A 57,671-nucleotide genomic window follows, 5' to 3' on the forward strand; every position below is an offset into this window, starting at 1 on the left:
TCAGTTCACCAACCACAGCCGAGGTGACGTGTGCCACTCACGTCCAGAAGGAGTGACCGTGAGTTTCGAGCACATCAAGCGCAGTGCTGTCGCCGTGACAGCAGTCCTGGCGCTGTCTGCCTGCGGCGGCGGAAGCCAACCAGCGGACCTGGATCCCGAGGCCGACATCAGCCAGCAGGAGCTCGTGGTCGGCATCTGGGCCGACTACTACCCCGAGGACCTCGCGGAGACCTTCGAGGCTGAGACCGGTGTGCCGGTGCAAATCGTCCACCACGCCACGAATGAAGAAATCATGGCCAAGCTGACCGCCGGCGGCGACTCCGGGATCGACGTCGCCTTCGTCTCCGGCCAGTACGCCCAGGCCCTCAATGAAGGCGGAATGCTCCAGGAACTGGACCACTCCCTCATTCCCAACATTGAGAACCTCTACCCGGAGGCCATGGAAATGGCATACGACGACGGCAACGCCTTCTCCCTGCCGTACGCCTGGGGCACCACCGGCCTCTGCTACCGCTCGGACCTGCTGCCGGCGGAGCCGACGTCCTGGAACGACCTCCTGGAACCGTCCGCGGAAGCAGCCGGGAAGACCACCATGCTCTCCACCGAACGCTGGATGGCCCTGCCTGCCCTGAAGGCGCTGGGCTACTCGGTGAACTCCGAGGATCCCGCTGAGCTCGAAGCAGTAAAGGAGCAGCTCACCGCCACCAAGCCCACCCTGCTCTCCTTCGATGACACCACCTTCTACTCCAAGCTCGTCACCGGCGAAGCCGTGCTGACCGAAGCCTGGGACGGCTGGTGCAACTACGGCATCGCCGAGGACCCGAACATCAAGTTCACCGTTCCCGAAGAGGGCAGCGACCTCTGGGTGGACACCATGACCGTGCTGAAGTCTTCGCAGAACAAGGAAGCTGCCATGGCGTTCCTGAACTACGTGCTGGAACCGGAGGTTCATTCCTGGGCCGCGGAGAACATCCTCTACAAGGTGCCCAACAAAGCCGCCATGGAGGCGCTGGATCCGGAACTGCTGACCACCTACCCGAACCTGGCCATGACCCCTGCTGAGCTGGCGGAGCAGGAAGTCATTGTTGACCTGGGCGACTACAGCACCGAGTACACCCGCCTCGCCACGGAAATCTCCGCGAAGTAGCTTCCCGTGCCTGCTTTCCGTTCCCCGGCCTCCGGCGCCGTCTGGCGCCGGAGGCTGGCCGGACTTCCGATCCTGGGGCCCGGCGTTATCGTCCTGTTTGTGCTGGCGGTCCTGCCGGTAGCGCTGGTCACCGTCTACGCCTTTTTCGAGCGCGGCCGGTTCGGCGGCGTCGAATACAACTTCACCCTGGACAACTTTGTCCGGCTGGCGGACCCGCTCTACCTGGGCGTGGTGCTCAAATCCATCCTCATCGCCGGCGCTGCCACGGGCATCGCCCTGCTCATCGGCTACCCCGCGGCGCTGTTCATCTCGCGGCTGCCCAAACGCTGGCGCACCCTGGCACTGATCGCCGTCCTGCTGCCGTTCTGGACCAATTTCCTGATCCGCACCTACGCGTGGATCCTGCTGCTGAACAATGCCGGCTGGATCAACCAGGGACTGCAGTGGCTGGGCATCACCAGCGAACCGGTGGCCATGCTCTACACCGAGCCGGCCGTCGTCGTCGGGCTCGTCTATATGTACCTGCCGCTGATGATCCTGCCCCTGTACGCCTCCCTGTCCTCGCAGGACCCGCAGCTGACCGAAGCAGCCATCAACCTGGGGTCCTCCCCGTTCCGGGTCTTCCGCACCATCACCCTGCCGCTCTCCGCTCCCGGGGCACTGACCGGCTGCATCTTCGTGTTTGTGCCGGCCATGGGCAACTTCATCATTCCGGAGCTGATCGGCGGCGGTAAGACCGTGCTGATCGGCAACCTCATCCGCGACCAGTTCCTCAAGGCCCGCGACTGGCCCTTCGGCGCGGCGCTGGCGCTGGTCATGACCGCGTTCCTGGTGCTCCTGCTGGTGCTGCAGCAGCGTGCCTCCCGCGCCGTCAGCGAAGGCAAGACCCCACGGAAGGCGGACGCATGAGCACCACCGCAGCCACATCCGGAGCCGCCGCAGGAACTCAGGCAGCGCACAGGCTACGACGCCGCGGCGCACGGCCCGGGCGCAGCTGGCACCTGCGGGTGCCGTTCTGGGGCGCCATCGCGTTCCTGTACCTGCCGATCCTTGTAGTCACGGCCATGTCCTTCAACGCGTCTTCCAACCTGTTTTCCTGGTCCGGGTTCTCGCTGAAGTGGTACGCGGAGGTCTTCCGCTCCCCGGAGATCCTCGCGTCCCTGGGCAACACCCTGGTGGTGGCCGCCGCAGCTGCCGTCCTGGCCACCGTGCTGGGCACGCTGACCGCCGTCGGCATCCACCGCTACACGAAGGGCGGGCTGATCCGTGCGATCGCGATTGCGCCGGCCATGCTGCCGGACCTGCTCCTGGCGATCGGGCTGCTGAGCCTGTTCACGCTGCTGAACTTCACGCTTGGCCTGCTCTCGGTGATCCTGGCGCACACCGTGTTCGCCATGGCGTTTGTCACCGCGATCGTCCTGGCCCGGCTGGCCCAGGTGGATCCCAGCCTGGAGGAGGCTTCCCGTGACCTGGGTGCCTCCCCGGCACGGACGCTGCTGCGGGTCACCGTTCCGCAGCTGGGCCCGGCGATCATTTCCGGCGGGCTGCTGGCCTTCACCCTGTCCCTGGACGAATTCGTCATCGCTTTCTTCACTACCAGCCCAACTGTCTCCACCCTGCCCATCAACATCTACTCGATGGTGCGCTTCGGCGTCTCCCCCGAGATCAATGCCCTTGCCACCATGCTGCTGGGCCTGACCGTCCTGGCGGTCCTCGGCACACAGCGACTGACCAAGATTGCGGATTCTCTATGACCACCGGACCTGCTCCCGTTCCCGGACCGCAGCCGCTGCTGGCGCTGCGCGGCCTCAGCCACAGCTACGGCTCCGTCCAGGCCCTGCACGGAATCGACCTGGATATTGCCGACAATGAGTTCTTTGCCCTGCTGGGCCCTTCCGGCTGCGGCAAGAGCACCCTGCTGCGTTCCATCGCCGGCTTCGAGACGCCCGCCGAAGGAGAGATCCTGCTCGACGGCGGTCCGCTGACCCGGCTGCCGGCCCACCGACGCCCGGTGAACATGATGTTCCAGTCCTATGCACTCTTCCCCCATCTGAGCGTGGAGAAGAACGTGGCCTACGGGCTGGAGGCGGAAGGCACCGGCAAAGCAGAGGTACGCCGCCGGGTCGGCGAGGTACTGGAGACCATCGGACTGACAAAATTCGCCAAACGCAGGCCCAGCCAGCTCTCCGGCGGCCAGCGCCAGCGGGTTGCCCTGGCCCGGGCAATCGTCAAGCGTCCACGACTGCTGCTGCTCGATGAGCCGCTCTCGGCCCTGGACCGCAAGGTCAGGGCGGAAATGCAGCTGGAACTCAAGCGGCTGCAGCATGAGGCAGGCATGACGTTCGTGGTGGTCACGCATGACCAGGAAGAAGCCATGTCCATGGCGGACCGCGTGGCAGTGCTGAACGGCGGCCGGCTGGAGCAGGTCGATACGCCCGTCGGCCTCTATTCGGCACCGGCGTCCCGCTTCGTCGCAGACTTCATCGGTTCCGCCAACCTGCTCGACGGCACGGCAGTGGCCGGGGGCATCCTGCTGGAATCCGGACTGGTACTCGCGGCGGACCACGGGCTTTCCGCGGGGAGCGCCGCTACGGCGGTCATCCGCCCGGAGGATGTGGTCCTGACCGCGCCCGGGGCCGGAATCCTGGACGGAACGGTGCTGGACACCTACTTCCTCGGAGGCACCTCCACCGTGGCGGTTCGGGTCTCGGGTGTTCCCGCCCCCTTCATCTGCACCCTTCGCTCCGTCCACGTGCCGCAGCGCGGCTCGGAGGTCGGGCTAATCGTCGACGCCGCCCGCACGGTTGCCGTTGCCGATGACCGCGGCGCAGGACCGCTGGAGGCAGCCGCTCAGGAAACCGTCAGCTCATGAGCGGTGGCAATACGGGCATAGTCGGCAATCAGGCCTGCGGCGGCTTCGGCATCGATGCTGGGGTGGCGGGCAATGATCCGGTAACCGTAGGCATCTTCCAGGGCCACGAGGTTGCGGGCCACGGTCAGCGGGTCCTGGGCCAAGGTGAACACGCCGCGGGCAGCGCCCTGTTCGAGGACCACGAGGTACATGCCGACCTGCCGCTCGTACAGCGAGGTCAGAAGAGTTGCCGTCACCGGATGGTTGCCCGCAGACCCGCCCAGGGCACAGAGCATGGCGACCTGCGTGTCGTCCGGACCGGAGGGCAGGCCGGAGCGGATCAGGGCCAGCAGCCGGGCAGCCGGGTCATCCGGCAGCGAAGCGAGCATCTGCACCCGCTGTTCGTAGAAGCGCTCCATGGCCTCCCGGTTGGCCTCGAGCATCAGGTCCTCGAGGTTCGGGTAGTAGTACAGCACCGCCCCGCTGGTCAGCCCGGCTTCCTCCGCGACGCGGTTCAGCCGCGCACCGTCGGGGCCGTGCTTGGCCACCGCCCGCTGCGCGGCCGCCACGATTTCGCTGCGGCGTGCGGTCTGGTTCTTCGGGCGTGCCATGTGAAACCTTCCTCGATTGCTGATTTACCACGATAGGGCACATTCGGCGAAACACGAACTTCCACAAAAGTAATTTCAATCACCCACTGTTTCCAGGAGGCACCCGTTGACAAATTCACGGACTTTTCTTTTCATGCCGGAAAGCGCTTACGGCCCTACGAATAATTGCATTGGTATTGGTAATGAGCTCCTCAAGCGCGGCCACCGTGTTGTCTTCGCGGCGGAGTCTTCGTGGCGCGGCAAGCTTGTCGCGCTTGGGTTCGAGGAGGCCCTGGTGGACTTCGCCCCGCCGGCGGACGAGCCGGAGGACGCCGGGGCGGGAGATTTCTGGAAGGAATACATCAAAGCCATCTCCCCGGAATTCCGGAAATCAACCCTGGAGCAGGCCGAAACGGTTATCCGGCCCATCTGGGAAGGTGCAATTGACGGCGCCAAGTACTGCGAGCCTGAATTGCGCCGCATCATTGCGGAAGTAAATCCCGATGTCATCATTGAAGACAACGTGGTTGCCTTTCCCGCGCTGGTAACCGCCGGGAAGCCGTTCGTCCGGATGGTCTCCTGCAACCCGCTGGAGGTAACCGGTTCCGGGATTGCGCCTGCCTATTCCGGGCTGGGCCGGGACGACGAAAGCGCCTGGGAGGAATACCGCGCCGAATACGAGCGCACCCACAAGGACCTTTGGGAAGACTTCAATGCCTGGGTCCAGGAGCAGGGTGCACCCGCGCTGCCCCGCCTTGAGTTCATCCATTCCGGCGTCCACAACATCTACGTTTACCCCGAGGAGCTGGACTACACCGGCAGCCGTCCCCTCGGCGAGGACTGGACCCGAGTGGACTCCGCAGTGCGGGAAACCGAATCCGCTGTAGAGCTTCCGCCGCACTTCCTGGACGGCACCAAGCCGCTGGTCTACTTCAGCCTGGGCTCCCTGGGCGGCGCCGACGTCGAACTCATGCAGCGCACCGTGGACATCCTGGGCACCGCCGGGGAGTACAACTTCATTGTCTCCAAGGGTCCGCTGCATGAGGAGATCACCCTCGCGGAGAACATGTGGGGTGCGGAGTTCCTGCCGCAGACCCGCATCATTCCCCTCGTGGACCTGGTCATCACCCACGGCGGCAACAACACCACCACCGAGGCCCTGCACTTCGGCAAGCCGATGATTCTGCTGCCCCTGTTCTGGGACCAGTACGACAACGCCCAGCGCGTCCATGAATCCGGTTACGGCCGCCGGCTGGACACCTACACCTGCACGCCGGAGGAACTGCTGGGCACGATCTCCGACCTGCTCGGCGACACGGAGCTGCTGGCCCGCTGCCGTGCAGCCGGGGAACGGATCCGCGCCGTGGACGGCCTTTCCGCCGCGGCCACCGCCCTGGAAAACGTCGCCGCTTTCCACTGACCGCACCACATCACCAGATCACCACCAATGCAAGGAACCACCATGGCCTCCGGAACTTTCATCTCCAACGACTACCGTGCCTCCGCCGGCGAAGTGCAGGAACTTATTAATCCAGCCACCGGCGAAGTCTCCGGCACCCTCCCCGCCTCGACCGTGGACGACGTCGACTCCGCCGTCAGCGCCGCCCGCGGCGCCGCGGCAGGCTGGGCAGCCCAGACCCCGGGCCAGCGTGCCCGTGTGCTGCTGAAACTCGCCGATGCGCTCGAAGCCGACGGTGAAGCGCTCACCGAACTGGAAGTCACCGAGGGCGGCAAGCCCTGGACCACCGTGCTGGACGGGGAGATCCCCTTCGGGGCGGATAACCTGCGCTTCTTCGCCGGAGCGGCCCGGTCCGTGGACGGCACCGGCGCGGGAGTGTTTTCCGACGGTTACACCTCCATGATGGTCCGCCGGCCCGTGGGTGTGGTCGCCGGGATCACTCCATGGAACTTCCCGCTGATCATGGCCCTGTGGAAGGCCGGCCCCGCGCTGGCGGCCGGCAACACCGTGATCCTCAAGCCTGCCCCGCTGACTCCGGGATCCACCCTGCGGCTGGCTGAGCTTGCCGCCGGCGCGGGCCTGCCCGCGGGCGTATTGAACGTGGTCACCGGCGGCGGGGACATCGGTTCCGCGCTGGCAGGGCACCGCGGCGTGGACATGGTCTCGGTAACTGGTTCCACTGCCACCGGACGCGCCGTGATGCAGGGTGCCGTCAAGGACGTGAAGCGGGTGCACCTGGAGCTGGGCGGCAAGGCCCCGGCCCTGGTCTTCGCCGACGCCGACATCCCCCAGATGGCCCGCGCCGTCGCCCTGGGCGCAACCTACAACACCGGCCAGGACTGCACTGCCGCTACCCGCGTCTACATCCACCGGAGCATTTTCGACGACGCCATTGCCGCCCTGCGTGCAGAGCTGAAGGGCATCAACATCGGTGATCCGCACGATCCCGCCACCCACATCGGTCCGCTGATCTCCGCCGCACACCGGGAGAAGGTGGCCGGCTTCATCCAGCGGGCGGTCGACGGCGGAGCCCAGGCCCTGGAGGGCGGCTCCCCGCTGGCGGGCCCGGGCTTCTACTTCCCGCCCACCCTCGTGGTGGGCGCTGCGCAGTCCTCCGAACTGGTGCAGGGCGAGATCTTCGGCCCGGTGCTGGTGGCCCTGCCCTTCGATTCGGAGGATGACGCCGTCGCGCTGGCCAATGACAGCGCCTACGGCCTGGCGTCCTCCGTCTGGACCGCCGACGTCGGGCGTGCCATCCGCGTCAGCCACCAGCTGGAAGTGGGCGTCACCTGGATCAATGACCATCTGCCGCTGGCGTCCGAGGCTCCGCACGGAGGTGTGAAAGGCTCGGGATTCGGCAAGGACATGAGCATCGAACCGCTGCTGGACTACTCCGTGACCCGCCACCTCATGATCCGCCACGCCGTGCCGCCGGAAACGACGGGCTACCGCCCGGCCTGACCCGCGCCCTGCATACACCTGCGAACCACCACCGATCGAAAGCAGATACCGTGCCCCGCACCACCCCAACCACCTATGAGCTAGCCGAGCAGCGCATCCCGGCCGCCGCCGTCACCGCTGCCCTTGCCTCCGCCGCTCCTGCTCCCTACTGGCTGGACCGTCCCGAACGGCCTGCTCCCCTTCCGCCGCTGGAATCCCGGATCTCCGCTGACCTTGTTGTGGTCGGCGGCGGGTACACCGGGCTGTGGACCGCTTTGCTGGCCAAGGAACGCAACCCGTCCACCATCGTGGTGCTTCTCGAGGGACAGGAAGTGGGCTGGGCGGCGTCGGGCCGCAACGGCGGTTTTGTCTCCGCCAGCCTGACCCACGGCTACAGCAACGGGGTCAAGCACCTGCCCCAGGAGGTGGACCTGCTCAAGGACATGGGGGCCGAGAACCTGGCCGAGTTCGCCCAGGCGATCCAGCGCTACGGCATCGACTGCGACTTCCAGTGGAACGGCACCCTGGCACTGGCCACCGATCCGCACCAGGTGGACTGGCTGCGCGAGGAAGCCGGGCACGACGGCGTCGAGTTCTTCGATCAGGAGCAGGTCCGGGCCGAGGTGAAGTCACCGCTGTATCTGGCCGGCGCGTGGAACAAGAAGGGCAGCGCACTGGTTGATCCGGCGCGGCTGGCCTGGGGACTGAAGCGTGCCTGCCTGGAACTGGGCGTGCAGATCTTCGAACACTCCCCCGTGCGGTCGCTGGCTAAGTCCGGGTACGGCGTCGAAGTGGAGACCGACGGCGGCACGGTGTCCGCGGCGAAGGTCGCCCTGGCAACGAACGTTTTTCCGTCGCTGCTGCGCCGGGCGCGTCTGCACACGGTGCCCGTCTACGACTACGCGCTGATGACCGAACCGCTGACCGAGGCGCAGCTGGAATCCATCGGCTGGTCCCGGCGGCAGGGGCTCGACGACGTCTCGAACCGCTTCCACTACTACCGCCTCACGGAGGACAACCGGATCCTCTTTGGCGGCTATGACGCGCCGTACCACTACGGGCGCAGCATGAAGCCCGAGTACGACCAGAGCGAGGAGTCCTTCCGCCGCCTGGCTGCGCATTTCCTGGCCACCTTCCCCCAGCTGGAAGGCATCTGCTTCACGCATAAGTGGGGCGGGGCGATCGACACCTGCAGCCGGTTCTTCTCCTTCTTCATGAAGGCCTACGGCGGACGTGTTGCCTATGCCGCCGGGTTCACCGGCCTGGGTGTTGGCGCCAGCCGGTTCGCGGCCAATGTACTGCTGGACCTGCTCTCCGGTGTCCAGACCCGGCGCACTTCCCTGGAACTGGTGCGGAAGCTTCCGCTGCCCTTCCCCCCGGAGCCGGTTGCCTGGCTGGGCGTGAAGATCACAACCGCTGCCATGGTCCGCTCCGATCGCCGGCAGGGCAAACGGGGTCCGTGGCTGAAGCTCATGGATGCCGTGGGAATGGGGTTCGACTCCTAGCCCTTTCGCCGCGCCTCCCTTTTGGGCCCCATCTCCGGGGGCCCTTTGGAGTGCCCGGCATTTCGGCCGCGTGCCTCCTTCGGCCCTGTTCCCCCTCCCGAAGGAGGCACGTTTTTTGGTGTGCAGTTTAGGGGTGGTGTGCGGGGGCTGTGCGGCTGGGCTGCAGCGGGGGTGGTTGCGCGTGTCTACCGGACCGTGTGCCCGAATCTGACCGCGAACCCCGTTACGCCTGGGCACCCCGGCTCCCAACCACGATTACGCATCTATCGCGCATGTTTGGGCTTCGGCTGCTGGGCTGGTTGCGTGTCCGGAGCTGACCGGTGCGGCCCTGCCCATCCTCTGCTGCGCTGACGCAGTTACCAGCCACCCCGAATCTTTTGCTGCAATAACGCAGTTACCAGCCCTTTCACGGAGCCTCTGCTGCAATAACGTCGCTCTGAAACGGTGAAAGGGACGTCAGCGCAGCAATGAATACCAGTGCTACCCGCTCAACAGCGTTATTGCGACAACGGATTCCGCTGCTGGCACCCGGCGGTCAGCAGAGCTGCCCAGGTTCCAACCCATGTGGCACCTGTGACTGTCCGGATCACACCAGTCCCACCGACCACGACAGCGGGGAAGCGGTGCGCTGCCGGCCCGCCTGATATGCGGGCGGGCGGCTTCCTCCTAGCAACCTTTGGGGAGATAACGCTCTTACAGGCCGATCGGCCGAAACCTTCGGGGAGATAACGTCGTCTTGACCGCTCCAAAGCGACGTCAACTCCCCGAAGGTTGAAGGGAACACTCGCCAAAGGACGTTATCTCCCCAAAGGATGCCCCAACGCCCGGCGTGAGTACATCTCCCCGTGCGGGTCGTGCGTCCCAAGCTCGTTTCATCAGACCCGGTCAGGCGGTTGCCAGCACCAGCCACCCGCGGGTTGGCGCATACGGCAGATCCCGGATCTCCACTGCTCCGAATCCGGCCTCCGCAAGGGTGGAGCGCAGCGCGCCCTGGGTGCGGAAGCGCAAGGTGCTGGTGGAGTCCAACCGTCCACCGTCAGAGTGGAAGATCGTGGGCGACTCGAAAGTCACCAGCTCTCGATCCACCTTCGTGACCTCGACCCAGTCCTCGACGAGTCCTTCCGTCCCGACGTCGAGAACCGCGTTCACCCGACCCTCCGCGGCCAGGTCGAGATACGTGTCGAGGTCGCTGCGGTCGCTTTCCAGGGCGTCGTACACCCCAGCAAGCCTGGGGAGGGAGAAGATCGCGTCCGGCATCCCCCGACCCTACGCCGGCTACTCCTTGAAGATCGCGTCCAGCACTTGGTGCGCCCACTGCAGCACCTCGGCATCCTGCAGGTCCCGGCCGCCGATCTTCGCGGTCTTCGGCTTGGGAATGAGGATCGAGTTCAGCGCCGGCTTCACCTGGGATCCCGGATACATCCGCTGCAGGCGCATGACCCGGGATTCGGGCAGTCCCCCGGGCGAGAACCGGATGAAGTTGCCCTGCAGCGCGACGTCGGTCAGTCCGGCCTCGCGGGCATCCACCCGGAACCGGGCGACGTCGATCAGGTTCTTCACTTCCTGCGGCGGCTCACCGTAACGGTCCACCAGTTCGGCGAGGACCTCGTCGATCGCCTCGTTCGTCAGCGCTGAGGCCAGCTTCCGGTAGGCCTCCAGCCGCAGCCGCTCCCCCGGTACGTAGTCGTGCGGCAGATGTGCGTTGACCGGGAGCTCGATCTTCATTTCCGCTGCCTTCTCCTCCGCCTCTCCGCGGTAGTCCGCAACGGCTTCCCCGACCAGCCGGATGTACAGGTCGAAACCGACCCCGGCGATGTGGCCGGACTGTTCACCGCCGAGCAGGTTGCCCGCACCGCGGATCTCCAGGTCCTTCATCGCCAGCTGCATGCCGGCGCCGAGCTCGTTATGAGCAGCGACCGCCTTCAGCCGTTCCAGGGCCACCTCGCCCAGCGGCTTCTCGGACGGGTAGAGGAAGTACGCGTAGGCACGTTCCCGTCCGCGGCCCACACGGCCGCGCAGCTGGTGCAGCTGGGACAGGCCAAAGTGGTCGGCCCGGTCCACAATCAGGGTGTTGGCGTTGGAGATGTCCAGCCCGGTTTCGATGATGGTGGTGCACACCAGCACGTCGAACCGCTTCTCCCAGAAGTCCACGATGATCTGCTCGAGCTTCGATTCGCTCATCTGGCCGTGCGCGACGGCGATCCGCGCCTCCGGGACCAGCTCCTGCAGGTGCGCGGCGGTCCGGTCGATCGAGGAGACCCGGTTGTGGACGAAGAACACCTGCCCCTCGCGCATCAGCTCGCGCCGGATCGCCGCGGATGCCTGCTTGTCCGTGTACGGGCCAACGTAGGTCAGCACCGGGTGCCGCTCTTCCGGCGGGGTGGCCAGCGTGGACGTTTCCCGGATGCCGGTCAGCGACATTTCCAGGGTTCGCGGAATCGGGGTGGCGCTCATGGCCAGCACGTCCACGTTGGTGCGCAGCTTCTTGAGCGCTTCCTTGTGTTCGACGCCGAAGCGCTGCTCTTCATCCACGATCACCAGGCCCAGGTCCTTGAACTGGACTTCCTGGGAGAGCAGGCGGTGGGTTCCGATGATCACGTCCACCGACCCGTTCAGCACGCCTTCAATGACTTCCTTCGCCTGCTTGGCGGTCTGGAAGCGCGAGAGCGCAGCGACGCGGACCGGGAATCCGGAGAAGCGTTCGGAGAAGGTTTCCATATGCTGCTGGGCCAGCAGGGTCGTCGGCACCAGGACCGCCACCTGCTTGCCGTCCTGCACCGCCTTGAACGCGGCCCGCACCGCAATCTCGGTCTTGCCGTAGCCGACGTCACCGGAGACCAGCCGGTCCATGGGAATCTCGCGTTCCATGTCCGCTTTGACCTCATTGATGGTGGTCAGCTGGTCCGGGGTCTCAACATAGGGGAACGCTTCTTCGAGTTCGCGCTGCCAGGGGGTGTCCGGGGCAAAGGCGTGACCGCGGGAGGCCATGCGTGCGGAGTAGAGCCGGATCAGCTCTCCGGCGATCTCCTTGACCGCCTTGCGGGCCTTGGACTTGGTCTTGGCCCAGTCCGAGCCGCCCATCTTGGACAGCACCGGAGTCTCACCGCCCACGTACCGGGTGATCTGGTCCAGCTGGTCGGTCGGTACGAACAGCCGGTCCCCCGGCGCACCGCGCTTGGCCGGGGCGTATTCCAGGACAAGGTACTCCCGGACAGTCTTGTTCGTGCCGGCACCGGTGGCACGTTGGAGCAGTTCCACGAACCGCCCGACACCGTGCTGTTCGTGCACCACGTAGTCGCCTTCCTGCAGTTGCAGGGGGTCGACGGCGTTGCGCCGCCGTGAGGGCATCTTGCGCATGTCGCGGGTCGAGTTGGCACTGGCTCGGCCCAGGAGGTCCGCTTCCGTGAGCAGGCCGGTCTTGAGGTTGTCGAACACGAAGCCGCGCCCGGCGCTGGCCGTGGTGATCTCGATGATGCCCGGCTGTGGTTCGGAGTCCAGGGACTCCACCCGGGTGGCCGGGATGTCATTGTCGTGGAACAGCTCAGCCAGCCGGGCTGCCGGGCCGGGCCCTTCGGTCACGACGACGACGCGCCACTGGTCCCGGACCCGGGAGCCGATGAACTCCATCATCTCCGCGACGTCGCCCTTGTAGCCGCGCGGTTCACGGGCGTTGATGGTCAAGGTGTCGATGTCCAGGACGGTTTCATCGTCCGGATTGAAGGAGGTGATGGCCCACCACGCGACGTCGTTGGCCAGGGCCGCGGAACGGGTGTCCGTCAGGGAACGGAAGCTCGCAGCTTCCAGGTCTGCGCTGAGCCCGGCGGAGAGATCGACCGGCGCCGCACCGCCGTCGGACGCTGTGGCCCAGGCCGCGGCGAGGAACTCTTCGTTGGTGGATTCGAGGTCGTGGGCGCGGGCGCGGACCTTCTCCGGCTCGATGACCACGGAGATGGAGCCGGCCGGCAGCTGCCCCATCAGCGGCACCATTTCGTCCACCAGCACCGGTGCGAGGGATTCCATGCCTTCCACGGCGATCCCGCCGGCAAGCTTCTCCAGCATGTCCGCTGCGGCGGGCATCTGGTCCTTCAGCTTCGCTGCCCGGCTCATGACCGCCGGAGTGATCAGCAGTTCACGGCAGGGCGGGGCGTAGAGCTCCTTGGGGTGGACGACGTGCTCACCGGTGAGGGTGCGCTGGTCGGCGACGGCGAACCAGCGCATGGAGTCCACTTCGTCGCCGAAGAAGTCGATCCTGATGGGGTGGTCATCAGTGGGCGGGAAAACGTCCAGGATGCCGCCGCGCACGGCGAACTCGCCGCGGTGGGAGACCATGTCCACGCGGGCATAGGCGGCGTCCGCGAGCGCCTTGACCACGGAATCGAACGGGCGCTCATCCCCTACCGCCAGGGAGACCGGTTCCAGGTCCCCGAGTCCTTTGACCAGGGGCTGCACGACCGCGCGGACCGGTGCCACCACGATCTGGACCGGGTCATTGCCGGGATGGGCGAGCCGGCGCAGGACTGAAAGCCTGCGCCCCACGGTGTCCGAGCGGGGCGAAAGCCGTTCGTGCGGCAGGGTTTCCCAGCTGGGGAACTCCTCTATACCGGCCAGCGGCAGGTAGCTGCGCAGGGCTGCGGCAAGGTCTTCGGCTTCCCGCCCGGTGGCAGTAACGGCCAGCACCACCGGAGGCTTGCCGCCGCCGTCGTTCGATGTCTCCGCCAGACCATCCACCATCTCGGCCAGCAGCGCGGCCCGCATTCCCTGCGGTGCACCGATCTCCAGGTCCTGGCTGCGCTGCGCCGGCGGACGCGCGGAGTGCGCCCGAAGGCGGGCGTAGGACGGGTCCTCGGCCAGGGCAGCGCGCAGTCCGTTCAGGCTCATTACGGGGGTATCTCCTTCAGGGCAGGCAACGCAAGAACCCGAAGCTGGCAATCAACCCCGGGTCGGTAATTCCAGCCTACCCGCTGCCCGGCAGCCGGCACCGGGCTTACAGCTGAGGGCGGACAGCGCAGAAGGCCGCCCGCAGTTTCCTGCGGACGGCCTTCTGATGGTGCGGGAAGAGGAGCTGCTAGCGCAGTGCCTCGTGACCCCGGTACTCAGGCGCAGCGGGCAGGGCGCGGGCGGAGGCAACCCCGGCACCGCCCCGGATGTCCGCATCCGTCTGGGCGAAGGTCAGCACGGAGTGGGCAACCGCGTCAGACATCTCGTGGAAGAGCTTCTTATCGATGTTGCTCAGATCGTCACAGGTGTTGTGGTAGCAGGGGTCGTAGGAGACACCCGCAGTGCCGCCGAAGAGAGCTGCTTCCTCTTCGGTCTTGACGCCCTCTGCGCCGGTGAACAGGCCGCCGGCCGGAATCTGGTTGAGGATAAACGCCTGGTAATCCGAACGGCCGCTGAACTCCGTCGGAGCCGATGCCTGGCCCTGTCCGGCGAAGTACTCCTCGAAGACACCCTCAATCACGTCCGATCCGGGAGGACCAGTCATACCGAACGCATCCCCGTCGCCGTCGTAGACGAACCGGCCGCCGTTAACCGAGCCCACCATGTCGAAATTCAGGTTGAGCATGGTGTTGGCCAGTTCCGTTTCGCTGAGCTGGGCAACGTACTCGGTCGATCCCACCAGGCCGTCTTCCTCAGCCCCCCAGAATGCGAACCGCACCTGGTTCTCGAGCTTGAATTTGCCAGTCTTGCCGAGCTGGATCGCGGTTTCCAGGATGGCGGCGGAACCACTGCCGTTGTCATTGATGCCCGCACCCTCCTGCACTGAGTCCAGGTGGGCGCCCACAACTACCTGCCGGGTCGGATCGCCCTTGGGCGTGTCCGCAATGACGTTGAAGGTTTCCGTTTGCTGGACTGTCGAGTCCACGGCCAGATGCACCGTTGCACCCGCAGTGGCGGCGAGCGCCTCGCCAAGCGCATAGGTGGTGCCGACGGCAGGAATCGCCGACGTCACGCCGCCCAGCGTTCCGTTGACCAGGCCGGTGCGGTCCTCTGTGGGAATCACACCCTGGTTGAAGACGATTGCAGCCGAGGCTCCGGCTGCCGCCGCATTGGCAACCTTGTCCGAGAAGGGACAGGTTCCACGCTGCATGAGCGCGATGTTCCCTGCCGTGAAGTCCGCGAAGTCCTCCGGCTCGCAGCCGGAGGTGTTGGCGCGGTCTCCCGTGAGGTTGATGTCTACCGCTGTCACTTCCGCAGTGACGTCCCCGGGCCCGGAGTAGCTCATGGTGGTGTAGTCAGTCCCTGCGGTGTAGGTGAGGGCTTCCGGTGACACCTGCTCCAGGGTCTCGCTGCTGAGGATGAACTGTTCATAGGTGAACGGCTGGCGGAACGGCTCGTAACCTGCCTTGCGCAGCTGCGACTCCACGTACCGGGCGCCGGCCTCGTAGCCCGGAGTGCCCGCCGCACGATTGCCGCCATTGGCATCCGCTGCTGCCTGGAACGCCTCGAGGTGTCCCATCAGGCCCTTCAGGCTCACCTTGTCGCGAAGTTTCGCGGAATCGCTCTTCCCCGGGTTCCCCGGCTTGCCGGGCTTATCCGGCTTGCCTGGATTTCCCGGGCCCGGCTTCCCTGGCTTATCCGGCTTGCCGGGCTTGTCAGGCTTACCTGGATTTCCCGGGTTTCCCGGCTTGTCGGGCTTACCGGGGTTTCCCGGTTTGCCCTGGCCCGGCCCGTTGCCCTGGCCCGGCCCCTTGCCCTGGCCCGGCCCCTGCTGCGAGCTGCCCTTACCCCCTGAATTGACCTCGGCAGCAAATGCCGGCGCTCCTGCCGACACCGTGAGGACAATCGTTGCCGCGAGAGCTGCCCCGCGCATGGATTTACTAAGTTTCATCGTTCCCCTAAGAGTGCGAGTGAATGGATGGCTTTGAGTGCGCCGCCCCCGGGACACAAGCCGTGCCGCGATGTTATGGGAATACTTCGGACTCCTAACAGACCACTTTGGAACTATGCCCAATAACGGCGGGGGGCCTTCTCAAATCCGGGGTTTTCGGCTAGGTTCCCCCTCTGACGAGGGCGGGTGTGGTCTTCTGCGGCACCTGCTGTAACGCTTGAAGGGCACGGCAACACCGCAACGCTTAGTCCACAGCTCATCGGAGGCCGCCCCATGAAACACAACCCGGGACACGCCGCGGGACGCAGAACCTTGTCAGTGCTCATCGCGCTGATCACTGCATCCCTGTTCTTCACTGCCTGTTCCAATGATGGAAACGAGGAGGACACCGCGAACAACGCTGCGTCGTCCCCGGCATCCGAAACCGGGGTCAGCAGCGACTGCGAAACCGGACCCGAAGCGACGTCGGCCTCGTGCCAGGCGGCAGGCCCGGGCCGGACAGTGTCTGCTGAGCGGTGTCCCGGCTCTTCTCCAACCGCCCTTGAAGGGGGCGTCATCGAAGGCGCATTCGGTCCTTGGTGTGAAAACGCCATAGCGACCGCGTATGCGACGCCGGACACCGACGCGCTGATCCCGGAGGGAGCGGAAGTGGAACTGACGATCCGGGAGACGGATATGGACACCACCGTGGACATGCAGGTGCAGGGCTTCGCCTCCGGTGCGTCCTACACGGGCATTCTCCATGAGGGTGTGTGCACGGAAAGCCCCGGAGACATCGGTCCGGAATTCGTCAATCAGGGCAGCGGGGACAACCCCAATTCGAATCTGGTCCTTGATTTCACCACCGAACCCGACGGATCAGCCGAAGCCTCGGTATCCGTCCCCTTCCTGGTACCTGACATGGCTTCGGGTGATTCCATCGTTCTGCATGACGCGAACCAGTCAGTTGTCGGGTGTGTGAGGATTCCCTGAGCCCCTCACCCGCTAACGCGAGTTGGGGACAGCTCCGGTTCACCGACTAGGATGTTGGGCGGGTCCGGCACCATGTGCCAGGCCTTCCGCACATTCCCTATCGGAGGACCCACATGGCCCTGTCTGCTTCCACTACCCTTCCTTACGACGCCGCAACGCTGACGAAGACCTACACGGACGAAGGATTCATCCGGAGCCTCAGCGAGCATGTCGGCGGTTCCCTGGTGTCACTGGAGGTCGACGGCGACATCTCCGGTCCCTTCACGCTCACCGCTGTGCGGTCCATCCCGACAGACCGGCTGCCGGACGTCGCGAAGAAGCTGGTCGGAAGCTCACTGACCGTCACGCAGAAGGAAAACTGGGAAGCCCCGGCCCCGGACGGCTCCCGGACGGCCACTATCGATCTCTCCGTTGGCGGCGTGCCGCTGAAGGTGAGCGCGGTACAGCGGCTTGTCGTCGTCGCCGAAGGCACCCGCACGGACGTTGAGGGCACTGTCAGCTCCTCCATCCCCTTCCTGGGCGACAAGATCGCCAAGGCTGCTGAACCCATGATCGGCAAGGCGCTGACCATCCAGGCAGCCCAGGCCGGCAAATGGATCGAAAACAGCTAGGCCCGCCCAGCGGTTCTTAAGGAGAACACCCCGTGACACTCACTGCGCCCCTGGCGTTTGTCCTGATTGCTGCCGGCCTCTGGTCGGTCATCGCCTGGTTGCCCTTCCTCCGCCGCGTCCTGAAGGACCCGCAGGCACGGGACGCCAACGGCGCCCCTACCCGTTTTATGACCACGAACCTGATGATGATCACGACGGCGATGATTTTCGGAATCGCCACCGCCGTCATCGGGGTCCGGGCCCTGGCTGGCTAGCCGGTGCCCCTGAAGGGGCACAGGACCGGTAGGCTTGACGGTAGGTGAGCCGGGAAGTCTGGTCGGCAGTGATTCTGCCGTACCCACTTACTGTTAGGAGCCTTCATGGCCTCACGCGAGCCCAACCCCGAACCGTCCGGCGCGTCCCCCGTCTTCTTCGGACGGAACAGTTACCGGGAGCATCTGCGTATCGGAGAAATCCTGCGCAAGGAAACCGTCGGCGGTGTCCTGCTGCTGATCGCGACTGTGGCCGCCCTGATCTGGGCCAACTCACCGGCGTCGGAGGGCTACTTCGCCCTGCGGGACTTTACCTTCGGATACGAACCCTGGCATCTGGAGCTGAGTGTCGGCGCCTGGGCAGCTGACGGGCTGCTGGCAATCTTCTTTTTCCTGGTGGGCCTGGAGCTCAAGAAGGAATTCGTCGCCGGCGATTTGCGGCAGCTGAGCAAGGCAATCGTCCCGGTGGCAGCGGCCTTTGGCGGGGTGGTTGTTCCGGCGCTGATTTACGTTGGCGTGAACGTGTTCGCGGGTTCGGACGGCCTGCGCGGCTGGGCCATCCCGACGGCGACCGACATTGCCTTCGCACTGGCGGTCCTGGCTGTCATTAGTTCGCATCTGCCCACCGCGCTGCGCATCTTCCTGCTTACCCTCGCGGTGGTGGATGACCTGATCGCCATCACCATCATTGCGTTTTTCTACTCTGAAGACGTGAACCTGGCGATGCTGGGCCTGATGCTGATTCCGCTGGCGGCCTTCGCGCTCCTGGTGCAGCGCGAACCGCGGTTCTTTGGCGCCCGGCGCTGGCCCTTCTGGGTGATCCTGGCTCCGCTGGCCGTTGCCGCCTGGATCTTGATGCACGCTTCCGGAGTGCACGCAACGGTGGCCGGTGTCCTGCTTGGCTTCACCGTTCCGGTGCTGCGCCGCGCTGCAGACGGCAAGCCACTCCCGCCAAACGAAGACAAGCCCGGACTGGCGGAAATCTTCGAACACCGTTTCCGCCCGATCTCCACCGGCCTCGCTGTCCCGGTCTTCGCGTTCTTCTCCGCCGGCGTTGCGATTGGCGGGTTTGAGGGCCTGAGCCGTGCCCTCATGGACCCGGTGGCCCTTGGCATCATGGCGGCGCTGGTGATCGGCAAACCGATCGGCGTCCTGCTGACCACCTGGGTGCTGACCTCCGTCACGAAGGCCACCTTGGATCAGTCGGTGAAATGGGTGGACCTGACCGGCATCGGTCTGCTGGCAGGCATTGGTTTCACCGTGTCCCTGCTCGTCAACGACCTCAGCTTCGAGGTGGGTTCGGCCCACAACGACAACGCCAAAGTAGCCATCCTGGCTGCCTCCGTGCTGGCCGCTGTACTGGCCTCCATCCTGCTGACCATCCGCAACCGCTACTACGCCGAGCTGGAAAAGGCGGAGCGCGTCGATGCGGACGACAACGGGATCCCGGACGTTTTCGAGGGCAAAGACAACCCCAGAGGCTAGGGGGTTTCCCGGCCGGTCACTGGACCCCGTTGGGGCAGTTGAACCAGTCGCCGTTTTCCTTGTACTGGAAGCCGTGTTTTGCCAGGGCAGCGGACGGCGTTCCCACGACAGTCACCGGGCCGCCGAGGACAACGGGGGCCGAGATCGCCGTGCTGAGCCACGCGTTGCGCACGGCAACGCTGAACTTGGAGTTCTTGCCGTGCGCGTCGGCAAGGAAAGGCTCGATGCCGGGAAGTGCCGCCAGGGCAACCGTTCCGGATGACCCGGGCACTGCGTAGCTCAGCGTGCCGGACACGGACTTGCCGTTCTTGCTGACGAGCATGATGTCGATGATCGTGGCTGTTCCCGCCGGCGCTCCGGCAGCAGACCAGGAGACGGTGGTATCGCGCCCGCCGTTTGAGCCACCCACGCCGGGATTCCTGGCGCAGGTGAGGGCCGTGGGAACAACCGGAGACGCAGGAGCCGTTACCGGCGGCGTCGTTGGAACCGGTGCGGTGGGCGTCGGCGTCGGAACCGGTGCGGTGGGCGTCGGCGAAGGTGCCGGAGTCGTCACCGGCGGTGCGGTGGGCTTTCCCGCCGTCACCGTGATCGTTGCCGTGCCCTGCTGGCTCCACCAGGCATAGGCGGCCGGACCACCGAGGCCCAGCGCAACAGTCAGGACAAACGCGGCAGCGGCAGTGCGGAAACCCGGCAGGCCAGCCAACCGCTTCAGAGTGCCGCGGCGGTGCTGCTGGGCGTCGTCGTTCGTGTCCATGGATCCCTTATTCAAGCTGAAGCCGGCTTCCGGCTGATGCGCGTCCGGGCAGCAGCAGCTGCAAAGAAGCCTACGGCCAAAAGCGCCATGAGCGTGCCCTGCCACGTGCGGATGATTGGCTCGACAGTGCTCTCAATGAACGACGCCGGTTCCACGTCCGCCGGTACATCGGTGGCAGCGGGCTGTGCAGCGGGCCGGGCAGGCAAACCGGCAGGTGCTGCCTGCAGTGCAGGACCGGCGAATCCGGGCGCGTTTGCGGCTGCCGGAGTTCCCTGGACCATCAGCGTTTCTGCTCCAGCCGTGGGAGCGGCCGGCGATGAGCCGGGCGTCCCCCCGGTCTGGGGAAGCTGGACGGGACGGACTCCCCCTGTGACGCCGTCGCAGGCTGACCGGTTCCCCTCCCCTGCTGCGTCGAGCAGGAACACGAGATCGAAGGAACCCCGTTTGTTCATCGTGGAGTTCGGTGCCGCGAGGGCGAGCCCCGCAGCCAGGTCCAGCCTCCGGTCGGTACCGGCAGGGATACCCGCTCCCAGGTCAAGGTCGGTGCACGTTCCGGCGGGACCAAGCCCTCCGGCGCCGGCGTTGATGGACGCAAGGGTCGCGGCCAGGGACAAATGGCCCGAAAGTTCGGAGTCCATGTCCCGGCTGATGGCTCCAACACTGAGGAACGCTGCCTCGGGTCCGGCATTCCGGATCCAGACGGAGGCAGTGCTTCCCTCGCCCGGTACCAGGCGTACGCCCTCGGGGAAGACAGCGCCCCTCACGGATGTTCCAAAGGAGTTGCCATCCAGGCTGACCTGCAAATAATCATCGGCTGCCTGCGCGGAAGGCGCGCCGGCAAGGGAAGCAGCGGCCAGCAGCCCCCCTGCCAGAGCCGCCAGGCCGGTCCTCGCGCCCCAAGACGCTGTGGGCCGGACGGAAGGGTGCATCAGACAGCCACACTCACGGCACCGGCTGCGCGGCGGGCTGAGATTTCGTGGTCACAGTGGTCGCAGTCGTGCAGAATCGGATCGTCGCCCAGGAGGGATGCGTCGTCGTCGTGCATGCGCGGAAGGGCGCTGTTCCTACCCTGCGCCGGCGCATCGCTGCGAGGAGGCAGGTCCAGCAGCATGGCGTCCATATCGGGCTCGGTCCCCTTGCGCTTCTTCTCCAGCCCGCCGCGGACCAGGAGCACGATTCCGTAACCCAGCAGGCCAACCGCCGCCCACTGGGCGATGGCACCGCGGTCGCTGTTTCCCAGGCCGTTCGCGATGAAGCCCACGTACGGCACGGCGTAGGAGAGCTTGCCCCGGATCTGGACTTCCTGGACCGGGGACTCATCGGCGAGGTCGTTGTTGTCGCCCTGGGTCGTGAAGACGCGTTCGCCGCTCTGGCCTGCACCAACACCAATGATCCGGTGCGTGATGACCGTGGGATCCCCGGACTCGATCTGGTAGGTGATGACGTCGCCAACCTGCAGCGCGTCAGCCGGTGTCGGTTTCACGACAAGGAACGTGCCCGGAGCATACTTGGGCGCCATCGAATTCGTCAGCACGGAGTACGTCTGCGACCCGGTCAGCAGCGGAACGATGATCAGCACCAGCGCTGCCAGTGCGGTAACGCACATTGCCACGAGGCTGAGGGCCGAACCGGTGAACTTCAGTGCACGGAGCGCCTGAGAGTTGTTGCTGCGACCAGATGACATGGACGTCACTATCCTTTGTGTTCGACGAGTTGTTCGACGGTGAGCGGGATGGAGATGGTGGACACCTGTCCCTCGGCGCTGACGGTCGCCGCAAGGCTGGCCTGGAAGCAGAGAACGCCGGAGCCGTGCTTGGGGATCTCAACCGGGCCGGCTGCCGTCCCGGCATACAGTGCGGGGTTATTGCAGGCGCTGAGGTCCGCCCCGGCGACGGCACGCTGCTGGACGGCCAGCAGGCCGCCGAGGCTGCCGGTGTCCACGGGTCCGGCCGAGGCACGGAGGGTGAACTGGCCGCCGGCGTCAGTGTGGTTGGTGAGCCGCACTCCGGCATAGACCGATGTGCCGGCATCGACGATGCCGAAGTTCGTGGTGGCCAGCGCCACGGTGCCCTGACTGCCGTCAGGCTGGGCCATCATGACGGACCCGCTGCCGCCGTCCATCTCGACATTGAATGACGCGGCTTGGAAGCTTCCAGAGGTCGCCTGAACCGCGGCGTTCCACAAGGCGTAGGTTCCCTGTACGGTCAGCAGGCCCAGCAGCACGGCACCGGACACGAGTCCAGTTGCCTTCAGTGCTGTCTTCTTAGCCATGGTCTGCTTTCCAGGAGGTAGGGTCCGGTGGGGGTGCTGTGCGCGGCTTCGATGCCGCGCACAGCCGGAATAAACAAGGGCCAGCGGTGACTAGCGGACGACCTGCTGCAGGACGTACTGGATCTTGGTCAGGTCCTGTGTCTTCAGCTGGGTGGTGTTGTCCGAATCCTTCTTGAAGGTGACGGTCGCCTCTACCGTCGCGATGCCGTCGTTGGCCTGTGTGAGGGCGTTGGTGCGGATTTCTGCACCGTTCTGGCTGACCTTGTAGGTGTAGTCCAGGTGGGGTGAGAGACCGTCCATGCCACCGATGTAGGTAGGGGTAAGAGTTGCCTCGATCTTGTCGCCCACCAAGGTGAGATCAACGTTCTGCACGAAGGACAGCGTCTCGCCCGGAACGACCTTGTAGTTTGCGAGGTCGATTACCTGGTTGGAGCTGTTCTTCCAGACACCGTTATCGACACGCTTGATCTCCAGCTGGCCCGCAGCGATGGAGCCAACGCTGGCCGTCTCGGTGTCGTTCCAGATCGCCAGGGTTCCGCCGCCGCCGAGCATCAGTGCCACGCCTACGCCGGTTGCCAGTGCGCCTTTAGCCATCTTGTTCATTCTGTATCCCCTAAAAGTTGATTCCGCAGCAGGAGCTGTTCCCGCCGACAGCCCTAATCTGCTATCCGTTTCTCAAGAAACCCGGCGGTCCCGGCACAGGGTTGCCAAAATGATTGCGACAATACTCAAGGGCCCCGCAAGGCGCCCGCAACATCTGCGCAATCCGCAGTTGAGGGCGCGGCAAACGCAGGGTTCCGCCTGCTGAGGGGCGCGAAAAACGAGCGATCCGGAGGAACGAATGCAGCCACCGCAGCACGGCCAGGGGCCTCGGCAGAAGCCACTCCTTGCCCTCGCGCTCCTGGCCTACGGCGTGATTCTGGCCTTCATCGTTTTTTGGCCCCGCCCCGTGGACCGGAACCTGTCCGGAGAGCTGTCGCGCCTTTTGGATCTGCTGCACTCCGCCGGCGTTCCCGCCTGGATCAACTACGAACTGGTGGAATTCTCGGCAAACGTGGTCCTGTTCCTGCCGGCAGGCCTGCTGCTGGCAGCCTGGCTTAGCCCGCGCTGGGCCTGGCTTGCCGCCGTCGCCGGCGTGTGCTGTTCCGCCGCCATCGAGACCGGACAGGCGCTCCTGATCGCCGGCCGCTACGGAACGGCGCAGGACGTCATCGCCAACGGGCTTGGAGCGGCCCTGGGAACCGTCATGGTTTATCTCTGGCGTGCTGGTGCCTCCCGTCGTGCGGAACCAGCACCTTCGCCGTAATCAAAGCCATGGGCCGCGTTACGTCACCGACCGGCATTTTGTTTACCCGCAGGCCAATTTCGCGGCATGATGACATAATCCGCATTTACCCGTAAGGAGCACGGACGTGACCACCACTTCCAAGACAACGGCCCGGTCCTACCAGGTAGTGAACCCGGCTACCGGTGAGCCGGGCGAGGCATTCCCTCTGGCCGACGACGGTGAAATCAACGAAGCACTTGCCGCATCGCAGGCGGCCTTTGAGTCCTGGCGGGAGGTCCCCATCGAGGAACGCGGACGCATCGTGGCCCGCGTCGCTGAGCTGTTCACCGAGCGCAGGGATGAACTGGCTGCGATCATCACCGAAGAGATGGGCAAGCCTCTGCCCGAATCAGAAGGTGAGGCGGAGTACTGCACCGAGATTTTCAATTACTTCGCCACCGAAGGACCTTCGCTGGCGGCAGACCAGGAAATCAAGGCCATCGGCGGCGGCCGCGCGGTGATCCAGAAGCTCCCTGTGGGCCCGCTGCTGGGCATCATGCCGTGGAACTACCCTTACTACCAGGTGGCCCGCTTCGCAGCTCCCAACCTGATGCTGGGCAACACGATCATCCTCAAGCACGCCGAATCCTGCCCCCAGTCGGCGCTGGCGATCCAGCAGATCATGGACGACGCCGGTGTCCCTGCAGGCGTGTACCAGAACGTTTTCGCCAGCCACGGCCAGATCGCGGACATCATTGCCGATCCCCGCATCCAGGGCGTCTCCCTCACCGGCTCCGAGCGCGCCGGCGCGATCATCGGTGAACTGGCCGGCAAGAACCTGAAGAAGGTAGTGCTGGAGCTCGGCGGTTCGGACCCTTACGTGGTGCTGGACACCGAGGATGTCAAGGAAGCGGCGGCCAACGCCTGGGCCACCCGCCTGGAAAACACCGGACAGGCCTGCAACTCCAACAAGCGCATGATCGTCAGCGAGGGCATCTTCGATGACTTCGTGGCGGAGCTGACCAACCTGGCCAAGGACCTGCAGCCCGGCGACCCGGCGGAGGCCGCCGAAGGCACCTATGCTCCGCTCTCTTCGCGGGCTGCAGCGGAGGGGCTGGCCGAGCAGATCCAGGACGCCGTGTCCAAGGGCGCCACTCTGCACGCCGGCGGCACCCTCTCCGAGGGCCCCTCCGCCTACCTTGCCCCGGCCGTGCTCACGGGCATCACGCCGGAGATGCGTGCCTACCGCGAAGAGCTCTTCGGTCCGGTGGCCGTGGTCTACAAGGTCGGCAGCGACGAGGAAGCCGTCAAGCTCGCCAACGATTCCGACTACGGGCTCGGCGGCGCGGTTTTCTCCACCGACGAAGAGCGCGCCCGCAAGGTGGCCCAGCAGCTTGAAGTTGGCATGGCCAACGTCAACGGCGTCGGTGAGGGGGCCGACATCCCGTTCGGCGGCGTCAAGCGTTCCGGCTACGGACGCGAGCTTGGCCCGCTGGGCATGGACGAGTTCGTCAACAAGCGGTTGTTCTACGTAGCTGACTAGCACCCGGTGGACTGCAGGCAGCACCCGTACCGCTCCCGGTACCGGCGCTGCCTGCAGTTTCGCTGTGATGAGTGCGCTTTCAAACTTTCCGCGATCTTGAGCCTGTGCGGGGAGAGTTCCTGAGCTAGGGGTGGGACCGTTGGTGGTACTGATCCACTGCGGTTCCCCCACCAGCGGGACCGCTGCCCTTCCAGGAGGACCCCCATGTCTCCCCGCCAGAGCACTGTGCCTGAATGGCGCGCAATCCGCGCCTGCAGCATTGCTCCCGCCCCGCCGGTCACCTCGTGACAGCCGTCAAAGAGCGCCAGATCACCCGCACCCTGACCTCCGCTGCAGCACTGAATGAGCTGAGCGAGCAGATGGGAAGGGAGGCCGTCAGGCAGTTCGTTGGCAATTACATCCACATGTGGAACGGCCGGTTCGAGAGGCTCGTCACCGCACTGGAAGAACCGGACTACCCCGGTGCCATGGACGTAGTGCTCAGCATCAAGATCTCCAGCCAGATGGCCGGCGCCCTCAGGCTTGCGGGCTACGCAATAATCGCCCAGGACATGGTGCGCGCCGCTGACCATGCAGGGCTGGTGTCCCTTCTTGATCCGCTGCAAAGATGCGGTGAGGACACGGTCAGGGCCCTGTCCGAATCCCTGTCCCGCCTTTAGCAGGTTGGCAGGGCCGGACCTGCAGGAACACTACTTCGCCGGCGCCAGCCGGTAACCCACCCCGCGGACAGTCTCGAGCCAATTGGGTGACCGGGAGTCGTCGCCGAGCTTGCGGCGGAGGTTTCCCACGTGCACCTCGATGGTGCGTTCATCGGAGTCGCTGATGTAGGAGCCTGTGTCGTACTCTTCCCCGCGGAGCCGCCGAACCAGATCAGTCTTGCTGCGGACCCGGCGGCCGCTCTCCAGCAGCGCATGAAGCAGATCGAACTCGGTACGCGTGAGTTCGACGTCGCGTCCGGAAAGCTGGGTGGTCCTTGTCTCCGCGTCGAGCAACAGGCCGTTGTGGTTGAAGACGCCTTCTGCGGCGTCCTGAATTGGAGTTTCGGCAGGACGCGACGGCGCGCCAGCAGCGGCAGCGGGTACGCCGGGGGCGGCCGCAGGCGCAGCAGCGGCGCTGTCGTCCTTGCGGGGACGGCGCATCATGGCAGAAATACGGGCACGAAGTTCCCGCGGCCTGAAGGGTTTGGTGATGTAGTCATCGGCTCCCGCTTCCAGCCCCATGAGCGTATCGAGCTCTTCGGCGCGTGCGGTGAGCATCACGATGTAGGCGTCGCTGAACAGGCGCAGCTGCCGGATAACTTCAAAGCCGTCGATGTCAGGCAAACCCAAGTCCAGGGTAACGACGGCAGGGTTGTGGCGCCGGACTGCTTCGACGCCGTCGGCTCCGGTTGGGCTGGCATGGACTTCAAAACCCGACTGCTGGAGTACGGCGTGTAAAAGATCACGGATGTCTTTGTCGTCCTCAATGATGACGGCAACGCGCTGTGTTTCCATACTTTTTCGGTTTTTCCTGTCCTGCTGAGACCTCTGTATCCGCACCACTACATTCGGCATCCTACAGCTTCAATGGATAAACTGGGCACTTCATCACTGCGAAAATGCGAGGTATCTGGCCATGTCCAGTTTAAAGGGCAGGGCCCTGTCCTTTCTGGGAATCCGCAGGGACTTCCACGAGCTCGATCTCCGGCTTCGCGTCGCGCTGAGCCAGCTCCCCCTTTTCGCCGCCGTGCTGTTTTCCCTTCCGCTTGTTCATGCCGTCAAGCCGGAAGCGTACGCAGACGCTGATTTCCTTGCGGGTGTGTGCCTGGTTATGGTGCTTTCCGCAGCTGCCATAGCCCTGCCGTGGGACAACTTCGTCCAGCCCGCCTACTGGGTTATTCCAATTCTGGATTTTTTCGCTATTGCGCTTCTTTTCCGCGGGGTCCAGCCCGACGTTGCGGGCATGGTGGTGCTGGCTGTGTTCCCGGTCCTCTGGCTCGCCTGGTCGGGATTTGCCCCTCGCAGCGCCAGTATCATCAGCGTGGCAGGTTCGCTGCTCATCATCTGGGCGCCCCTGTACGGAACGGACCCGGTGGCCGCGGACTTCATAAGGCCCATCCTTATCCCCCTGGTCATGCTCGCCGTACACAAGTCGGCTGCCGTGATGACCCAGGATGCCGCCGGACAGCAGAGGGCCCTGGAAGAGAAGGACCTGGCATTGAAGCAGAGCCTCGCGGACAGCAGGCGGCGGGCCGAGCTGCTGGACGCGGTACTGGACACCATCGACGTCGGCGTCATCGTCCAGGCCAGGGACGGCCACGTGATGCTCATGAACAACCGGCAACTCGCCACCCATAAGCTCGCGGTCCCGGAGGAAGCGGGCAACTGGACTGAGGCGGACATGTTCATCTACGGGCCGGACGGCTTCACTCCGCTTCCGGCGGAAGAGCGGCCCCTGGCCCGTGCCATGCGGCGCGAGGCCTTCTCCGACTGCCTCGTGTGGGTGGGCCGCGGGGCGGAGCAGCGGGCTCTCACCGTTTCAGCCCGCCCCCTCGGCTGTGAAAACGGCGGCTTCAACGGCTCCGTCGTCGCTTTCGGCGACGTCACGGATATGGTGCGTGCACTGCGGGCCAAGGAGGACTTTGTCGCCAGCGTCTCACACGAACTCCGCACCCCTCTGACGTCGATCATCGGCTATCTTGACCTGGCCATAGGGGAAGCGGAGGACGACGGTCTCTCAGCCTCCCTGCGAACGTCGCTGACCGTGGCCATGCGGAACGCTGAACGGCTCCTGGTCCTCGTAGCGGATCTGCTGACCACGGCGTCCGGCTCAGTCCACCTCGATCCTGCCGACCTTTCCCTGAGGGAACTGGTTGGGTCGGCAGCCGATTCCGCGGCACCGCGGGCCCTCGCGGCAGGGATCAGGCTGCAGATCCGGCCCGGAGAGGACATCCGGGGCCGCTTCGACGCCGTGCGCGTGCAGCAGGTCCTGGACAACCTCATCTCCAACGCCATCAAGTACTCCCCCGCCGGAAGCACTGTGACGGTCCAGGTGAAGCGTGCGGACGGATCCGCTGTCCTGGAGGTCTCGGATGAGGGCATGGGCATGACCGAAGCCGAGCAGGCGGAGATCTTCAACCGCTTCTTCCGGACCGCGGCCGTCAAGAAAGCGGCAATCCCCGGGGTCGGGCTGGGCCTGGGGATCACCAGGGACATCGTCGAGGCACACGGTGGAAAAATAACCCTGACTTCGGCACCCGGAGTCGGGACGACCTTTAGGGTGGAGCTCCCGCTGGAGCACGTCGTGCAGCGGTGACACCTGTCCCGGGGGGATCAGGCGCCGGCGGCCGTCCGCACAGCCTCTTCCAACGCCACCCACGCGAGCATCGCGCACTTGACCCGCGCGGGATAACGGGCAACACCGGAGAAGGCAGCGGCATCGCCAAGCACCTCTTCGTCCGCCTCCACGGTGCCGCGGGAACGCATGACCTCCCGGAAGTTATCCACGAGCCCCAGTGCTTCGTCCCTGGGCATCCCGGCCATCATGTCCGCGAGCACCGAGGCCGACGCCATGGAGATGGAGCAGCCCTGCCCTTCCCAGCTGATCCCGTCAATTGTCCTTGCATTGGACTCAGGACCCAGCGTGGCCCGCAGCGTAATCTCGTCTCCGCAGGTCGGGTTTAACTGGTGGGATTCCCCTACCAGCACGTCTTTACCCGCCTCAGCGAGGCCTTCGCCGTGCCGCAACTTGGCGTGATCAAGAATGATCTGCTGGTACAGCTGCTGCAGTTCCGAACTCATGGCTGCTTTACTCCAAAAAAGGGACGCACGCCGGCTACCGCGTCCAGGAACGCATCGACGTCGTCAGTGGTGTTGTACAGGTAGGTGCTGGCCCGGGTGGTGGACACCAGTCCCAGCCGGCGGTGCAGGGGCTGCGCACAGTGGTGGCCCACCCGCACCGCAATCCCCTTGTCATCCAGGAACTGGCCCACATCGTGTGAATGGACACCCTCGACGTCGAACGCTGCCAGGCCAATGCGCTCAACGCCCGACGGCGGACCCACCACGCGGATGCCCTCAATGGCTTCCAGCCCGGAGACCAGGCGCTGGCCCAGCTCCATTTCCCACGCATGGATCCGGTCCATGCCGGTTTCCTGCAGGTAGTTCGCTGCGGCGCCCAGGGCCATGGCCTGGGAAATGCGCTGAGTGCCTGCTTCAAAGCGCTGCGGCGCCGGGAGGTATTCTGCCTTTTCCATGGTGACCGTGGTGATCATGGATCCGCCGGTGAGGAACGGCGGCATGGCGTTCAACAGCTCGGACTTGCCGTACAGCACGCCGATTCCTGTGGGGCCGAGCATCTTGTGCCCGGAGAACGCGGCAAAATCCACGTCAAGCGCCTTCACGTCCACGGGCAGGTGCGGCACCGACTGGCAGGCATCGAGTACGACCAGCGCACCGTGCCTCCGGGCCATGGCCACGAGCACCTGCACCGGGTTGATGGTGCCCAGCACGTTGGAGGCATGGGTGAACGCCAGGATGCGGGTGCGCGGGCTGATGATCTGCTCCGCTTCTTCAAGCCGCAGCGCACCGGCGTCGTCCACCGGAATCCAGCGGAGTGTTGCACCAGTGCGGGCCGCAAGCTCCTGCCAGGGAATCAGGTTGGCGTGATGCTCCATCTCCGTCACGACGATTTCATCGCCCGGACCCAGCACGAAGCGGCGCGCCGCTTCGCCGCCACGGCCCGCGGATGCGTTGGAGAACGCATAGGCCACCAAATTCAGCGCCTCCGTGGCATTGGAGGTCCACACAATCTCCTCCGGCTGTGCATGCACCAAGTCTGCGATGGTGCGCCGCGCGTCCTCGAAGACGTCCGTCGCGGCGACAGCGAGGGTGTGCGCGCCGCGGTGCACGGCGGAATTGCGCTGTTCGTAAAACTCCTGCTCCGCCTCAATCACACTCAGGGGGTTCTGCGACGTGGCCCCGGAATCCAGGTACACCAAAGGGTGACCGTTGACCTGCTGGTCCAGGATGGGGAAGTCGTTGCGGATCCGCAGAACCTCCGCATTGTTGAGCTCCACGCTGTCCAGGGCAGTGTTCTCGTCCGGCCCGGCGCTCTGCAGGGTAGCGGGTGTGGAAACCACAGGCACTTTCAGTACTCCTCAGCTGGCGGGCATGCATTAGGAAAGATAAGTCTTCCGTAATCATCCCACGGGGAGAAAGCGAGGGCACCTCAGTCTGGCCTAAGTTCGGGCGTACGAGCCGTCTCCTGGTCCTTCACGACTGTGATCGGGCCCCAGCCTGAGGGCCGCGTTGAGAATCCGCGGCCCTCAGGCTGCCCTAGTACGCCCCTTCAGGCTGCACCATGACCTTGACCGTGCGCCACATAATCATCAGGTCACCGGTGACCGACCAGTTCTCCACATAGAACAGGTCGAGACGGATCGACTCGTCCCACGGAAGGTTGGAACGGCCGTTCACCTGCCACAGGCCGGTAAGTCCAGGCTTGATGAGCAGGCGCCGGTGGGTTGATCCTTCGTAGCCCTTGACCTCTGAGGGAAGCGGGGGCCTGGGACCGACCAGCGACATGTCCCCGCGGAGCACGTTCCACAGCTGGGGAAGCTCGTCCAGGGAGAACTTCCGCATCCAGCGTCCGCAGCGCGTCACCCTGGGATCGTGCTTCAGTTTGAACAGCACCCCTGCCCCCTGGTTCCGTGCGCGCAGCGCGGTCAAACGCTGTTCAGCGTCAACAACCATGGAACGGTATTTGAGCATCTGGAAAGTCCGGCCCCGCAGGCCTACCCGCTGCTGGCGGAAGATGACCGGCCCTTCGCTGTCCAGGCGGACAATGAGGCAGAGGACGATGAGCACAGGAGCGAGGAGAATGAGGGCGAGCGAAGAAAGCACAATGTCCAGGAAGCGTTTCAGGACGTGCTTCCCTCCGCTGTACTGCGGCAGTTCCACATGCATCAGCGGAAGACCCTCCACTGGCCGCCAGTGAATGCGCGGCCCGGCGACGTTGGTCAGGCTTGACGCAAGAATCAGTTCGGTGGAACTGCCTTCCAGTTTCCAGCCGAGTTCCCTGATGTACCGGTTGCCTCCTGGCACCGGACCAGCCACGATGACGGCGTTCGCTCCCACTTCCCTGACCAGGTCCGGGATCCTCTCCGGATCCGATTCAACTTCCCAGTCAGGATCAAGCACATCCTTGAGATCGGGCGCCGGCCCCTCCGGCACCACGACGCCTGACACCTGGTAGGTGGCCGAAGCGTGGGCAGAAACCTGCTTGACCACGTAGGCCACATCTTCGCTTCCACCGAACACCACCACTCGTGACAGGTAATGTCCCAGCCTGCGCTGCGACGTCAGCCATTTGCGCCACGTCCAGCGCGCTGCCAGCAGTCCGGCCAGCCCCAGCGGCAGCGAAACAGCCAATGCCGTGCTGGGCATGTTGCGCTGCAGGAGGACCATCGCCAGGACGACCGCTCCGAACATCCGCAGGGTAGCGTTCGCGACGCGTTTGTATTCATCGGCGCCAGTGCCCAAAAGCCGCTCTTCCCTGGTTCGGTACACGGCCAGACCGACGTTCCAGACCACGAGCAGGACGGTGAGGAACCCTACATGCTGCAGGGACTGGGCGGTGAAGCCCCTGCTGGTCACAGTGATGACAGCGGCCCACCCGGCAACCACGGCCAGGGCAGTCATCGCGAAATCGGTGATGATCAGGCCTACACGGTATTTCCTCCGCCAGGGTTCGCCGGCCGTTCTTGGCTCCGGCTGGTTTTGGTTTACGGCTGACCAGTGTTCGCTGATGACTTCGGGTTGGGGCCAACGCGAAGGCCGCTGCCGGGCGGAACGCTGGGCATGCCCCTCATGAAGCGGCGGCCTGCGGACCCGGGCTCTATTCATGCCTGCGGGTGCACCCATGTCAGATTCCCCTGTCCGGTGTTCGGGAGGAAGGAGCCGGCGACGGCTGGGGGGAAGTCTGGGTCTCAGCAGACTTCGACGTCGCCGGCTCCGCTTGTGGAGGTTCCTGTCCTTGAGTAACGCTGACGGAACCAGTGTTTTGACCACCGGTACTGGGGATCACGCTGGAGCGATGCATGTGAGACCTTCTCTGCACTTCTGAACTGACTTGGTTTAGTCAACGTCCAGGTCCAAGCCGCCGCATCAGTATTCGCCACCCTAAAAAGAACGCTGTTCACGTACCCGTGGGCACGCTGTACTCGGGACCCCTGGAAGCGCTACTTGCCTAGAATGCGGTCAGCAATGTGCCGCAGTGCGGACTACGCACTGCGGCACACTGTCCGGGTCCTTCCGCTTCGGGATTCAGATTGCTGGCCGGCTGGTCCCGGGCACGGACTATTGCCCCGCCGAAACGCGTGGCTCAGCTTCGAGCGCGCGGTAAACGGCCTCCAGCTCCGTGCGCCGACCGATCCCCAGCTTCACGTAGATCCGGTACACATGGCCCTCAACCGTTCGCTGAGAGAGCGTAAAACGAGTCGCGATGTCCTTGGTACTGGCGTCCTCGAGCAGCAGCGCCACGATCTCGTGCTCGCGTTTGGTCAGCCGCACCTGGTGGACGTTGGGGCTCAGATAGGACACCGTCACGCCCGCAAGTTCGTCCCTCCGCCGGCGCAGCTGCTGGATAAGAGCGCGTTGCCGCCTCAGATTGTTATGGGCGCCGTAGTAGCGAATGGCGTGTCCGATGCACTCAACCGCCACCAGGAACTTGCGGCACCGAACCGCCTCATCCGCTGCCGAAACCATCTGCTCCGGGTTATCCGCAGCCACGGCGGCAGCGTACGCGTGAAGCGCCGCAGCTTCGGCTCCTTCAAAGGAATCGGTGAGATCCACAAGCCGCCTGGCCTGTTTGAGGTCACCGATGGCCACGGCAAGTTCGAGAATGTCCTTTTCGGCTGCCAGCTGCCCCAGCTCGCGGGCTTCAGCCGCCAGTTCACGCACCCGGGCCGGGGGGTCCGCTGCGTCCTGCTGTGACTGCGCCGCGGCCCCAAAAGCGCCGGCTGTCAACTCCAGCGCCCGCGGACCTTTGTAGCCCAGTCCGCGCAGTTCACCGGCGAACCGCCTGGCGGGACTGGTGTCATCCACGACGACGGCCACGTACGCCGCCAGGGCCAAGGCATACGGCAGGAGCCGTTCCGGGTCCCGGCCCCTCAGCACCTCAATGGCCGGCCGCAGGCGGCGGAGCCCTTCGCGGTAGCGGCCCTGGCGGATTTCCAGTGCCCCCTCCAGAACTCCCAAGGTTCCGCCGAATGCCAGAAGACCATGGGGGCTGGAACGAAGCTCGTCCGAGAGCATCCGGTCCAGGTCCTCGAACCGTCCTCCGTGGAGCAGCGCCAGGCTGTGCCTGACCATGACGTTCGCGCGCACACTGCTGGACGTCAAGGCGCTTTGAGAGAGACAGCCCCGCGCCTGGCGGGCAGCCTGCACAGCCTGCCCGATTGACCCGGCTGCGGTCAGTACTTCGCATGCGAGCGCGTAGCCGAATGCCTTGATTTGGCAGAGCGCAGGCGACAGCTCGTCCTGCCCTGCACTGTCCAGCGCGGTGAGCAACGCCATGGTCGTCGACGCCGACTCCCCGGATACCAGGAGGTTTCCCTCTGCCGCCCTCGCCCATAGAGCCAGCACGCTGAGGCCGGCCGCCAGCCACGCAGTGCGTCCCTCCCCACGGTCCGGCCCGGTGATTTGCCCGTCCCGCACCGGCCAGTCCTTCGCCAGTGACCTCAGCCGGTCTGCCGCGTCGTCGGAACAGGCAGCGAGCTGAGCGCTGACCAGCACGGCGTAATCAAGGGTTTCCGTGTCCGGAGCCGTGAGAACGGCGTCCTCCAGACCTGCCCGGGCCTCCGAGATCCGGCCCAGTGCGAGCTGTGCAGCGGCAGCCTCGATCCGGCCTGCAGCTGCCAGGGGGCCCGGGGTGATGGCAAGGGCCAGGCGCAGGGCCGTTTCCGCGTCGCCGTCAGCGTTGGCCGCCCGCGCACCCAGCAACAGTTCGCCGTCGGACGAGGCGGCTCCGCAGTCAAGCGCCCAGGAAACAAGCCGCGGAGCCTGCGGAATGCGTTCGGTGGTGTCTGCTTCCAGCAGCTTCCTTCGTATTTCCATGCTTCGCATGGGCGGCACCAAACTGCGAATGGCCTCCGCATGCAGCGGCTGAACCATCTTCAGCTGCTCGGGGACATTGGCGGCAGGCTCCACATACCCTTCCTCCACCAGGGCTTGAACCGCCTCTTGTCCACCGAGCGCCACTAAGGGTCCGCGCGGCAGAACGCCCGCGAGCGCCACAGCCTCGAGGACCAGCCTCTCGGCGGCCGGCCGGCTGGCCAGCAGACGCTTGGCCAGATCCTGTACTGACGGTTCCAGTCCAGTGGGAAGCGAACGCAGGTACCAGGCGCCGTTGCGCTGCAGCAGCTCGCCTCGACGTTTGGCACCGGAGAGCAAAGCCTTGATGTACATCGGGTTTCCACCCGAGATCCGGGCGAGTACTGCACTGGAGGCACGCAACAGCGGTCCGCCGAGCTCATTGACGCACTGCTGGTGCACGGCTTCCACGGAAAGCGGCTGCAGGTCCACCCGGGACATCAGCCCGTCCCTGGCCAGCGAAAGCAGCTCCTGGATGTGGACACTTCGGTTCCGCGAAAGGACAAGCAGCCGAAGTTCTCCTGACATGGCCAGCTGGACCAGCACGTGGCTGGAAGCCTCATCAAGATGATGGGCATCATCGACGACAAGAAGCGCCTGTGGATGCCCTGCTTCTGTCCGGGCCTGGAAGTAGCGGCGGATATTGCGGAGCACCATCAGCGGTGATGCGAGGTCCTCCTCCAAAGCCCTTTCCATGAAGGGAGTCAGTGCACTGTAAGGGATCCGGGACAGCACCGGGCTGCCGTGGATCCGGTAGGGGGCAACAATGCCCTCAAGCCGGCGAAGGACCTCATCTGCCAGTGCACTCTTGCCCATGCCTTCCGGGCCCAGGACAAGGGCTCCCCGCAAGACCGGATCCAGAAGGTTGTTCACGATTGAATCGGCTTCAGCTGCCCTCAGGAAGGGAGATGGAGTAGGTGTCGCCGCCGTCATTACAGTTCCCCCTGTGCCGAGGCTGCTTTGCTGCTGGCTATGAGCCGGGCCAGTTCCCGCCGGCTGCCAACGTGCAGCTTGGAGTAGATCTGGTAGAGATGTCCTTCAACGGTCCGGACAGAGATGGAAAGCTCGGAGGCAATCATCTTGTTGGTTGTCCCGGCCGCTGCATGGCGCGCGATAACCCGTTCGCGCGTGGTGAGGCCGCGCAGGCAGTCCTCCACCTCGCCCTCCCCTTCCACCTCGCCTGACTGAAGCCTCCGGCTCCGGTGGATGAAACGGACAGTGGCGCGGTCCCCGGCACCGGAAGCGACCTCCAGTGCACGCTCCCCTGTTTCATGTGCCAGGAGTTCGTGTCCCTGCGCAGCTGCGGCGTCCGCGGCAAGCAGGAGCAGTTGGGCATCGTATCCACCTGAACCCTTGGCGTAATCTTCGGCAAACCTGGCGAACCGTCCCTGCAGTCCGGAAGCGACGTCGAGCAGTTGCTGGGCTGTATCGGTGCTGCCCAGGCGAACCGCGCTGACGAGCCCCAGCAGGGCATAAGCGCCGGCGCCCCGGGCCTCGTCAGAGTCGGCAAGTGCGGCCATTTGCTCCGCGGCGTCCGCGGACCCCAGCACTCCTCTCGCCAACACAATGAAATGGGTCCCTGTTCGCTGAAGGTCGGCGTGTTTTGGTGCTGAACCAGGGTCCGCTTTCCGCAGGTGTTCCTCTGCCCGGTCCCGATGCCCCTGGAGAGCTGCTGCATAGGCAGCGGCAGCACTGACGACGGGCAGCAGGCCACCCGGGTCGGAGGCTTCAAGCTGGCGGACGGCAGGAAGCAGTTTGGCCGTTGCTGCGGCCCCGCGGCCCGCGAAGGCGTGGAGCATGCCTTCCGAGACCTCACGAAGGGTGCCGCCATAGGATGCCCCGCCGTCCTCGTCTGCAGCCAGGTACTCGGCAGCTACCGACACCGCACCCGTGACGAGCAGCATGTGAACAATGCGCGACCGGACTTCCGCGGCCTCGTCGCGCGTGAGGTCCGGCTGGGACCCGTCGACGAGCATGTGCCAAAGAGTGGCAGCGAGCTCCTGCGCGTCGGACTGCCTGTCAGTCATGCCCCACGCGGTACACAGCCAAGATCCTACGAGTATCCGGAATCCGCGGCCGTTTTCATCTCCCCGCGCATAGATGCCGGTGAGCAGGGATACGCTCTCGCGGTACTGGCCGTGCTGTGAAAGGCACCGGGCCCGGGCCAGGATGAGATCCCGCTCCAGCTGTGCCGCTTCGCCGCGCTCCATCTCCTGGAGCTTCAGGGATGCCAGCATGGTCTCTGCCTCGTCGAGCAGGCCTGCGTGGCCGTCAGCATGGGTCTGTTCGCGCAGGAGCCGCAGCCGTTCGCCGTTTTCTCCGCTGCGTGCGCCTTCTGTCTGGCACAGGGCGCTGCTTTCGGCAAGCAGCAGCCGAACGTCTTCCAGGGAACTGCCGGTACTTCCGCCGCAGGCCCGGTGACGGGCGACGGCGTCCGCTGCGGCGCGGGCGTCTCCCCTGCGGAGATGGGAGAGAGTAAGTTCCAGGACAGCCGCGGGAGAGTAGATATGGTTTGGGTCCGCAGCGATGAACCGTTCGGCAGCGGCGGGATTTCCGGACCCGTTTGCGGCCTGCGCAGCCGAGAGCGCCAGCGGGGCGGAAACCTTGGCACCTGCCGAGATGAACCATTCGGCCGTGAGATGCGGCCAGGCGACGTCCTGGTCGGGAGGGAAGCGTTTCAGCAAATCGTTCCTGCGGGCGGTATCGAGCTGGGTGCGGAGGATTGCGCCGAACGCGGGCTCGGCGAGGGACAACACCGGTACCCCGGAATGGGCGAGCTGCAGCAGCCCTGCTTCCTGCAGTGCGTCCACCTCCGTGCTGTCCAGGCGTTCGAGTACCTGCAGGAGGGGAAGGGCGCCGCAAAGTGCAAGGACGTCAAGGAGTTCCCTCTGCCCCTCTGTCACAGCCGAAAGCCTGGCACCCATGGCTGCATAAAGCCGCGGAAAGGCGCACTCCATATTCGGGGAAAGCACCCAGACCCCTCCGGAAAATGCCAGACGTCCGCAGTCCCGGTAGTCTGCGGCCGCAGCCAGCAGCAGGCTCGGATTCCCGCCGCTCACCCGGGTCAGGTCCTCAGCCGCCGCCCGGCTAACCGGGCCGCGGAGCTCCGCCTCAAGCAGGTGGGAACACTCGGAGGGAAGCATGGGTTCAAGGTCCAGGCGGGTCAGCAGGCCTTCCCTCCACAGCCCCATAAACTCCGAAGGAGCAGCACTGAAATCCCGAAAGGCGGCGAACATATGCGCCGAACGGTTCACGACCATCTGGCTGAGGACCATGGCCGAGAACTCGTCGAGTTCCTCGGCGTTGTCCACGGCAAGGATCACGGTTCGGCCGGCAGCCCGTTCACGTACCAGCTCAGTCAGCCCCCGCAGGATCAGCACGGGGTGGGAGGACGCCTCCGGCTCCAAATCCGACAGGAGGAACGTCAGGGCGCCGAAAGGCGTCCGCCTGGCAAAGGCGGAACCCCGGATGTGGACGGTGTACGAACCCCTGCCATATACCTGCAGCACGTGCCGCATCAGCGCGCTCTTACCGCTGCCTGCCTCGCCGATGAGGAGGCAGCCACTGGCAGCAGACTCCGGCTGCAGACGTTCTGCCATGGCCTTAACCAGCCCGGAACGTCCCAGGAACAACGCGTCCGGAGCAGCCTGGCGGGCAGGGGGGTTACCAATAGTCGGGGGGTGCGCCTTGAGTGCGTTGGCGCCGGTCGAATGATGATTCTCCACTGAGACCTCTTCCTACAGCAAGCATTCTTGCCCGCGTTGGCAGACGCTCAACAGACTAGGGAGGGCGAAACGTGCCGACATGAGTAGGAATTACCAATGATCCGGGGTCCATACTCGAATAACACCGGTGAAATTCCATGCCGCTACTCGGTCTCTTCTCCGCAGCGGCATCCGGACTACTTGTATAGGGTGTCCTGTTTCCCGGCCAGGCCGCTGTCGGCATCGCCGAGGAGCTGCCTCAATTCGGCCCTGCCCGAGACGTGCAGTTTCTGGAAGATACGGCCCAGGTGCCAGTCCACCGTGCGGGGTGACAGATGGAGAGCACTCCCCAGGGCGGAGCTGCTTTCCCCGTGCGCGGCCCTGACAGCGAGGTCCCTCTCGAACTCGGACAGTTCGTCCAGGCGGCGGCTGATGCTGTTGGCATCTGAAAGCAGGCGGAAGGATTCGTTAGCAGCCATGCGCGCCCGCCGCGTCAGGTTCCGGTTGTTGAGCGACTCGGCGGCCTCCCGCGCCCTGAGCGCGGTCTTGTACCCCAAGCCGATCAGCCCCGTGCCAAGCAGGGCTTCTGCGGCGTCGAGCTGGATCTTCGGCGACCCCTGCAGGAGACCGGTCCCCAGTGCCCGCCACATCTGGGCGGCGGGACCGTCGGCCTTCGCGGCTGCAGCTTCCAGCGCCGTCGCGGCCTGGTCGTCCCCGGCCAGGGCAGCTGCCGCCAGGCACAGCACGGCCTCGGGGTAGTTGCCCTGCTCCACGGCCCGGCGTCCTTGGGCTGTCAGGGCAGCGGCGGCATCTGCATCCGCCCTGCGTGCCAGAACCGCTGCTGCCTGGAAGAACCGGGTAACCGCCGCAATCTGTGCCGGCGGGCGCGTCCTGAAGTCGGGACTTGCAGCCAGATAATCCGCCATGGCGTCCCATTCCTGACGAGCCGCGCAGCAGTAGGCCACAGCGGCGTACGCCATGGGCAGGTCGTCCTGCGGATCACTGACCTGCAACTGACGCAGGGCCGGCAGCAGGAACTCCAATGCAGTGTCGGCCCGCCCGCCCAAGGCATTGATAATTCCGTAAGGCAACTCAGACCAGCCGCCAGGAAACGAATCCAGGCACCGGCGCGACGCGTTCGAAAGAAGCTCAAGACCCTTGGACAGTTCGCTGCACATCACATACGTAGAGGTGATTCCGCCAAGAACCTGAGCTTCAACGGAATGTGGAAGCTTTCCCGCATTCTCCAGGCTGTGCCACAACGCTGTTGCCTCTTCGCTCGCCTCCCGGCTGAGACCGCCCAGCGCAAGTAACTGGCACCGGCTCGCCCGTGCCCGCAAACGCACGGACTCGGAGGCGCTGCGGTCCCTGCACAGAGCGGCAAGTTCGCCGGGAACCGCCGTGAGATCTGCATCCAGTGCGGCCAGCGCAGCCCGGGCGGCCACAACCTCGTTCCGGAGCGCAGAACGATTCGGTGCGGACACCGATTCAGCGGACACCCCGGCGCGCTCCAGCGCTTCGTCAGTGTGGATGCGCGGCTCGGGCAGCGAGCGCGCCAGCGTAGCCAGCTCCAGATAGGCGGGTACCTGGGTTGCGGCGCTTCCGACCGCCAGGACAGCGTGCAGCTCCCGCTCTGCTGCCCGGAGGCGCTGCGTCGCCCGCAGCGCCCTGGCACGTTCAAGCCTCAGGAGCGGGTCCGTTGCCAGGGTGGGAACTGCGGCTGAAATTTTGAGGACTGCCTCCGCGTCCCCGGCGTCATTGGCCGCAGCGCAGGCACGCAGGGCAACGTCAGCGTCTACGCCTTCACCCGATTCGCAAGACCATTCCGCAAAAGCTCTCACGGCGGTGTCGGCGCAGGCCCACAGATCCGGATTCGTCTGCAGGATTTCCTGCCACAGGTCGAACGACCGTCCGACGGGTATCAGTCCGGCCACCAGCCGCGCATAGAGCGGATCACGCAGGTAGACCGCGCTTTCACCGTTTTCGACCTTCAATATCCCGCGTTCTTCGAGAGCGTCCACCGGCTCAGCGTCGACGACCTTTAGCAGGGTCCCCATGGGGATGCCCGGGCACAGGGAGACGAGTTCCACCACAGTGCGCTGCGGGAGCGGTATTTCTCGGTACCAGGACTCCATCCAGTCGGACATTTCTCCCGAGAACGTCAGCGGACCCGTGAGTGTCCAGGTGCCCCCGCGTTCCTGGATACGGCCGGCTGCGATCTGGTCCCGGCAGAGCAGGGAGGTAAAGAGCGGATTGCCCTTGGCCTGCGACCAGACGGTTTGCACTGCGAGCGCTGAAGGCCGTCCGTGGGTGATCCTTTCCATGAGCGCCTGGGCATCGGAAATGTCCAACGGACCAAGATCAATCCTGCGGACCTTTCCCTCAGACCACAGCCGGACCAGTTCTTCGCCGCACAGCAGCAGGTCCGGCGTGGTTGCCAGCAGGGCAGCGTCCGACTGGCGCAGCAGCTGCACTGTGACGGTCTGGCTCAGGGCGTCCAGTTCGTGGGCATTGTCCACCACCAAAAGCACCCGCCGGCCCTGGGAACGTTCATGCAGGTGGACCTTCAGCGCCCTGAGCACCTGGACAGGATTGCTCAGCGCCGTCTCCGGCAACTCACTGAGCAGCCAGTTGAGCGCCCCGTAATCCGTGCGGGCGGCAACTTTGCTCCCGCGGATGTGCACAACATGGAATTGGCGGCCTGCCGCACCCGCCACATAGTTGGCCAGCGCTGTCTTGCCGATGCCTTCGGGGCCGACTATGACTGCTCCCCCGTTGCCCTCCAGCGACGTCCTGGTGGCACGCAGCGCCTCCGTGCGTCCGATGAGAGATGCCTGCGTGCTGCCGGAAGCACGGCCCGGGTTGAGCTGTGCGGGTGGTGCAACGCGCATGGATTTCCGCCTCTGGCCAACGTGTCATGGGTGGTCGAGCACAGATCGTAGGTTGGTGCGGCGGACGCGCCTACAGGTAATTACTACTGCCTTTGCGCCACTTGGACCGGAGAGCCGGCCGCTCCTGGACAGGCCGCTACTTGGGACTGGCCCGCTGATACCTACACCGCCGCTGCGGCTGTAGGGTATGGCCAGCACAACGGACACCGGGTGCGCGGGGGACGAGAGGAAGCAGCATGCTCAGCAACAGGGACAGCGGCATCAACGCGACGGCAGACGTCGCAGCGAACGCATCGATTGGCCACGGAACCCTTATCTGGCATTTGGCCCAGGTACGCGAGGACACCGAGATCGGAGCGAACTGCATCATTGGCCGCGGCGCCTACATCGGTCCGGGGGTCCGAATGGGCGAAAACTGCAAAATCCAGAATCATGCCCTCGTATACGAACCGGCGGTGCTGGGCAACGGCGTGTTTGTCGGCCCCGCCGTGGTCTTTACGAATGATACGTACCCCCGGGCAGTGAATCCGGACGGTTCGCTCAAGAGCGCCGAGGACTGGCACCCGGTGGGTGTTGAAGTGGGCGACGGCGCCGCCATCGGTGCCCGTGCGGTATGCATTGCCCCGGTTCGGATCGGCTCTTGGGCCACCGTGGCGGCAGGTGCCGTAGTGACCCGCGATGTTCCCGCCTACGCCGTCGTCGCCGGGGTACCCGCACGGCAGCTGGGGTGGGTCGGGCCCGCCGGGCATCCCCTGGTACCCGGTCCCGCTGAAGGTGAATTCAGCTGTCCGGTCACGGGAGAACTGTTCCGGCTGGAAGAGGACGGGCTCTCACCGGTGCCTTCCCGTCCCGCAGGATAGCGCTCCGCCGGCCCTGCTCCACCACGCTACTTAGCCGGGGGTGGATGTTCGGGTAGCACTTCGTACCCACCGGCATTCCACCCGGTTCCGCCGTCCGTGCAGACCAGTAGCGGCTACCCAGCCACCTGTTTCGTCCCCCTCCTATTGTTCTGGCTCGAAGCAACGAGCCGTAGGAGTGGACTTGGGAATGCAAGGCAGAAAAACGGGCGCCCGTGTCCGGGGCAGGCACGTCTCCGGAAAACACTCCGGAGCAGATTCCGGACAGGACCGCGCCCGCGCGGTCCTCGGCGGTGTCCCGGTGGACCTGCTGACGGCAGGCGAGGCCCTGGCCAGGATTGTGGAACGGCCCTGCGGCGGCCAAGCGCCGTTGGCCGTCGCATCCATCAACTTGGACCACGTGCACTACTTCGGCACGGCAGGACGTTGGAAAGGCGCACTGGACCTGGCGGGCCGCAGCGGCGGAGCCGAGTGGCTGAACGTCATTGACGGTGCCCCCATCGCTGCAAAGGCAAGCGCCCTCTCCGGCCGCCAGTGGCCGCGGCTGGCAGGCAGCGACCTCATCGAACCGCTGCTGGACCACTGTGAGGAGCGCGGCCTCCGCGTAGGATTCCTCGGCGGCACATCCGAAACCCACGAGCGGCTGCAGCGGGTACTTGCCCAGCAGCGTCCGGACCTCGTCCTCGCAGGATGCTGGGCGCCGCAGCGCGGCCTGCTCTCCGACCCCGGGGCCAACCGCGAGCTCACCGCCGCAATCGCCCGCGCCCGCGTGAACATCCTGGTGGTGGGCCTCGGCAAACCGCGGCAGGAACTGTGGATCGCGGAACATGCGGCCGCCACCGGAGCTGATGTGCTGCTGGCGTTCGGAGCCGTAGTCGACTTTCTGGCCGGACGGGTCCAGCGCGCCCCCGGGTGGGTGAGCAGCAATGGCCTGGAATGGGCCTGGCGCCTGGCCCTGGAACCCCGCCGGATGGCCAAACGCTATCTCGTGCAGGGACCGCCAGCCTACCTGCGGCTGCGCTCGCCCGCCCGCGTCCCGGCTGGAGCCAAACCCGTGCGCGAGGCTCCGGCCCGGGAACCCCTGCGCCCCCTGCCCGTGCCCGGCGGTTTCGCGCCCCCGGACGGCCGCGCCGACGTCGCCGTCCTGACCGTCACCCACAATAATGAGCGGGACCTCGAGGACTTCCTTGGCTCACTGCGCGCTGAAACAGCAGACCTGTCCATCCGCGTGATCGTGGCAGATAACTCCTCCACCGACGCCACGGTGGCGGTTCTTGCCGCGCACCCCGACGTTCGGCTCGTGGAGACCGGCGGCAACCTCGGCTACGCAGGGGGCATCAACGCTGCGGCACGGTATGCAGGCGACGCCGGTGCGGTATTGGTCCTGAATCCCGACCTGAGGGTCTGCCGCGGGGCCATCGCGTCCATGCTTCGCAGGCTGCAGGGCATCGGCAGCGGAATCGTGGTGCCGCTGCTGGCAGATGAGGACGGCAGCACATACCACTCCCTCCGCCGGGAACCGTCCATCACCCGCGCATTCGGCGACGCACTGGTGGGCCGGCGGCTGTCCCGCCGGCCCGCCTGGTTGTCCGAAATCGAGTACGACGCCGAGGCCTACCGTTACGCGCACCCCGTGGACTGGGCAACCGGTGCCGCCCTCCTGGTGGACATGCCGCTGGCACGCCGGCTAGGGAGCTGGAACGAATCCTTTTTCCTCTACTCGGAGGAAACCGAGTACTTCCGCAGGGCCAGAAGTGCCGGGGCAGCAGTCTGGTTTGAACCGGCAGCCAAAATGATCCACCGCCGGGGAGGCTCCGGCCAGGCCCCGGAGCTTGCTGCCCTGATGGCCGTCAACCGGGTTCGGTATGCGGAACTGCACCGCAGTGCCGGCTATGCCGCCGTCTTCGGCAGCATGGTGCTGCTCGCCGAAACGCTGCGTCTGGGCGGTGCCGGCCACAGGCTGGCTGTGTCGGCGCTGGTGCGTCCGAGCCGGCGGGCGGCCCTCCCCCAGGCGCAGGCGCCTAATTCCGTCCAGGACGGTGCGGGCCGGCCGTTCCCGCAGGGTTCCGTCATCATCCCGTGCCATAACGAGGAAACCGTTCTCGGCGGAACGCTGGACGCCCTGGCACCGGTAATCGAGGCCGGGACCGAGGTAATCGTGGTGTGCAACGGCTGCTCCGATGCCTCGGCCGAGGTGGCCAAGTCCCGCCCCGGCGTTCGTGTCCTGGAGCTGCGCGAGGCGTCCAAGACAGCCGCACTGAACGCGGGCAACGCGGCCGCAGACCATTGGCCGCGGCTCTACCTGGACGCCGACATCACGGTCCGCCCGGAAACCGTCCGCGCAGTATTCGAAGCTCTGCAGGACGGTCCGCTCGCGGTCCGGCCCGCTGTGGACTATGACCTGGCCGGAGCACGCTTTCTCATCCGCAGCTACTACCGGGCCCGGCGCCATCTCCCCGGCGCCCGGCAGGCTCTCTGGGGCGCGGGAGCCTACGCGCTCAGCGCCGAAGCCGGGAAGCGGCTGGGCACTCTGCCCGCCGTCGTCGCCGATGACCTCTACATTGACCGGGCCTTCACCGGGCCGGAGAAAGCAGTCCTGGACTGTCCCCCTGTCCTGGTGCGCCTGCCGCGCGACGTGCCCGGCCTGCTGGCCATCCTTCGGCGGACCTACCGCGGCAACTTTGAGCAGGGCGCGCTGCACAGTACCGCGCTGGGCAGTGCAGCGGGGATCCTTGCAGGAGTGCGCGGACCGCGCAGCGCTTTCGATGCTTCCGTCTACATTGCCTTCACCCTGGCCGGACGGCGCCTGGCGGCCTCCTCGCGGCCAGGCAGTATCTGGGAGCGGGACACCAGCTCCCGCACCGGCTCCGCGGCTCATGGGACGGTGTCCTAGGATGCCCGGCCTGCTGCGAGGCACCAGGGGTTTCGTCCTCGCCGGCCTCTTCCTCTCCGCCCTGCTGGTGGGCGGCGGGATCCTGCTGTCCAGCCTGGCGGGTCCCGCCCCGGAAGACCCGGCCGCTAATTCACGGGGGCCTGGACCAGGGTCCGCACCCGGCCGGGAATCTGACGGCGGCCAGGAAGCTGACCCCGGCCAGGAGCCGGGCAGCAACGCCGGCGAAGAGTCCGCGGCTGCCCCCAATACCCAGCCGCCGGCTGCGGTGCCTGATCCGGAACGTCCCCTGGAGGTCCCGCCGGGCTCAGCAGGCAACGCCGCCGGACCGCTCCCGGCGTCGCGGGACGTGCCCGAACCGATGACCCTCATCAGTCTGCCGCTGCCGCCGGCCGACGCCGCCGAGGGCCGGCTGGCCGGAGGATTCCCGGAGCAGCTGGTTCCGCCGGCTCACGCCACAGAGGTGGTTTCCTCTTCCGTGGCCGCTTCCGGGAACACCCTTCAAGCCGGGCTCCGGGCCACCAGCGCTGCAGCAGCCCGCGACGTGCTTGCCTTCTATTCGGAGCACTTCAGCGGACTGGGTTTCCAGCCGGGAGCTGAGGAGACCGTCGGCGGCACCACCAGGGCAGTGTGGTCCTACGGCACCAGTTCGGTGACGCTGAGCATCGGGCCGGACGCCGGTGGGGCGGCCCTGGATTACTCAATCTTCGCGATCCTGCGCGCCGGCATCTAGGACTATCCGTGTACCTCTCCCTCGCGGGCCAGCGCGCCCCCTGGCGGAACCGCGGCGCGGCTTCCGTGCCGTTCCGCCTCTCTCCCGTGATTGTCTGGCTGGGCATCGTCAGCCTGCTCACCGATGTTTCCTCCGAAGCGGTGGCCGCGGTGCTGCCCGTCTACCTCACTGGTGCACTGGGTTTGTCCATCCTGGCCTACGGCTTCCTGGACGGACTGCAGCAAGGCATCAGCGCCGTCATACGGATTGCCGCAGGCTGGACCTCGGATACCCTGGACCGGCCCAAGTGGGTGGCCGCCGCAGGTTACGGTTTGTCGATGGCCGCCCGCGCCGGACTGCTGCTCTCCGCCTCCGTTGGGGCCGTGGCGTCGGTGATTACCCTGGACCGGATCGGCAAAGGCATCCGGACCGCGCCGCGCGACGCCCTGATCACCACGGCTGCCCAGCCCGAGCATCTGGCCCGCTCTTTCGGCGTGCACCGGATGCTCGACACAGTGGGGGCAACAGCCGGCCCGCTGCTTGCCTTCGGCATCCTGCTTGTGATTCCGCAGGGCTATTCCACCGTGTTTGTCTTTTCCCTGGGCGCTGCGATTCTGGGCGTCGCGGTGATGGTGCTCCTGGTTCCCAACCTGCGGACCCGGCAGGCTGCCGGCAGGTCGGAGCCCGCCGTTCCACAGTCCGAACCCGGGGGGCCGGCGCAGGCACCCCTCCCCCGTCCCACCCGCCGCCAGGCCCTGCGGGAGCTGAACACGCCCACCGTTCGGCGCCTGCTTCTGGCCGCCGGGGTGCTGTCCCTGCTCAGCGTCGGGGACGGGTTCCTGTACCTGCTGCTGCTCACCTCGGGCGGCTTCAACCCGGTGTGGTTCCCCCTGCTGTTCGTGGGGACCAACGCCGCCTATCTGCTCCTGGCGATCCCGCTGGGCCGTGCGGCTGACCGCTGGGGACGGAAGAAGGTGTTCCTGCTCGGCCACGTGGGCCTGCTCGCTGCCTACGCCTGCGCGGGGTTCGGCGGCCTGGGTGCCACCCTGATGTGCCTCTTCGCCCTGGGCGCTTTCTACGCCGCTACCGACGGCGTGCTCGCAGCCCTCATGGGCGGGCTGGTGCCCGCCAGGGTGCGGGCAACTGGCATTGCCGCCGCCCAGACGGTGGTAGCGGTGGGGCGGCTGCTCGCCTCCAGCCTCTTCGGCGTGCTCTGGTACACCCTGGGCCCGGAAACGGCGCTGTGGACGGCGGCGGCCACGTTGGCTGCCGTTCTTCCGGGGGCGGCCTGGCTCATCCGGTCAGCTTCCACCCGGAAGCCAGTACCTGCTGACGCAGCGGAGACCGCGCAGTGACGGATCTGCAGGAAGAGCACCATGTGCCTTCCGCTGTGCGCTGGCGGTTTTTGGCGGTAGTGACTGCGGCAGTTGTCGGCGGGAGTGTTTTCTACGGTGTTTCCTCCTTCCAGGACTACCGTGAACGTTCGGCTGCGGCCCCCGGCGTGGCGCTGGAAACGTCCGGTCCGCCGCCGGCGGGCGGGTATGTCATGTTCCGCAATACCGCTTCCGGGGCCGGTTACGGGCACATTGGCACGGTGCCGCTTACGGAGCCGGGAGGTCCGCGCCGGCTGGAGGACACCGCCTGTGACCGCATCTATGCTTCGGCGGCTGTGCGGTCCTGCCTGCAGACGACGCCGGGCGTGATGACCACCTTCTCCGACGTGGTGCTCGACGCCGACGGCAACACGCTTGATTCCTGGCCGCTGCCGGGGATCCCCAGCCGCACCAGGGTGTCCCCCGACGGGTCACTGATCGCCTCCACGGCGTTCGTGACAGGACATTCCTACGCCGGCACCGGGTTCTCCACCGAAACCCGCATCACGGGCGTGGACGGGACGGACCACGGCAACATTGAGGACTTCGCACTGTTGGTGGACGGGACGCGGGTAACAGCCGCCGACCGCAATATGTGGGGCGTGACCTTCAGCGCCGACGGCGACACCTTCTACGCCACCGCCGCGAGCGGGAACGCCACCTGGCTGGTGCGCGGCAGCCTCTCCGCCCGGACCCTGACGGCGCTGCGGGACGGTGTGGAATGTCCCTCCCTGTCACCGGACGGACGGCGGATTGCGTTCAAGAAAGAAGTATCCGGCTCGGCCACCCCGCACTGGCGCGTGGCGGTACTGGAGCTGGACAGCCTGGAGGAAGCCGTGCTGGGCGAGACCCGTTCCGTTGATGACCAGATCGAGTGGCTCGACGACGCAACCGTGTTGTACGGGCTCCCGCGGGACGGGGCGCCCGGGGATTCGGACATCTGGTCCCTCAGCCTGGCCGGCGGGGAACCGGAGCTGTTCCTGGAACACGCCTGGTCCCCCGCCGTCGTCCGCTGACTTGTCCGTCCGCTAAGTTCCCTATCCGGTCGCTTCCCGGCCGGCAGTTTCCCAGCCGGTAGCTTCCCGGCCGGTAGCTTCCCGGCCGCGGATCCCGCCATGGGCCGCGGCCGGGATCGCGGCCGGGACCTAGCCCGGCGGGCCAGGCCGGGAGCTGAAGACGACGTCGACCAGATAGGTCGCTCCCGAGGGCGTGTCCGGGAAGACTCCGGTGTAGGAATAGCGTCCCCCGTTGGCCGGGACGAGCAGCGGACTGCGGTCACGGCCGGTACTGAAGCCTCCGGGTGTTGCCGAATAGACCCCTGCCGGAGCGGTGTACGCCACCGTGTACTGTGCACCCGGAGCCAGCTGGACGGGCGCGGGAAGGGCAGCGGACTGCCACCCAGCGGGCCCGTCCGGGAAGGATACCCGGCCGAGTTCCGCCCCGCCGGCGTCAAAGAGGTATCCGGTGCGCGGCCCGGTGTTGCCCTCCCCGCGGTAGAACCGTACAGCACTGACCTCACCCGGAGCGGATACGGAGAACGCTGTCCCCAGCGTGACCGGCGTGCCGTCCAGCACCCGGTCAATCAGCGGAACGTCGGCCTGGGTGTAGAGGCTGCAGGGGCAGCCGTTGTCCGGGAGCTCAGGCTCGGGAGGAGCATCCCCCGGCGTGAACATCACATCGACCAGGTAGCTGGCCGCAGAGGAGCTTCCGGGGTAGCCGCCGGAGTAGGTGAAGCGTCCTCCGGAAGCTTCTACGCTCAGCGGCCCGTACTCGTAGGCCGACGCAAACTGGCCGGGCGTGACCGAGTAAGTGCCGGTCGGAGAGGTGTACGCGGCCACGTACTGTCCGCCAGCCCGGATGTGCACAGGAGAGCTGAACGTCACGCTCTGCCACCCGCTCCCCGTTTCGGCGGTGAAGGTCGCCGACGCCAGGACCGTGCCGTCTGCGGCGAACAGCCGCCCCGTGTGGGTGCCTGCGTTACCCGGCCCCTTGTAAAAACGTATCCCTCGGACCGCTCCGTCAGCCGCGGAGCGGAAGGCAGTACCCAAAACCACCGGCCGTCCGTCGGCCACCTGCGCGATGAGCGGGACGGTGTCCGGCGGGAACAGGCTGCAGCACTCTGCCTCCGGTGTAGCCTGTGCCGTGGTGAAGGACCAGGCGCCGCTGCTGTCCGAGGCCAGTCCCTCGGCGGAGGCTGCCGTCAGGTCGACCGTGTAGGTGGTGGAACCTGCCAGCGGTGCGGCGGGGCGGAAAGTGGCGGTGCGTGTTCCGGCGTCGTACGTGGTCTGTCCGGCCACATGCCCTCCGTCAGGGCCGCGCACGCTGAACGCCGCGGAACCGGCCACGATAGCGGAGGAGAACACTCCGGACACGGTGGTATCCCCCGGAACGTCTGTGGCTCCGGCTGCCGGAGCCCTCGAGGAGACTCCCAGCACCGGACCGCCCCGCTCGAAAACGACGTCTACCAGGTAGCCGGACGTGGATTTGCGTTCCGGGTAGGTTCCGCCGTAGACGTACCGTCCGCCGTCGGCCGGAACGGTGAGGGGACCGAACGTGTAACTGCCCGCGAACTGGCCGAGGTTCGCCGAGTACGCGCCGTTCGGAGAGCTGTACGCGGCAACGTACTCCTGTCCTGGCTGAACGGGGACGGGAACGGCAAAGTGGGCCGTCTGCCAGCCGGAGGCAGATTCGCCGCTGAAGGTCACAGCCCCGAGTTCAGCTCCGCCGGGTCCGAACAACCGGCCCGTGTGCACGCCGGTGTTCCCCGGTCCCTTGTAGAAGCGGACTCCGGTGACGGTTCCGGAGGTTTCCGGGCGGAAGGCCACGCCTAGGCTTAGCGGGATTCCGTCGGAAAGCTGGGGCAGGGCCGGAATGGCTTCCTCCCGGAAAAGACTGCAGGGACATTCGCCCTCGGCGACGGTCTTGGCGATGGTGAAGGACCACGTTCCCCCGGAGAGCAGCGGATTGCCGTCAGCGTCCACGGCGCTGAGCTCCGCGGTATAGCGGACACCCTCCCCCAGTGCGGACTCCGGTACGAATTCCGCCGTGCGGCTCGCCGCCGAGTAGCGGGTGGTGCCCGCCACCGGTGTTCCCGCGGCATCCCGCAGCACAATCCCCACGCTTTCGCGAACCACTTCCTTGGACAGCACCGCAGAGATGCGGGTGTCCGCCGGAGCTCCGGCCGCGCCGTCGGCCGGCGTCTGGGATGACGCGGACAGCGGGGCGTTGCTGCTGGTGTCAAACACCACGTCGACGAAGTACGCGGTGTTGCGGTAGCTGTCGGCCGGGAACCGTCCCGGAGTGCTGTTGTACACGCCTGCCGGCGGTGCGCCGAAACCTCCGGCAACCAGCAGCGGGGCGGCGGTTTTGCCCCGCGCGGACCAATGATCCGGGGCCATGGCGTAATGCCCGGCAGGAGCACTGTAGGAAATGACGTAACCGGCGCCGGCGGTGACTGCCACGGGCGCGGGGAACGCAGCCTGCTGCCAGCCGGAGGCACTCTCGCCGGTGAAGGCCACGGTCGCCAGGGCGGTGCCCGATGCGTCCCAAAGCGTCCCCGTGTGGGTGCCGGTGTTGGCCTCGGACTTGTAGAACCGCACAGCGCTGACGTACCCGCTCACAGAGGGCGAGAACCGCATGCCCACTTCCACGGGGGATCCGTCGCCGCTGTCCCGTGTTTCCGGTTCCGTGCTTCCGAAGACTGTGAACGGGCCTGTCGCTGCCACCGGAACCGAGACTCCTGCCGCAGCGAAATTGCCGGTGTCGTCGATGGCCCGGGCACGTATGGTCTGGGTGTCCATGCCCTGCTGGAGGTAGGTGTAGCTCCAGTTGGTGGTGCCCTGCGCAGCGGACCAGGTTTCGCCGTCGTCCGTGGAGATTTCCACGCCGGCAACCCGGCCGCCTCCGGCATCAGACGCCGTCCCCGTGACTGTGACGGCCGTGCCGTTGGCCGCGGGCGTCCCGGGGGCCGGTGACGTGATGACGGCGGTGGGCGGCGATGTGTCAGTACTCGCAGCCGTCCTGGTGAGCTGGGAATCGAGCGTGTCCGGCTGCGCACCCATGTCCGCCAGGAGGTTGACCTGGGCCTGCTGCATCCGCCGGTCGGCTGGATCTCCCCAGCCGTCGTGTTCCCGGTCCAGTCCCCAGGTCCACTGGATGCTGCCTGCGGAAAAGACCAGGGCACCGCTCGGCGCACGGTACTGGGTCAGGTGGTGTGTGGTTGTCCCCTCCGTCACCGTATTTCCATAGTCCCGCAGATACTGCGGGGTTGGGCCAGTGGTGGTGGAGAGCCGGGCGAGCCCCGGCGGCCGGAAACCGTTGTCCAGGTCCTCATTGGATTCGTAGCCGATGGTATGGGCTGCCAGCTGGGTGCGGCTGCCGGGGCTCTGGGAGGCAAGCTCGGTGTGCCGCCATAGCCGGTATTTGCCTTCATCGGCGCTGACTGTGATTGCAAGGTCCGAGAAGTTCGCCACGTAAGCGGTACCGGTCAGCGCGTTCTCCGGAACGCCGCCGCCCCGTGACTGCGGGGCCAAGCGGGGGTCGCGCCAGGTTCCGGTCCATTCCGGCTCCGGATCGATCTTGGTATTGGCCCAGGTTTCCTTGTAACTGACCATCGTGCGGTATGCGGTTCCGTCCGTTGTTGACGGTTCGTAGCGGGTGCGCCAGTACACCTCGTTTCCGGAGAGGAACTGCAGGTTCACCCCTGCGTCCCGGGCCGCCTCCACGTTGGCGCGCTGGGCGCCGGACCAGTATTCGTCATGGCCCACGGAGAGGAAAACGCTGTGGTTCTTCAACGCTTCGCCGTGGCGGTCGGTGTCCACGCCGGCCTGGTAAGTGACGTCATAGCCGTTCTTTTCCAGGAAACGCACCAGCGGGTACTCGGCACCGAAGTAGAAATCGCGCCCGTCGTTGTCCCCCCGGGTGGTTACAGGCCTGTTGTAGCTCAGTTTGTAGGCCCGGCCGTTCGCGGCTCCCTGATAGAAGTTGGAACCGCCGTAGGTGTTGTACGCCTGCCACGTGGGATCCGAGGTCTGGAAAACGACGTCGGACGTGGAAGCATCGTTACGCACTACGAAGGTGATGTGGCTGGTGCCCCCGGTGTCCAGCCGCTTGAGCAGCGCAACGTAGACTCCGGAGACCACGCCGGCCGGAACATCCCAGGTGGCTGAACGGCTCCAGGTACCGCAGTCAACCAGTTCGGTGCTTACATCGCGCAGGCACTCGGGCTGGTGCTGCGGAAGCTTCGCCGACGGCGCCACGGAGGCTATCTTGCGGGCACCCAGCCCCTGGTACCAGCCGGTGCGGTAGATATCGATGGTGTACGCCGAGGCATCGGTGTCCACCTTGAAATCGAGGCTTTCGCCGGCGTTGACGCTGATGTCCGTTGAGAATCCCTGGATGCTGGGATCTCCGGCTTTCTCAATGTCCCACTCGTCCGGGTCCGCTCCGGGCTTGGCGTTCTCACACGCCACCGGGTTGACGGCCGCCGCGCAGTTCTCGGCCGCGGCCGCCGGGAGGGGCGCCAGGAGCACCAGCTGCGAGGCTGCCAGGAGGGTCGCCAGCAGCAGTGCGGTGAGGGCAGGGACACTCCGGCGCCTTGGGTCACGCGGGGCCGTTTCGGTTTTCATCATGTTCTGGATCCTTCAAATGCTTCCGTTCCGGAGAACCCCACGGTAGGAGCCTCCGGCCGGAAGGAAAGCAGTGGGCGGTACCGGCTCTTCACCTGCACTGGTGCGGAGAGGGCGGCCGGAGATGGGTAGTCTCACCCTTGGCCGGCGAGCGGAACGCGGTAAATGTGGAAGGTGTACTCGTGTTCAAAGCTGTCGCTGAAGCTGCCATCGCCTCCGGCGGACAGGACACGATTTTCGAACAGGACTTCGACGTCGCCGGTGGCTGTCCCCTCCGGCAGCTTGAAGGTCCGTTCACCTGGCTCACTGCCGCCCTCGGGCATCGCGAACACGTAGGCATGGGTGCCGTCGGTCTTGAGCATGGTGTCCAGGCCCGTGCCGAACGAGTACTCGTAGGACTGGGTGTTGATGACCGGAGCCAGTTCATGGATCCGGTTATTGACCTCCCGCACGGCATCAATCTGGGGCTGTCCGCAGAAATCGGGTATGACCTGCGAGGCCCGGAAAACGTTTGACGTTTCACATTCGCCGGAGAAGCTCTGGTTGAAATACAGGATGCCGCGGGCCTCATTGATCACGGCGCTCATGACGGCACCCTGGATCTGTCCTGGCTGGGCGTATCCGGAGTACGTTCCCTCAGCGGGACCGCCGTTAAGGTTCTCGACGAAGTGCCACAGCCGCTGCAGCGAACCGTCTGCGGCGTCGCGCATCCGGAGCGCCTCGACAGACCGCCCGTAGCTCGAGGCGGTACGGCACGCCGGCTGGGTGATTTCCACCAGGTACGGACTGCGGTACGGCTCCAGCGAGCAGTGCGGGACCGTGTACCAGTACATGTCCATCGAGACGACGTCGGTGGGCCCGTTGACCAGGTTCTCCGCGTCGCGCGCAGCCATGTCCTGGCTAATGACCATCTGGGTGAAGTTCGCCATCGTGAACGTACCCGCGGGAGCCGTTTGCGCCCGGGCCTCCAGTTGGCGCAGTCCCTGCTCAGGACTGAACCGGCCGTCCACCTCGTCATCAAGGAAAGTTCCCACCCAATGAGGGCTTTCCGGATTGAACGATTCGTTGAGCCGGTCACCGATCCAGAACACGTCGTTGGCTTCGAACAGATCGAAGCTGGTGTCCTCCGACAGCCCGATGTACGTGTTCAGTCCCAGGGACTTGTCATACTGCACTTCCTCATTGCTGCTGATCCCGTTGTGCCACGACACGATCGGGAAGAACGCGGGATCGGACCATCCCGCCGCGTCAGCATTGGAAAACTGTGACCAGTACTCTGCTCCTCCTTCCCATGGGATGCGGGGCAGGAAAAGGTCCGCGGACGCATCCGGCTCCTGCGCCGGTGCAGCCGCTTCTGAGGTGCAACCGGTCAGGGCAGCTGCCAGGACCAGTCCCATCGCACCGGCGCCCCTGGCTGTGCAGGCAAACCGTTTCGAAGGGCGGCCTCCGGACGGGACGTCGGCCCGGACAGGACTGGCCCGGCCTTCCGTTCCCGGGCTGCGGTTTGGCAGGGCTGTCATGGATCCTCCTGGAGGGGGCTCTTGCCGTTTGATGGTGTCCTGTTCAATCCGCGGTAGCTGCCGGCCACGCCCGCCATGAGGAAGAGCAGGGCCGCGGAGATGGAAAAGTTCAGGCCGTCAAAGAACGCGAACAGGACGCCTCCGGCCAGTATCGATGCGGCCAGGGCAGCTCCTATAGCCCGGACAGGACTTCCCGCCGGGGCCGTGCTGCGGGCGGTCCGGAACGAACACCACATCCCCGCAAGCAGGACCAGAATCAGCAGGAGCACCCCGATCACGCCGATTTCCACCAGCGCGGTCAAATAGCCGTTGTCGAAGATCCGGTAGTGCGGCAGGAACGTTCCGAAGCCGCGTCCGAAATAGAGGTTGCGCGACGCGATTTCCACGGCTATGTCATAGCTGTCGGTCCTGGAAAGCGAACTCGAGTCGTTCCCGAGGGACTGGAACATGCCGCGCACGGTTCCGGCGATGCCCGGCACCGCCACATAGACAATCCCCATGACCACGGTCATCGCGATCAGCACCCTCAGCCGCACAGCGGCAGACCACGTCGGGACCAGGACCACGAGTCCCACTGCCGCACCGATGAAGGCTGAGCGCGAACCGGAGGTGATCGACGCCAATGCAAGAGCGAGGACCGGCCACCAGCGTGCGGCCAGGGAGCGTTGCCGCTCGGTAAGTGCCAGTGTGAGCGCCAGTGGCAGCACCATGGACAGCACGACGGCGTATTCCAGCGGCTGCGACGCGGTGCCGGAAGGACGGACAAACTCTCCGCGGCTGCTCACTGATCCGTAGGCGCTGTCCGCAGTGAAACCGGGAAAGGACATCCATTCGAGAAGGCTCTGTCCGGTCAGGAACTGGCCCAGCCCCAGGACCGCGGTCAAGCCGCCCATGAATACCAGCCGCCGGATCAGGACCAGCCAGCGCTCCCAGGAGGGGATCCCGTCATTCGCCAGCAGCGCGATCCCCACCCACCCGGCGACCCGGAGCATGCCGGTGTCTGCCGGGGTCGATTCACTGGGCGGGATTCCCTGCAGGTTGGAGACCGCGTAGCTCATGAGCACCGCTCCCAGGAAGAGCAGCAACGCCCAGCGGACAGCCTTGGATCCATGGGGAACGGCTGTGGTTCGCCGAAGCCGTTCGAAAACCCACCAGAACAGGCCGAGAAGCCCCCACAGGGTCGACGGGCGGCCCAATGAGCCCAGGGCGGTAATGGCCAGGTAGGAGGGCAGCACCACGGTGAGGATGAGGTACACGGTCAGGAAGGACACGGCGTCGCCGGTGGTGCCCGCCCGGTTGTCTGCGGCACCGGCGTAAGCCGGCTGGGCGTCTATTCCCGCCATGACTGCCGCCTTCCCCGGCGTGTGGCGGCAGCATCGACAGCCGCCGCGGCGGCGCAGGACAGCGCGAGACCGCTGGTGCCGAGGGCAACCAGCGCCTTGGCCTGCCCCAGGCGGGTGGTCCCGAAGGACGTGATGATCAGTTCCTCCGGGGCCCGTTCAACGGTGATGAGTGACGCCGGGTCGGCGCCGGCCTCGATCTGGAGGTCCCTGCTGACGGCACGAACCTCGGCAAGCACTTCTTCCATGCCTTCGCTGACCTGTTCCCGGGACGGTCCGGCGACCTGCACGGACAAAACAGGCCGGCTGAACGAGGACACCCACTGCCCGCCGGTGTCCAGCATGTTGATCGATGTGCCTTCCCGGATGCCGGTCCCGAACAGTGAAGCGGTCGGCGAGGCCAGCTTGGCGGACGGGCTTCCGGCCAGGACCTTGCGTTCAACGATTGCGGTGAAATCGATAAGGGTCTGTGATTCGGTCTCCGTGAGGTGGCGGCTCTCCCCCGGCAGCCCGGGCGCCAGGAACACCAGGTCGGATTGGGCGGCGTACACGGTCTCTGACTGGCTCAGGACCCAGAACGCCAGGAACGTGCACAGGATCCCGGCGAGCAGGACGTACCAGCGGCGGACCAGGATCTCGATAAGGCGGGCTGCGGTCACCGAACCGGGACATCTTTCTCTGGCGCAGGCAGCTTCACGGTCCCCGGACGTCCGCCGGTCCGCGCCGGCGTTTCCCGTCCGGCCGGGCTCAGTCCTGCGGCGTCGATTGCCGCCCGGCGTTCGCGGCGGTGCAGCAAAAGGCCGTCCAGCAGGGCCGTGACCATAAAGGTCGCTGAGAGACCGATCAGCCCGGCGACGCCCACTACCTGCAGGGTCTGTTTAACATTGAGCACCGCTTCGGCGTCGACAACCACGGGCATAATGTCGATTCGCTGCTCCTGTGTGACAGCCAATTCATCCTGCATACGGTCCAGCGTCGCCGGCAGCGTCTGCATCGCTCCCTCCAGCAGCTCCAGGGATGCGGCTTCCGTGTCCGCCGTGGCCTGGACCACCACGATGGATCCGCTCGTGGTCCGGTCAGCTTCCACGGTGTAGGTCGCGGAGTCGAAGTCGTCCAGCACGCGGTCACGAACGGTTGGCGAGTTGGCCTGCCGGACCAGGACGTCGAGCGCCTCACTCATCCCTCCCAGCAGCAGGTAAGGGTTCCCGTCGTCGCCCACGTTGGCAGTCGGAGGCATGAGCACCATGCTGCCTCGAGCGTCGTAGGACGGCGGCACCAGGTAATTCGCTGCTGCGCACATCAGTCCAGTCACGGCCAGCCCGAAGAGGACCAGGTACCAGCGACGGACGAGCACCCGCAGGCTTTGTGGCATCGTCATGATCTTCCCCTCGCCGCGGCGGCCTTCAAGGCACCGATATGTTCTTTGACCCGGTCGATTCCGTCTTTGCCTGCCAGCTGCAGCAGGACGGTCTTGGCCGCTGTCCGCAGGCCGGAACGTACCGCGCGGCGCGGAGTTCCCAGCAGCAGTTCATACGTGCGCTCGGCAGCCGAGGGTGGTTCCGCACCGCTGAGCAGCCCCGGGAACAGTCCCCGGTAGTTTTCCGGTGGTACCCGAACGCCACGGATCCGGTTGCTGACGTTTCCGCCGTGAACCACCTGAAGCCAGCCCGGAGGCCCCTGGACTTCCCTCACCGGCATCGTGCGCCCGAGCATCGTGTGCCACTCAGCCCAGCAGGTGACAGCGCCCGCCCATGGTTCCACCACGGAGCAGAAGGCGTTCGTCCGGTCGGTGCGGGCGAACAGGCGCCGGCCGCTGAGGATCAGGCCGCGCGGCAGGTACAGGGCGCTCCGGACACCGCGGGCGTGGCCCGCGGCCTGCTGCAGGCGCTCCACAAAATCTGCTGCCACGCCGTCGTCGTTGTCCAGGTTGGTCGTCATCAGTTCTGCCGCCGCCGACCCACCGGAAAGCGAACGGAGGTCCGCAAGCAACTGACCGTTTTCGACCGATGCCCGGAAGATGGGGGTAAACAGCCCGCCGGCCGACCATTCCCGGATCCGGTCCCTGAGCCAGTGCGGGCTTTCGGGATCGAAGTAGATCACCCAGCGGAATGCTGTCTGTGTTTGTGCTGCCACTGAGGGCAGGCAATAGCGTTCGAAGAGCTCCGCCCGCTCCCGGAGCCATCCATCTCGCGCACGGACCAGGGATTCGGGGCCGGGAGTGGGGAGGTTGAACCTGGTGATCAGGAAGTGGTCGCCTTCCCACGCCGGTGCCGGAGCATCGACTGCCGCCAGGAACGCCCGCGCACGCGCATCCCAGGAATGCTCCCGGGCCATGTGCTGCCGTTCGGCAATCTGCTCCCGGGTGGGTTCGGCTTCAAGCACTCGTTTCACGGCGGCTACGAATCCTTCGGCGGTGCCCTCAATGAGTACATGTCCGGTGCGCAGCCAGCGGGCTGCCGGCAGATCGGTGGCAACGACCGGCAGCCCCGCCGAGAGATAATCAAGGGTCTTCAGCGGAAAACTGGCACGGTTGAAGGCCGTATCGGCGTAGGGGGTGATGCCTGCCGACGCCCTGCTGAGCCGGTCCGGGATAGCTGCCGCCGGAATCTCCGGTTCCCAGCTCACGCTGTCCATGGCCAGGATCGAGTCCA

Annotated in this window: 42 protein-coding genes (1 of these 42 only partly in view); 20 read left to right on the top strand and 22 right to left on the bottom strand. The window is 65.9% G+C overall.

From position 1 onward, the window contains the following. Nucleotides 1–58: 58 nt before the first annotated feature. Genes LOC59_RS10675 through LOC59_RS10690 form a run of 4 tightly spaced genes read left to right on the top strand, consistent with a single transcriptional unit; the run spans nucleotide 59 to nucleotide 4,019 of the window. A complete protein-coding gene (locus LOC59_RS10675) occupies nucleotides 59–1,147 on the top strand; it encodes a polyamine ABC transporter substrate-binding protein (protein ID WP_227916481.1) in 1,089 nt (362 codons plus the stop codon). Nucleotides 1,148–1,153: 6 nt separating this feature from the next. Then, the gene (locus tag LOC59_RS16585) at nucleotides 1,154–2,056 is read left to right on the top strand and encodes an ABC transporter permease (RefSeq protein WP_227916480.1); all 903 of its coding nucleotides are present in this window, start codon (nucleotides 1,154–1,156) and stop codon (nucleotides 2,054–2,056) included. Next, nucleotides 2,053–2,901: an ABC transporter permease gene (locus LOC59_RS10685; RefSeq protein WP_227894993.1), complete on the top strand. Its 849-nt coding sequence runs from the start codon at nucleotides 2,053–2,055 to the stop codon at nucleotides 2,899–2,901. Before LOC59_RS16585 ends, LOC59_RS10685 begins: the two co-directional genes overlap by 4 nt. Then, nucleotides 2,898–4,019 (top strand): ABC transporter ATP-binding protein, encoded by a 1,122-nt coding sequence (locus tag LOC59_RS10690; RefSeq protein ID WP_227916479.1) that lies wholly within the window; start codon nucleotides 2,898–2,900, stop codon nucleotides 4,017–4,019. The genes LOC59_RS10685 and LOC59_RS10690 overlap by 4 nt, the downstream gene beginning before the upstream one ends. Here LOC59_RS10690 and LOC59_RS10695 read toward each other — a convergent pair. Continuing rightward, nucleotides 3,998–4,609: a TetR/AcrR family transcriptional regulator gene (locus tag LOC59_RS10695; RefSeq protein ID WP_229971884.1), complete on the bottom strand. Its 612-nt coding sequence runs from the start codon at nucleotides 4,607–4,609 to the stop codon at nucleotides 3,998–4,000. The two genes, LOC59_RS10690 and LOC59_RS10695, sit on opposite strands and share 22 nt — an antisense overlap. A 133-nt stretch (nucleotides 4,610–4,742) precedes the next feature. Between LOC59_RS10695 and LOC59_RS10700 the strand changes: the two genes are divergently transcribed. The 3 genes from LOC59_RS10700 to LOC59_RS10710 are packed head-to-tail and all read left to right on the top strand — an operon-like array spanning nucleotide 4,743 to nucleotide 8,992. Beyond that, nucleotides 4,743–6,008: a glycosyltransferase gene (locus LOC59_RS10700; RefSeq protein ID WP_229971887.1), complete on the top strand. Its 1,266-nt coding sequence runs from the start codon at nucleotides 4,743–4,745 to the stop codon at nucleotides 6,006–6,008. Nucleotides 6,009–6,050: 42 nt separating this feature from the next. Beyond that, nucleotides 6,051–7,508 carry an aminobutyraldehyde dehydrogenase gene (locus LOC59_RS10705; protein WP_229971889.1) on the top strand — a complete coding sequence of 486 codons (1,458 nt, stop codon included), beginning with the start codon at nucleotides 6,051–6,053 and terminating at the stop codon, nucleotides 7,506–7,508. 50 nt (nucleotides 7,509–7,558) lie between these two features. Then, nucleotides 7,559–8,992: an NAD(P)/FAD-dependent oxidoreductase gene (locus LOC59_RS10710; RefSeq protein WP_227916475.1), complete on the top strand. Its 1,434-nt coding sequence runs from the start codon at nucleotides 7,559–7,561 to the stop codon at nucleotides 8,990–8,992. Nucleotides 8,993–9,877: 885 nt separating this feature from the next. Here the strand turns inward: LOC59_RS10710 and LOC59_RS10715 are convergent. The 3 genes from LOC59_RS10715 to LOC59_RS10725 all read right to left on the bottom strand — a co-directional run bounded on the left by LOC59_RS10715 (nucleotide 9,878) and on the right by LOC59_RS10725 (nucleotide 15,821). Further along, nucleotides 9,878–10,249: a hypothetical protein gene (locus LOC59_RS10715; protein WP_227916474.1), complete on the bottom strand. Its 372-nt coding sequence runs from the start codon at nucleotides 10,247–10,249 to the stop codon at nucleotides 9,878–9,880. 18 nt (nucleotides 10,250–10,267) lie between these two features. Next, nucleotides 10,268–13,870, bottom strand: coding sequence for a transcription-repair coupling factor (gene mfd, locus LOC59_RS10720; protein WP_229971891.1), 3,603 nt, complete (start codon nucleotides 13,868–13,870; stop codon nucleotides 10,268–10,270). A gap of 187 nt (nucleotides 13,871–14,057) precedes the next feature. Then, nucleotides 14,058–15,821: a M28 family peptidase gene (locus LOC59_RS10725; RefSeq protein WP_229971893.1), complete on the bottom strand. Its 1,764-nt coding sequence runs from the start codon at nucleotides 15,819–15,821 to the stop codon at nucleotides 14,058–14,060. 273 nt (nucleotides 15,822–16,094) lie between these two features. On the opposite strand from LOC59_RS10725, the gene LOC59_RS10730 reads away from it, so the two are divergent. The 4 genes from LOC59_RS10730 to nhaA all read left to right on the top strand — a co-directional run bounded on the left by LOC59_RS10730 (nucleotide 16,095) and on the right by nhaA (nucleotide 19,140). Further along, nucleotides 16,095–16,793 (top strand): hypothetical protein, encoded by a 699-nt coding sequence (locus tag LOC59_RS10730; RefSeq protein WP_227916471.1) that lies wholly within the window; start codon nucleotides 16,095–16,097, stop codon nucleotides 16,791–16,793. A 113-nt stretch (nucleotides 16,794–16,906) separates the two neighbouring features. Next, the gene (locus LOC59_RS10735) at nucleotides 16,907–17,404 is read left to right on the top strand and encodes a DUF2505 domain-containing protein (RefSeq protein ID WP_227895021.1); all 498 of its coding nucleotides are present in this window, start codon (nucleotides 16,907–16,909) and stop codon (nucleotides 17,402–17,404) included. Nucleotides 17,405–17,436: 32 nt separating this feature from the next. Then, nucleotides 17,437–17,658 carry an SCO4848 family membrane protein gene (locus LOC59_RS10740; protein WP_227895022.1) on the top strand — a complete coding sequence of 74 codons (222 nt, stop codon included), beginning with the start codon at nucleotides 17,437–17,439 and terminating at the stop codon, nucleotides 17,656–17,658. A gap of 105 nt (nucleotides 17,659–17,763) precedes the next feature. Next, nucleotides 17,764–19,140, top strand: a complete 1,377-nt coding sequence (gene nhaA, locus LOC59_RS10745; RefSeq protein WP_229971895.1) for a Na+/H+ antiporter NhaA — start codon at nucleotides 17,764–17,766, stop codon at nucleotides 19,138–19,140. 16 nt (nucleotides 19,141–19,156) lie between these two features. Here the strand turns inward: nhaA and LOC59_RS10750 are convergent, their stop codons facing one another. The 5 genes from LOC59_RS10750 to LOC59_RS10770 all read right to left on the bottom strand — a co-directional run bounded on the left by LOC59_RS10750 (nucleotide 19,157) and on the right by LOC59_RS10770 (nucleotide 22,759). Beyond that, nucleotides 19,157–19,894, bottom strand: a complete 738-nt coding sequence (locus tag LOC59_RS10750; RefSeq protein WP_229971897.1) for a hypothetical protein — start codon at nucleotides 19,892–19,894, stop codon at nucleotides 19,157–19,159. An 11-nt stretch (nucleotides 19,895–19,905) separates the two neighbouring features. Beyond that, nucleotides 19,906–20,823: a hypothetical protein gene (locus LOC59_RS10755; protein ID WP_229971898.1), complete on the bottom strand. Its 918-nt coding sequence runs from the start codon at nucleotides 20,821–20,823 to the stop codon at nucleotides 19,906–19,908. Next, nucleotides 20,823–21,578: a signal peptidase I gene (locus LOC59_RS10760; RefSeq protein ID WP_229971900.1), complete on the bottom strand. Its 756-nt coding sequence runs from the start codon at nucleotides 21,576–21,578 to the stop codon at nucleotides 20,823–20,825. Before LOC59_RS10760 ends, LOC59_RS10755 begins: the two co-directional genes overlap by 1 nt. Nucleotides 21,579–21,586: 8 nt before the next feature. Next, nucleotides 21,587–22,165, bottom strand: a complete 579-nt coding sequence (locus tag LOC59_RS10765; RefSeq protein ID WP_229971902.1) for a SipW-dependent-type signal peptide-containing protein — start codon at nucleotides 22,163–22,165, stop codon at nucleotides 21,587–21,589. Between the two features lie 90 nt (nucleotides 22,166–22,255). Continuing rightward, nucleotides 22,256–22,759: an alternate-type signal peptide domain-containing protein gene (locus LOC59_RS10770; RefSeq protein WP_227916469.1), complete on the bottom strand. Its 504-nt coding sequence runs from the start codon at nucleotides 22,757–22,759 to the stop codon at nucleotides 22,256–22,258. A gap of 247 nt (nucleotides 22,760–23,006) precedes the next feature. Between LOC59_RS10770 and LOC59_RS10775 the strand changes: the two genes are divergently transcribed. The 3 genes from LOC59_RS10775 to LOC59_RS10785 all read left to right on the top strand — a co-directional run bounded on the left by LOC59_RS10775 (nucleotide 23,007) and on the right by LOC59_RS10785 (nucleotide 25,634). Then, nucleotides 23,007–23,471: a VanZ family protein gene (locus LOC59_RS10775; RefSeq protein WP_227895038.1), complete on the top strand. Its 465-nt coding sequence runs from the start codon at nucleotides 23,007–23,009 to the stop codon at nucleotides 23,469–23,471. Nucleotides 23,472–23,577: 106 nt separating this feature from the next. After that, nucleotides 23,578–24,975 (top strand): NAD-dependent succinate-semialdehyde dehydrogenase, encoded by a 1,398-nt coding sequence (locus LOC59_RS10780; RefSeq protein WP_229971904.1) that lies wholly within the window; start codon nucleotides 23,578–23,580, stop codon nucleotides 24,973–24,975. A gap of 284 nt (nucleotides 24,976–25,259) precedes the next feature. Then, entirely contained in the window at nucleotides 25,260–25,634 is a 375-nt protein-coding gene (locus LOC59_RS10785; protein WP_229971906.1) for an Hpt domain-containing protein, read from the top strand. A gap of 30 nt (nucleotides 25,635–25,664) precedes the next feature. On the opposite strand, the gene LOC59_RS10790 is transcribed toward LOC59_RS10785, so the two are convergent. After that, nucleotides 25,665–26,468 (bottom strand): response regulator transcription factor, encoded by an 804-nt coding sequence (locus tag LOC59_RS10790; RefSeq protein WP_229971908.1) that lies wholly within the window; start codon nucleotides 26,466–26,468, stop codon nucleotides 25,665–25,667. Between the two features lie 121 nt (nucleotides 26,469–26,589). Here LOC59_RS10790 and LOC59_RS10795 point away from each other — a divergent pair, with 121 nt between their 5' ends. Next, nucleotides 26,590–28,269 carry a sensor histidine kinase gene (locus LOC59_RS10795; protein WP_229971910.1) on the top strand — a complete coding sequence of 560 codons (1,680 nt, stop codon included), beginning with the start codon at nucleotides 26,590–26,592 and terminating at the stop codon, nucleotides 28,267–28,269. A gap of 17 nt (nucleotides 28,270–28,286) precedes the next feature. Here the strand turns inward: LOC59_RS10795 and sufU are convergent, their stop codons facing one another. From sufU to LOC59_RS10825, 6 genes are all read right to left on the bottom strand, one after another. Then, entirely contained in the window at nucleotides 28,287–28,754 is a 468-nt protein-coding gene (sufU, locus tag LOC59_RS10800; RefSeq protein ID WP_227916464.1) for a Fe-S cluster assembly sulfur transfer protein SufU, read from the bottom strand. Continuing rightward, nucleotides 28,751–30,100 carry an aminotransferase class V-fold PLP-dependent enzyme gene (locus LOC59_RS10805; RefSeq protein ID WP_423723854.1) on the bottom strand — a complete coding sequence of 450 codons (1,350 nt, stop codon included), beginning with the start codon at nucleotides 30,098–30,100 and terminating at the stop codon, nucleotides 28,751–28,753. Before LOC59_RS10805 ends, sufU begins: the two co-directional genes overlap by 4 nt. 190 nt (nucleotides 30,101–30,290) lie before the next feature. Beyond that, on the bottom strand, nucleotides 30,291–31,655 hold the full coding sequence (locus LOC59_RS10810) for a sugar transferase (RefSeq protein WP_229971913.1): 1,365 nt from the start codon (nucleotides 31,653–31,655) through the stop codon (nucleotides 30,291–30,293). A 657-nt stretch (nucleotides 31,656–32,312) separates the two neighbouring features. Next, nucleotides 32,313–35,039 (bottom strand): LuxR family transcriptional regulator, encoded by a 2,727-nt coding sequence (locus LOC59_RS10815; protein WP_269440069.1) that lies wholly within the window; start codon nucleotides 35,037–35,039, stop codon nucleotides 32,313–32,315. Then, nucleotides 35,039–37,831, bottom strand: coding sequence for a LuxR C-terminal-related transcriptional regulator (locus tag LOC59_RS16775; RefSeq protein ID WP_229971917.1), 2,793 nt, complete (start codon nucleotides 37,829–37,831; stop codon nucleotides 35,039–35,041). The genes LOC59_RS10815 and LOC59_RS16775 overlap by 1 nt, the downstream gene beginning before the upstream one ends. A gap of 176 nt (nucleotides 37,832–38,007) precedes the next feature. Beyond that, nucleotides 38,008–40,701 carry an AAA family ATPase gene (locus tag LOC59_RS10825; protein WP_229971919.1) on the bottom strand — a complete coding sequence of 898 codons (2,694 nt, stop codon included), beginning with the start codon at nucleotides 40,699–40,701 and terminating at the stop codon, nucleotides 38,008–38,010. A 236-nt stretch (nucleotides 40,702–40,937) separates the two neighbouring features. Between LOC59_RS10825 and LOC59_RS10830 the strand changes: the two genes are divergently transcribed. The 5 genes from LOC59_RS10830 to LOC59_RS10850 all read left to right on the top strand — a co-directional run bounded on the left by LOC59_RS10830 (nucleotide 40,938) and on the right by LOC59_RS10850 (nucleotide 47,549). Then, complete coding sequence (locus tag LOC59_RS10830; protein WP_229971921.1) at nucleotides 40,938–41,561, top strand: acyltransferase; 624 nt, start codon at nucleotides 40,938–40,940, stop codon at nucleotides 41,559–41,561. 187 nt (nucleotides 41,562–41,748) lie between these two features. Next, complete coding sequence (locus LOC59_RS10835; RefSeq protein WP_229971923.1) at nucleotides 41,749–44,451, top strand: WecB/TagA/CpsF family glycosyltransferase; 2,703 nt, start codon at nucleotides 41,749–41,751, stop codon at nucleotides 44,449–44,451. A gap of 1 nt (nucleotide 44,452) precedes the next feature. Beyond that, on the top strand, nucleotides 44,453–45,181 hold the full coding sequence (locus tag LOC59_RS10840; protein ID WP_229971924.1) for a hypothetical protein: 729 nt from the start codon (nucleotides 44,453–44,455) through the stop codon (nucleotides 45,179–45,181). An 8-nt stretch (nucleotides 45,182–45,189) separates the two neighbouring features. Further along, nucleotides 45,190–46,515: an MFS transporter gene (locus LOC59_RS10845; protein ID WP_229971926.1), complete on the top strand. Its 1,326-nt coding sequence runs from the start codon at nucleotides 45,190–45,192 to the stop codon at nucleotides 46,513–46,515. Then, nucleotides 46,512–47,549 (top strand): hypothetical protein, encoded by a 1,038-nt coding sequence (locus LOC59_RS10850; RefSeq protein WP_229971928.1) that lies wholly within the window; start codon nucleotides 46,512–46,514, stop codon nucleotides 47,547–47,549. Before LOC59_RS10845 ends, LOC59_RS10850 begins: the two co-directional genes overlap by 4 nt. Nucleotides 47,550–47,678: 129 nt before the next feature. Here the strand turns inward: LOC59_RS10850 and LOC59_RS10855 are convergent, their stop codons facing one another. The 6 genes from LOC59_RS10855 to LOC59_RS10880 form a co-directional block, all read right to left on the bottom strand. Further along, on the bottom strand, nucleotides 47,679–52,163 hold the full coding sequence (locus tag LOC59_RS10855; RefSeq protein ID WP_229971930.1) for a DUF4082 domain-containing protein: 4,485 nt from the start codon (nucleotides 52,161–52,163) through the stop codon (nucleotides 47,679–47,681). 131 nt (nucleotides 52,164–52,294) lie between these two features. Next, nucleotides 52,295–53,680 (bottom strand): hypothetical protein, encoded by a 1,386-nt coding sequence (locus LOC59_RS10860; protein ID WP_229971932.1) that lies wholly within the window; start codon nucleotides 53,678–53,680, stop codon nucleotides 52,295–52,297. Continuing rightward, a complete protein-coding gene (locus LOC59_RS10865; RefSeq protein ID WP_227895072.1) occupies nucleotides 53,677–55,023 on the bottom strand; it encodes an O-antigen ligase family protein in 1,347 nt (448 codons plus the stop codon). The genes LOC59_RS10860 and LOC59_RS10865 overlap by 4 nt, the downstream gene beginning before the upstream one ends. Further along, nucleotides 55,011–55,679 (bottom strand): hypothetical protein, encoded by a 669-nt coding sequence (locus LOC59_RS10870; RefSeq protein ID WP_229971934.1) that lies wholly within the window; start codon nucleotides 55,677–55,679, stop codon nucleotides 55,011–55,013. The genes LOC59_RS10865 and LOC59_RS10870 overlap by 13 nt, the downstream gene beginning before the upstream one ends. After that, the gene (locus LOC59_RS10875; protein ID WP_229971936.1) at nucleotides 55,676–56,398 is read right to left on the bottom strand and encodes a hypothetical protein; all 723 of its coding nucleotides are present in this window, start codon (nucleotides 56,396–56,398) and stop codon (nucleotides 55,676–55,678) included. The genes LOC59_RS10870 and LOC59_RS10875 overlap by 4 nt, the downstream gene beginning before the upstream one ends. Further along, on the bottom strand, nucleotides 56,395–57,671 hold the 3' portion of the coding sequence (locus LOC59_RS10880; RefSeq protein WP_229971938.1) for a glycosyltransferase. Its footprint extends 721 nt past the window's final position; 1,277 of the gene's 1,998 nt are visible here — the last part of the coding sequence; the start codon falls outside the window, past its right edge; its stop codon occupies nucleotides 56,395–56,397. Before LOC59_RS10880 ends, LOC59_RS10875 begins: the two co-directional genes overlap by 4 nt.

It is taken from the genome of Arthrobacter sp. zg-Y916 (assembly GCF_020907385.1).
GTDB lineage: Bacteria > Actinomycetota > Actinomycetes > Actinomycetales > Micrococcaceae > Arthrobacter_B > Arthrobacter_B caoxuetaonis.

Coding starts and splice junctions, on each gene's coding strand:
- LOC59_RS10690 (WP_227916479.1), top strand. CDS start 2,898: ATGACCACCGGACCTGCTCCCGTTCCCGGACCGCAGCCGCTGCTGGCG.
- LOC59_RS10730 (WP_227916471.1), top strand. CDS start 16,095: ATGAAACACAACCCGGGACACGCCGCGGGACGCAGAACCTTGTCAGTG.
- LOC59_RS10875 (WP_229971936.1), bottom strand. CDS start 56,398: ATGACGATGCCACAAAGCCTGCGGGTGCTCGTCCGTCGCTGGTACCTG.
- LOC59_RS10760 (WP_229971900.1), bottom strand. CDS start 21,578: ATGTCATCTGGTCGCAGCAACAACTCTCAGGCGCTCCGTGCACTGAAG.
- LOC59_RS10735 (WP_227895021.1), top strand. CDS start 16,907: ATGGCCCTGTCTGCTTCCACTACCCTTCCTTACGACGCCGCAACGCTG.
- LOC59_RS10755 (WP_229971898.1), bottom strand. CDS start 20,823: ATGCACCCTTCCGTCCGGCCCACAGCGTCTTGGGGCGCGAGGACCGGC.
- LOC59_RS10835 (WP_229971923.1), top strand. CDS start 41,749: ATGCAAGGCAGAAAAACGGGCGCCCGTGTCCGGGGCAGGCACGTCTCC.
- LOC59_RS10795 (WP_229971910.1), top strand. CDS start 26,590: ATGTCCAGTTTAAAGGGCAGGGCCCTGTCCTTTCTGGGAATCCGCAGG.
- LOC59_RS10865 (WP_227895072.1), bottom strand. CDS start 55,023: ATGGCGGGAATAGACGCCCAGCCGGCTTACGCCGGTGCCGCAGACAAC.
- sufU (WP_227916464.1), bottom strand. CDS start 28,754: ATGAGTTCGGAACTGCAGCAGCTGTACCAGCAGATCATTCTTGATCAC.
- LOC59_RS10705 (WP_229971889.1), top strand. CDS start 6,051: ATGGCCTCCGGAACTTTCATCTCCAACGACTACCGTGCCTCCGCCGGC.
- LOC59_RS10695 (WP_229971884.1), bottom strand. CDS start 4,609: ATGGCACGCCCGAAGAACCAGACCGCACGCCGCAGCGAAATCGTGGCG.
- LOC59_RS10860 (WP_229971932.1), bottom strand. CDS start 53,680: ATGACAGCCCTGCCAAACCGCAGCCCGGGAACGGAAGGCCGGGCCAGT.
- LOC59_RS10815 (WP_269440069.1), bottom strand. CDS start 35,039: ATGACGGCGGCGACACCTACTCCATCTCCCTTCCTGAGGGCAGCTGAA.
- LOC59_RS10825 (WP_229971919.1), bottom strand. CDS start 40,701: ATGCGCGTTGCACCACCCGCACAGCTCAACCCGGGCCGTGCTTCCGGC.
- LOC59_RS10830 (WP_229971921.1), top strand. CDS start 40,938: ATGCTCAGCAACAGGGACAGCGGCATCAACGCGACGGCAGACGTCGCA.
- LOC59_RS10810 (WP_229971913.1), bottom strand. CDS start 31,655: ATGACTGCCCTGGCCGTGGTTGCCGGGTGGGCCGCTGTCATCACTGTG.
- LOC59_RS10685 (WP_227894993.1), top strand. CDS start 2,053: ATGAGCACCACCGCAGCCACATCCGGAGCCGCCGCAGGAACTCAGGCA.
- LOC59_RS10770 (WP_227916469.1), bottom strand. CDS start 22,759: ATGGCTAAAGGCGCACTGGCAACCGGCGTAGGCGTGGCACTGATGCTC.
- mfd (WP_229971891.1), bottom strand. CDS start 13,870: ATGAGCCTGAACGGACTGCGCGCTGCCCTGGCCGAGGACCCGTCCTAC.
- LOC59_RS10750 (WP_229971897.1), bottom strand. CDS start 19,894: ATGGACACGAACGACGACGCCCAGCAGCACCGCCGCGGCACTCTGAAG.
- LOC59_RS10840 (WP_229971924.1), top strand. CDS start 44,453: ATGCCCGGCCTGCTGCGAGGCACCAGGGGTTTCGTCCTCGCCGGCCTC.
- LOC59_RS10725 (WP_229971893.1), bottom strand. CDS start 15,821: ATGAAACTTAGTAAATCCATGCGCGGGGCAGCTCTCGCGGCAACGATT.
- LOC59_RS10790 (WP_229971908.1), bottom strand. CDS start 26,468: ATGGAAACACAGCGCGTTGCCGTCATCATTGAGGACGACAAAGACATC.
- LOC59_RS10715 (WP_227916474.1), bottom strand. CDS start 10,249: ATGCCGGACGCGATCTTCTCCCTCCCCAGGCTTGCTGGGGTGTACGAC.
- LOC59_RS10855 (WP_229971930.1), bottom strand. CDS start 52,163: ATGATGAAAACCGAAACGGCCCCGCGTGACCCAAGGCGCCGGAGTGTC.
- LOC59_RS10775 (WP_227895038.1), top strand. CDS start 23,007: ATGCAGCCACCGCAGCACGGCCAGGGGCCTCGGCAGAAGCCACTCCTT.
- LOC59_RS10700 (WP_229971887.1), top strand. CDS start 4,743: ATGCCGGAAAGCGCTTACGGCCCTACGAATAATTGCATTGGTATTGGT.
- LOC59_RS10765 (WP_229971902.1), bottom strand. CDS start 22,165: ATGGCTAAGAAGACAGCACTGAAGGCAACTGGACTCGTGTCCGGTGCC.
- nhaA (WP_229971895.1), top strand. CDS start 17,764: ATGGCCTCACGCGAGCCCAACCCCGAACCGTCCGGCGCGTCCCCCGTC.